This is a genomic window from Amycolatopsis sp. NPDC034160 (assembly GCF_055575355.1).
The window spans coordinates 1-57,671 of record NZ_JBVISU010000017.1 but is presented as its reverse complement, the minus strand read 5'-3'; the positions used below and the strand labels follow the sequence as shown (position 1 = coordinate 57,671).

Below are 57,671 nucleotides of genomic sequence, written 5' to 3'. Positions count from 1 at the left end.
GCTGTTGTAGGTGCCGCCGTGCACCAGGAGCTGGACCGCATCGGGCGCCGGACCCTCCGGCAGGCAGAACCGGCCGTGCACCGTCGCCGGTTCGCCGAGCGGGCCGGTGACCGGCAGATCCACCTCCGTACAACGAATTCCCACAGCCGGGATTTCGACGGCCGGGGCCGGGGAGGCGACCAGGAAACCCCCGAGGAGCACGCAGCAGGCGGCCACCGCGGTGGCCAGTTTGAGCGGCATTCTCACAGAATCCTCTCCGGAATCGGAATGCTCGGAAGGAGCATGAACTCTACACCTGGTAATCGAACGCTCACCGTCAGCCTGATCCTCTGGCCACCACTATCATCGGCAGCCGATTCGGCTGCATGGTCGCTTTGATCTTGGGGAAGACCTTCACCCCTGGCAGCGGCACCAAGCGCCACCGCGCGCCGATCGTCGCCGCGACCAAGGCGATCTCCGTGGGCGCGAACTGGTGGCCGGGACACAGCCGGGCGCCGGCGCCGAACGGGATGAACGCGCCCTTCGGCACCGCCGCGGCCCGTTCCGGTTCCCAGCGATCCGGGTCGAACCGGTCGGGTTCCGGGAACCAGCGCGGATCGCGGTGCAGGGTGTGCTGGCTGACGGCGACCTCGGTACCGGCGGGAAGCCGCACCCCACCGAGTTCGACGTCCTCGCGTGCGCGCCGCATCAGGATCACCGGCGGGGTCCGGCGGACGACCTCGTTGATGATCCGCTGGGTGTAGACCAATCGCGGTAGCTGCTCGAAACGCGCGGGCCCGCCCGCCAGGACCTCGTCGACCTCGGCGTGGAAACGGCTTTCGATGTCCGGCCGCGCCCCGATCTCGTGGAAGAACCAGGCCAGCGCGACGGCGGTGGTCTCGGCGCCGGTGGTGAGGATGGTGATGACCTCGTCCTCCACCTGACGGTCGGTCATCCGCTCGCCGGTCTCGTCGTCCTTGGCCAGCAACAACATCGACAGCAGGTCACCCTGATCGCCGCCCTTCACGCGCGCGTCGAGGACGGCCTCGCCGATGACCCGTCGCAGCCGCGCGGCCGCGGCGTCGAACTCGCGGTTCGCCGGAATCGGCAGCCGCTCCACGAACTTCGGGGAAAAGGCCCTGACCATGACGTACTTCAGCATGATCGGGATCGACCGCCGGATTTCGGCGAGTGCCTCGTCGCCGAGTTCGGCGGAGAACAGCGTGCGTCCGGAGATGGTCAGCGCGAGGTCCTGCATCCGCCGGTCGAATTCCACCACCTCGCCCGGTTTCCACGAATCGGCAAGCTCTACAGCCAGCTTCGTCATCGTCGTCTCGGCGTAGAGTTCGATACGGCTTCGCTGGAAGGCGGGCAGCATCATCCGCCGTTGCCGCTGGTTGAACGCGCCATTGGAAGTGGCGAGCCCGTCACCGAACAATGGTCGCATTTTGTCGAACACAAGGCCTTTGTCGAACTTCCCCGCGTCGACGGCCAGCAGCCGCCAGGCCAGTTCCGGTGTGGTGACCAGGTAAACGGGCATCGGGCCGAAGTCGAGCCGGACGACGTCGCCGTGCGATCCCAGTGACGACAGCAGTTTCAGCGGGTCACGGAGCATCGCGACGGTATGCCCCAGCAGCGGACGGCGGCCCGGTGCGACGGCGACGTCCGGAGGTGGTGCCATCGTGTTCGTCTCCCGGTGCCTGGACGCTGAACCCGGTCACCTTAGGACCGCCGGACGGCGGACGGGGTTCCACCGCCGCATGACCACACGATCGGACGATGGCGGCCCGCTCCCCCGGGCCCGCTAGAATCCTGTGCCCCAATGGATTCCCACGGAAACGGCGGCGACGACGGTGACTGCGAACCCGAACTGGGTGCCCCCCGAGGTCGACACGACCGTGCCGAATCCCGCCAGGGTCTACGATTACTGGCTCGACGGCGACCACAACTTCCAGGCCGACCGCGACCTCGGCGAACAGATTCTGCGGATCATGCCGGGGATCCGCGACGCGGCCCGGCTCAACCGCGCCTTCCTGCGCCGCGCCGCGCTGCACATGGTGGAAGCGGGCGTGCGGCAGTTCCTCGACATCGGCTCCGGCATCCCGACCGTCGGCAACCTGCACGAGATCGTCCAGCAGGTCGACCCGGACTGCCGGGTGGTCTACGTCGACCGTGAATCGGTCGCCGTGGCGCACGCCAGACTGCTGCTGCGCGACAACGACCGTTGTGCCGCCATCCAAGCCGACCTGCGTGACGTCAACGACATCCTCGACGCGCCCGAAGCGAAGGAACTGCTGGACCTCGACCAGCCGGTCGGCGTGTTCATGTTGCTGCTGCTGCATTTCGTACCGGACTCCTGGGACCCCCACGCGATCCTCGCCCGCTATCGCGAACGCATCGCCCCTGGCAGCTTCCTCGCCATCTCGCACGTCGCCGCCGACGCGGACTCGAGCGGTCTCGACGAAGCCATCGAGGCGTACCGGAGCACGCAGAACGACCCCATCCCCCGCACACACGACCAGGTGCTGTCGTTCTTCGAGGGTTTCGAAGTCGTCGAGCCCGGTGTCGTCGGGTGCGCGATGTGGAACCCGCAGGGCGCCGGTGACATGTCCGACGACCCGGGGATCAACTCGCTCCCGTATGCGGGGGTCGGCCGGAAGCCGTAGGGACCAGCCTCGTGAGTGGTAATGGCGGTTCTAACCGTCATCACCACTCACGAGCCGCTCAGGGCAGGACGTCGGTCACGGTGTCCTTGATGACCTGCCACTTACCGTGTTCGCGCACCAGCGTCAGGCTGATCGTGTAGTGCCGGTCGATGTTCTGTGACGGCGCCTTGTAGTAGGCGTCAAGGAGCGCGAAGCCCATCTTGCAGTCCTCGACGACGGTGTGCGTGACCGTCCACGGCATGCTCCACTCGTACGGCAGTTTGAACTGCACATCGACCACCGGCTCCACGTTGTCCTGATAGCCGATGATCAGCTGCCCCTTGCGCCCGACGGTCACCATGTTCTGGTGGATGATCGCCCGGTAGCGGGCCTCGTCACGCTTGTTGAAGCTGTCCATGTCCTCCCAGACGGCGCGGTCGAACGAACGCTGGCAGGCCTGCCGCTCGCTCTCGGCCCGCTGCTCGCCCGCGGTCGCCGCGGCGGGCACGCCGATCCCCGCCGCCACCACGACCAGCCCGGCCAACGCCGCGTAATACCGCTTGCGCATAGGGTTCTCCTCATCACGTCCGATACTTCGTCCACCAGCAGGTTCGCCGGACGGCGCATCACAGCTGCATCACTTCCGCATCGGTGCGAGCGCGTGGCCGGTTAACCTCGCGGGAGGGGGTGTGATGGAGTTTCGGGTACTGGGGCCGGTGCAGTGCCGGACGGGCGCGCGGCCGCTGAAGCTGGCGGGTCCACGGCAGGAGCGGATCCTGGCCGCGCTGCTGCTCGGCGCCGATCGCGTCGTCTCGGTTTCCCGGCTGGTGGACGTCGTCTGGGACGAGGACCCGCCCGCCACGGCCATCCGGCAGATCCGCAACCTCACCACCGCGCTGAAGCGCACACTCGTCGCCGCGGGCGCCGACGAAGTCCTGACCGCCGAAGGGCCCGGCTTCGTCCTGCGCCCGCCTTCTTTCGATCTGCGCTCGTTCGAGAAGCATGTGGCACGCGGCCAGTTCCGCGAGGCGCTCGCGTGCTGGCGCGGGCCTGCACTGTCCGGTGTGGACAGTGCAGTTTTGCGCGGTGAAGCCGATGAGCTTGACGAACGCCGTCTGTCCGTTGTGGAACGTTGTTTCGACGAAGAGATCTCCGCCGGTGAGGACCGTGTCGCGGAACTGACCGCGCTGGTCGCCGAGCACCCGTTCAGGGAGGCGTTCGCCGGACTGCTCATGCGCGCGCTCCACCAGCAGGGCAGACAGGCCGACGCGCTGAACGTCTACCGGCGGACCCAGACGCGGCTGGTGGACGAACTCGGGATCGACCCCGGACCGAAATTGCGCGAACGCTACGAGCGGATCCTCCGCGACGAACCGGAGTACGGCAAGGCCCGCTGCTTCCTTCCTTACGACGTCCCGGATTTCACCGGCCGCGCAGCCGAGATCCGCCGCCTTTCCGACGCCGTCCGACTCGGCCGCCCCGTGGTGCTCGACGGGATGGCGGGCGTCGGCAAGACCTCGCTCGCTGTCCACGTCGCGCACCGGCTCGCCGCCGATTTCCCCGACGGACAGCTGTTCGTGGACCTCCACGGCCATTCCCCCGGACGGGAACCACTTCCGCCCGAGGCCGCGCTCGAAGCCCTGCTCGGGCAACTGGACGTCCCCGCGAGCAGGCTCCCCGGCGGAGTGGACCGGCGAGCCGAACTATGGCGGACCAGGACGGTCGGCCGGTCGCTGCTCGTGGTGCTCGACAACGCCGCGAGCGCCGAACAGTTGCGGCCGCTCCTGCCCGGTTCGGCCACGGTCGCCCTCGTGGTCACCGGCAGGCGGCGGCTGGCCGCCATCGACGGCGCCGCGTCGATCAGTCTCGACGTCCTGTCCGACGAACAAGCGAGCGCCCTGTTCACCGCGGCGTCGGGACGGCCGGACTCGGGAGTGGCCGCGCTGTGCGGGAACCTGCCGCTGGCGATCCGGATCGCGGCGGCCCGGCTACAAAATCGTCCACAGTGGACCGTGGAAACCCTCGCCGAACGACTGGGGTCCGAACACGACAGGCTGGCCGAGCTGAAGATCGCCGGACGCGACGTCGCCGCCGCGTTCGCCCTGTCCTATCAGGAACTGGAGGCCGGACGGCAGCGTATGTTCCGGCTGCTGGGAAGGAACCCGGGTACCGACATCGGCGTACCCGCGGCCGCCGCGCTCGCCGGGGTCAGCGAGTCCGAAGCCGAGCGGCTGCTGGAAGACCTGCTCGACGCCCACCTGCTCAGGCAGCCTTCACTGGGCCGGTACTCGTTCCACGACCTCATCGCCGAGCACGCCCGCAACGCCGCGCACGACGAGGAATCGGTTCCGGCGTTGAGCAGACTGCTCGATCACTACCGCGACGGCGGCGGCGACGGCTGGTACGCGGCGGAACGGGCCAACCTGGTCGCGGTGACCCGCCACGCCTTCGAGGCCGGTCACGATGACCATGCCTGGCGGATCGCCGAGAACACCGCGGAACACCTCCGGGAGAGCGGGCATCTCGACGAACTGCTCGCCGTGGCGCGAACCGGCGTCGCCGCCGCCCGCCGGATCGGCGACCCGCACCCGATCCAGCGGAGCCTGGCGAGCCTCACCTTGGCCTTGTGGGAGAACGGGCGGCTCGCGGAGGGGATGCGCTGCGCGCTGGAGCGGCTGGACGTCGTCCGCACGTCCGGTGACCGCGCCGCCGAGGCGACCGCTCTCTCCAGAGCGGGCGCGTTGCACGGCATGCTCGGCCGCTACCCCGAGGCGATCCGGTTCTATCGCGACGGCCTCGCCGCGGCGGAAGGGACCGCCGACCGCGAAACCACCGCCACGCTCTGGAGCAACCTCAGCAACGTGCAGGAAACCCTCGGTCTGCTGGACGAGGCACTGGTCTCCGCCCGGCGGTCGGTAAAACTACGCGAGGATCCCCGGAACACGGTCCTCAGTTCGGCGCAGCTCGGTCTGGTCCTCGCCCGGCTCGGCCGGTTCGAGGAAGCGTTCGAGGTCACCGAACGCTCGATCGGCTCGGCACGGGGACTCGGTTACCTGTTCGGCGAGGCGTGGAGCCTAATCGACCACGCCGACGCCCTTCTGCTCGCCCATCGGCCGGGCGAAGCGCGCGAGCACGCCGAACGCGCGTGCGGCATCCTCGCCCGGCTCAACCATCCGCTGCTGCTGACCATGGCGGCCAACAGCCTGGGTACCGCCTGTCTCGCACGCGGCGAAGCGACGGCGAGCCTGGCGCGGCACCGCCTCGCGCTCGAAACGGCGAAGCGGATCGGCTACCGGCTGCAGGAGGCCCGCGCACTGGCCGGGATCGGACAGGCCCGCGCCGCGCTCGGCGAGGAGGCCGACGCCGAGCTCCGGGCGGCGCGCGGCCACTACGGCGCGATGGGCCTGCCCGAACCGCTGCTGGTCGTCACCGGAGGAATTCGGTGAGCAGGCCGCGCAGGGCGTCCGGCTGCTGGAGGACGCCGTGGTCCTGGCCTTCGACGGTGGCGTGCCGGGCACCGGGGACGGTCTCGGCGACGGCACGAGCGGCGGCGCGCATCCACGCGTCGCTTTCGCCGCCGTCCATGACCAGCGTGGGTGCGGTGATCTTGGCGAGCCTGCCGGCGGGAAGGACGTTGCCGGGACCGCACAGCGCGAGGTCGTAGGGCAAGGTGTGGGCGAGTCCGGCGAACCACGCCCAGAACGCGTCCTCCCGCATGCCTTTGACGACCTCGGCCGGGGTGGCCGTCGCTTCGACCAGGAACAGCTCCGCCGCGTCGTCGCGATCGCCGTCGGCGATCAGCGCCCGGACGCGGTCGAAGAGGTCGGACGCGGGCTTCGGACGGCTGTCGTCGACGATGTACGGCGGCTCGTACACCGCGAGGCTGGTCATAGAGACGCCGCGGGCGGCCGCTTCCAGCGCCAGCACCGCTCCCGACGAGTGCCCGAAGACCGCCGCCGAACCGCCCACGCGGTCGATCACCGCGGCGAGGTCCTCGACCTCGCGTTCCACCGAATAGACCGCGCCCGCGCCACTGTCGCCCCGGCCACGCCGGTCGTAGGCGATCGCGGTGAAGTCCGCGGCCAGCGTCGTGGCCAGTCCGGCGACGGTCGTCCGGTCGTTGAAAGCGCCGCCGACCAGGATCACCGGCGTGCCTTCCCCGGTCCGCTCGAAGGCGATCAGGGTGCCGTCGGCCGAGGTCACGGTCTCGAATGTGGTGGTCATCGGTTCCTCCTGCTGGGATCTCGCGCCGCTATCTTCGCCCATGGGTCGGAGCCGACGACCACCGCTCGACATCACCGCCGAAGTTCTCCGAAGAATGCGCGGATCTCGGTCACCACGTCTTCCGGGACGGCCATCGCGACCATGTGGCTGGGACTCTCGTGGTCGGCCCAGCGCACGATGTCGTTCTTGCGCGAGGCGATCTTGCGCAACGCGGCCGGGCCGCCGTGCGAGACGCCGGTCGGGACCACGGTCTGGTCCATCGGCATCGCGGCCGCGCCTTCGTAGTACGGCCACAGCGAAGTGCCACCGGTCGCGGTCAGCCAGTACAACGTCACGTTGGTGAGCAGCAGGTCACGGTCGATCGGCTCGGCGGGACCGGCGCCGTCGGGCCAGCCGTCGAACTCCTTGAACCGTTCGACCAGGTAGGCCAGCTGCGCGACCGGCGAATCCAGGAAGCCGAAGCTCAGGGTCTGTGGCCTGTTCGTCAGGTACGGTGCGTACCCGCTACCGCCCGCGAAGCGTTCCATCAGCCCCGTGAGATCGGCCTGATCCTGTTCCGTAAGCCCTTCGAAGTCGGCAGGGTCGCCCATCGGCACGCCGAGTCCGGAGGTGATGTGCGAGCCGATGACGTGCTCGGGCGCGTGCGCCGCCAGACACGGCGTCACCAGCGCGCCGGCGTCGTTCCCGTGTGCGCCATAGCGTTCGTAGCCGAGACGGCTCATCAGTTCCGCCCAGGTCCGCGCCACGCGCGCGATGTCCCACGGCCGCTCGTCGGCCGGTTCCGGGAAGGGCGAGAACCCGAAACCGGGCAAGCTCGGCGCGACCACGTGGAACGCCCGGGAAGGATCGAGACCGTGGGCTCGCGGGTCGGTGAGCGGGCCGAGGACGGACAGGAACTCGGCGATCGAGTTCGGCCAGCTGTGCGTCATGACCAGCGGGATCGCGTCCGGTTCCGGCGAGCGGACGTGGAGAAAATGCACACGCTGGCCGTCGATCTCGGTGGTGTACTGCGGGAAATCGTTGAGTCGCTTCTCCCATGCGCGCCAGTCGTAGCCGTCCCGCCAGTACTCGGCCAGATCCTTGAGGTAGGCGACCGGGACGCCTCGGCTCCATTCGGCACCGGGCAGCGCCGACGGCCAGCGGGTACGGGCGAGGCGGTCGGTGAGGTCGTCCAGATCGGACTGGGGGATGTCGATGCGGAACTGCTCGATGTCGGTCATGAGATGACCGTAGGAGCCATATAGGACAGCTCGTGTCCTAAAGCCTCGTGAGTGGTAATGACGGTTCTAACCGTCATTACCACTCACGAGGCGGGCGGCTCATCGGCCGAGTGAGATCACCTGCGTCGCACCGAAGGTGTCCTTCACCGGCACCTCGACGGTCTTGCGCCGCACCGTCACCCGGATGACGTCCTGCCGCTGCGTCGGATCGGAAACGGCCAGCTGCCAACCGTTCTTTCCGCGACCCAGTGCCACCGACGCCGGACCGGTCACCGACACCTCGTCGACCGAACCCGCGGCGAAGAAGTTCGCCAGCAGCGTCGCGTCCCACAGCCGGACGGCCTGCACGGTCGGGGTGTTGGACCGCACGCGCCACGCCCAGGCCGAGGCGATCGTCTCCAGCACCGACGCCGTCGGCAAAACGGCGTAGGCATAACTCGCGCCCGCGGGTCTCGTCCCGTGCTCGATCACCAGTTTCTGGTAACGCCGGGTGTAGGGCACCGTGGTGCCCTTGGTGTTGGCTCCCTTGTCGACGTCGCGCCAGGTCCCCGTCCGGTCCTCGCGCAGCGCGGTCACCTCCGCGTCGTCGAGCAGGATGTACCCGCCGACCTTCTCCAGATGCAGCCATCGCTTGCGCCGCAACGACTCCGAGCCGCCGACGAGGCGACCGTCCGCCAGCAGCACCCCCGAGCCGTTCTCCCCGAGGTTGCGGTTCTCGATCGTGGTGCGAACCCGCTCACCCGACGCGTCGGTGATGCCGGCACCGAGGCAGACCACCCCCGACGGCGTGAAGAACCATGACTTCTTCGCGGTCAGCGTGCCGTCCTGCGAGACGAAGTCGAGGGCGTGCGCGCCGTGCCGCGCGTCCCAGCGGACGCCGCCGCAGTGGGCCTTACTGGTCAGCGGCACCTGTTCCAGGGTCGGCGTCGGCCCGGTCTTGGTCGTGGTGCCCGGAAGCAGCAGCGGATCGACGGTCGGCCAGTAGGCGTCGGTGAAGTGTCCCTTGGCCTTGGGCACGAACAGATACAGCGAACCGTCGCCGGTGTACCAGCCGTGCAGGTTCATCGCGTTGACCGACTCGTAGCGCGAGATCCGCGTCGAAGCGACGCCGAGCGAGGCCGACCAGCCTTCGGTGATGTGCACCATCCGGTCCTGCTGGCCGAAGATCCGATGGGTCGCGACGGTCGGGGCCGGCCGGATGCCGGTCGCCAGCAGCTCCTGCGCGAACTCGATGCCGGGAACGCCGACGAGATCCGGTCCCGGTGCGAACCGCTCGGGAACGGGGATTTTCAGATAGGGCGCGAAAGTGTCCTCGGTGATCCACTTCGCGGCGAGCCCGCCGAGTTCTTCCTCGCGTTTCCCGCTCGCCGACCGCGCCAGCAGGACGACGGCACCGGTGAGCTGGTGTCCGATGTCGTGCGCGGATTCCCCCTGCCGGGAAAGGAACCGGCCGCGGACCGACTCCATCAGCGCGCCCGCGTAGACGAACGGGGCGAAGGTGTCGGACACCAACGCGTACGCCGCTTCCCTGACATCGGCGGGCAGCTCGAACTCCGTGCCCTTGGTGACGTGGATGGCGGCCGCGACCGCGGTGAGCAGGACGATCCCGTAGTGCCCGGGATACGGCACCGAATCGTGCTGGATGAACGAGCCGTCGGTGTGGAAACCGTCGCCCGCCGCACGGTGGAGTTTGGCGATGACGCTCGCCGCTCCCCCGCCTTCGACGTCGGTGAACGCCCCGACACCGCGCCGGATCCGCCCGGCGTCACCCAGCATCGCCCCGGACACGATGGCGATCGTCGACTTGTCCGCGCGGTTGGCGCCGGTCTCGACGACGTTCGGGTTGTTCGTGCGAAGGTTCGGGTTGCCGGAGAACTTCAGCACCGGCTTCAGGTACCTGGCGACCTCGTCCTGGGTCAGCTCGTCCGCCACCGTCGCGAGGATGTGCAGCAGGTAGAGCGGGATGCCGATCTCGTAGGTGTACCAGTTGCCGATCTCGGCGGTCTTCTCGCTGTACTGATCGCTGGTGTACAACAGTTCCAGCGCCGCCTTGAGCCGGCCGAGCACGGCGGGATCACCGGCCAGCACGCCGCCGGGGGTACCCCAGTTGACCGCGATCGCGCGCAGCCGCGCGTACATCGACGTGGTGAACTCGCTGCCCGGTCCGAGCGGGAGGTCCTTCCACAGTGGACCGCCGCCGACCGTCATGCCGTCGTGGTAGGCCTTCGCGACCCTATTCAGGTTCGCCAGCGCGGCGGTCCGCTCCTCCGACGGCCGGTTGATCCCGGTCTGCAGCTCGCGATAGCCGGTCACGATGGATGCCGTGCCCGACGCGGGGAGTGCCGACGAAGGGGTCGCGAGAGTGGTCGTGAGCGCGACCGTGGCGGCCGCCGCCGCACCTGAACGCAAGGCGGTTCTCCGGTCGATGCAACCGAATCCGGGCATGACGAGGCCTCCCAAGAGGTCGAAGACAACAACAAGGGGCGGCGGCGTGTAGTGGGCCTCGTGAGTGGTAATGACGGTTCTAACCGTCATTACCACTCACGAGTCTTCTAGCGTTTCCCGTCGGTCCTGCGGGGCAGGCCCCACGGGTTGTCCTCCTGCAACGGTTCCGGCAGCAGCGCGTCGGGGAAGCCCTGCCAGGCGATCGGGCGCAGGAACCGCTCGATCGCGGCGGTGCCGACCGAAGTGCTGGTCGGCGCGGTGGTCGCCGGGTAGGGGCCACCGTGTTCCTGTGCCCAGGTGACCGTGACTCCGGTCGGCCAGTCGTTCCACAGCAGACGGCCGGCGACGCGGGTCAGCGACGGGAGGACGGGACGGATCCAGTCCACATCGGACTCTTCGCCCTGGATGGTCGCGGTGAGCCCGGGTTCCATTACGCCGAGCAGGCTGATCAACTCGGCCTGGTCGGCGTAGGTGACGATCAGCGAGGCCGGGCCGAAGCACTCCTCGCGAACGGTGTCGGCATCGGCGAGGAAAGCCTTGGCGGTGGTGGCCAGCAGGGTCGCGCCGTGCGAGATCCCTTCCGTGCCACCGGACTCGGACAGCACCTCGACGCCGGTCACGGTACGCAGTTTCGCCAGTCCGTCGGCGAATCCGGCCGCGATGCGCTCGTTGAGCATCGGCTGAGCAGGGATCGCCGAGACGGCCTCACGCAGCGTGTCCTCCAGCCCGTGTCCTTCGGGAAGGAACAGCAGACCGGGCTTGGTGCAGAACTGACCGGCACCGAGGGTGAACGAACCCGCGTAGCCCTTGGCGATCGCTTCGCCACGAGCGTCGATCGCCGCCTGCGTCACGACGACGGGGTTGACACTGCCCAGTTCGCCGTAGAACGGGATCGGCGACGGCCGCGAGGTCGCGATGTCGAACAGCGCGCGCCCGCCCGGGACCGAGCCGGTGAACGACGCCGCCTGGATCCGCGGGTCCTTCAGTGCCGTCACACCGTTCTGCTGGCCGTGGATGACGGCGAAGATCCCCTCCGGGGCCCCCGCCTCGACCAGCGCCTCACGGAGGACTTCACCGGTACGGGCGGACAGCTCGGGGTGGCCGGAGTGCGCTTTGAGCACCACGGGACAGCCGGCGGCGAGTGCCGACGCGGTGTCGCCGCCCGCGACACTGAAGGCGAACGGGAAGTTGCTGGCGGCGAACACCAGCACCGGACCGATCGGCGTGAGCGACCGCCGGATGTCCGGCCGCGGGCCCATCGGCCACGCGGCGTCCGCGTGGTCGACGGTGGCGCCGAGGAACGCGCCGTCGGTCAGCACCTCGCCGAACAGGCGCAGTTGGAACGTCGTGCGCTTCAGTTCTCCCTGCAGGCGCGGGGAGGCCGGGAGGTGCGTCTCCTCGGCGGCCAGCGCGATCAGCTCGTCGGCGGCCGCGTCGAGGGCGTCGGCCGCGGCGTTCAGCCAGTCGGCGCGCTGAGCCGGCGTCGCGGCCGCCGCCGTGCCTGCCGCAGCGGAGGCGGCCGTGAGAATCTGGTCGAGCGTGGCGGGATCTGTTGCCTGGCTCATGGGTTCTGCGTCTCCTAGAGTTCTTGCGCGGCGCTGACGGCGGCGATGAGATCCGCCCAGCGCCCCGGGCCGGCGAGGCCGAGGTGGTACAGGTGCAATTCGGTGGCGCCTGCCTTGCGGAGTTCGGTGGTGTAGGCCTCGATGTCGGGCACCGGGCTCGCCGCCACCGCGGTGATGTAGCTGCCGACGGCGACCTTCCCCGGCAGTTTCGCCCGCGCGGTCGCGACGGCGCCCACGCTGGGACGGCCGGGCGCCCAGTTCTGCAGCACCACCGCGTCGACGTCCTCCGGGGCCGACGGCGTCAGTCCGGGCAGCGCGCCGGTGACCCACGGGTCCATCGCGCCGTGGAGCACGATCCTGGGCCCGGATGGGATCTTCGCGATCACTTCGCGCCGGAGCGCGTCCGTGGCCTTCTGCCGGGTGTCGAGCAGGACCTGCCGCAGGGTGGGCAGGATCTTGTCCTCGGTGGTGCGGAGATCACCGCCGTCGATCAGCCGACGGACCTCGGCACGCAGCTTGCCCAGCGCCTTCGCCGGGTCTTGGCCCGCCTTGGCCCATTCCTCCAGGCAGGCGTCGCAGCAGCAGATCGACAGCATCCGCGCCGTCGCGGGCGACCAGACGCCGTCGGTCTTCTCGTGCTGGTGCTGGTGCACGGCGCCGAGCGGCCCGCACGCCTCGAGGATCACCGAGGCGAAGTCGAGTCCGGCGAGGCTCTCCGCCGTCACGTTCGCGGCGTACTCGCGGACCGCCTGCTGCCCGGGGCACAGCGCCCACGGGTACCGCTCGCCGAAGCAGTTGCGCACGGTGAAATCGGGGAACTCTGTGCCCAGCTGGGAGTTGTGGGTCAGCACGAGCCATGCCGCCGCCGGGATGCCCGCCTCGTTCAGCGCCCGGACGGCGTCGCCCGCACTGTCCCGGCTCTCCATCCAGTCCGGTTCGGCGGGCCGCAGCTCTCCCCACGCCTCCTCGCGCACCGGCCGGTACAGCGCCGCGTGGCGCGCGACGACCGAGGTGCGGTCGGGCGACCAGGGTGTCGCCGCGCGGGCGCTGTGGTACGACACGGCGACGGCGACCTCGTCGACGCCGAGTTCCCGTACGCGCTCGACGAACCCGGGATCGTCGACGACGTCCCAGGGGTAGGCGTATCCGGTGGCCTTCACCCTGTCACCACCGCGCCGTATTCGGTTCGAAGTCTCCGACGAACTTCCGCATATAGGTCACGTCATCCCGTTTGGTCTGTCCACATCGGACGTAGTCTTCATGGGCCCGTGCCAGCGCGTCGGGGTCCAGTTCGACCCCCAGCCCCGGTTTGTCGGGCACCGCGACCGCACCGTCGACGAACTCCAGCGCACCCGGGGCGATGACGTCGGCCGTCTTCCACGGCCAGTGGGTGTCGCAGGCGTAGGTCAGGTGCGGCGTCGCCGCGGCCACGTGCACCATAGCGGCCAGACTGATCCCGAGATGACTGTTCGAATGCATGGAAAGCCCCACGTCGAAGCATTCCGCCGTGGTGGAGAGGGCTTGCGTGTCCCGCAGGCCACCCCAGTAATGATGGTCCGAAAGTATTACGCCGACCGCTCGCTGCCGGAAGGCCGGCTCGATGTCCGCGAAGCGCACGACGCACATGTTGGTGGCCAGCGGCATGTTCGCCTTCTCGGCGACGCGCGCCATCCCCTCGATGCCCGGGGTCGGGTCTTCGAGGTACTCCAGGACGCCGTCGAGTTCCTCGGCGACCCGGATGCCGGTGTCCACGGTCCACGCCGCGTTGGGGTCGATCCGCAGCGGGTGCTCCGGAAACGCCTCCGCGAGCGCGCGGATGCCGTCCATCTCCTGGTCGGGGTCGAAGGCACCGCCCTTGAGCTTGATGGAGCCGAAGCCGTACTCCTCGACCATGCGCCGCGCCTCGCCGACGAGCGCCTCCGGCGTGGTCACCTCGCCCCACGAGTCCTCTTCGGCGCCCAAGTGGGCACCGAACTTGTAGAACAGGTAGGCGGAGAAGTCGACGGCGTCGCGCGCCTTGCCGCCGAGCAGATCCACCACCGGCCTGCCGAGGTAGTGGCCCTGCGCGTCGAGCGCGGCCACCTCGAACAGCGAGTACACGCTGGCGACGGTCTTGCTGACGGAGAATCCGCCGGTGAGTCCGTGCGCGTCGGCGAAGACGACCTCGCCGAGAGTGGTGGCGACCTTCCGGCGGAGGCCGGGCAGGTCGAACACGTCCTGTCCCTTGAGTTCCGGCAGCACCTTCCTGACCTGCTCGAGGAAGGCGAGATCCCCATAGGACTCACCCAGGCCGACCACACCGTCCTCGCAGATCAGCTGGACGACGCCGCGCAGCGCGAAGGGCTCGTGCACGCCCATCGCGTTGAGCAGCGGCGGGTCGGCGAAGGCGACCGGGGTCAGGACGACGTCGAGAACCTTCATCTTCAGGCACCGGCCTCGACGGACTTGAGGACGGCGAAGCCGTCGTCGACGATCTTCTCCAGCCGGGCGATCTGGTCGGCGGTCGGTTCGACCAGCGGCGGCCGGACCGAGCCGACCTTGTCGCCGCGCAGCCGCGCGGCGGCCTTGACCAGCGACACGGCGAAGCCCCGTCCCTCGTCCCGCAACGCCACCAGCGGCAGGTAGAAGCCGGCGAGCAGGGCCTCCATCACCGCGTCGTCGTTTTCGGCGAGCGCGCGGTGGAAACGGGCCGCGATCTCGGGCGCGAAGCAGTGCACGGCCGAGGAGTACCGCACCACGCCGATGGCGGAGTAGGCGCGAGCGGAGACCTCCGCGGTCGGAAGACCGTTGAAGAACAGGAAGTCCCGCGCGCGGTCGGTGCCTGCGGAGCGGATCGTGGTGATGATCCGGCTCATCAGTTCGACGTCGCCGAAGCCGTCCTTGAGGCCCACCACCGAGGGGATGTCGAGGAGAGCGGCCGCGGACTCCGGGGTGAAGACCCCGGTGGAACGGTGATAGACGATCACCGGGATCGAGGAATCCCCGACGGCGTAACGAACGTGGTCGACCAGCCCCGACGGCGGGCCGGTGACCAGGTAGGGCGGCAGGAGGAGGACGCCGTCCGCGCCGTCCGCCTCCGCCGCCGCGATCCCGGCACGGGCCGACGACGCACCGCCGCCCGCCCCGACCCAGACAGGTACGCGCCCGGCGACGACCTCACGAGCCTTGCGCAGGATCGCCGCGTGCTCGTCCGGGGACAGCGAGCTGAATTCGCCCGTACCGCAGGCGACGAACAGCGCGCCGGCTCCGGCGGCCACGTGGCTCTCGACGTTTTCCGCGAACGCGTCGAGGTTGAGTTCCAGCCCCTCGGTGAAGGGGGTCAGCGGGAACGCCAGCAGGCCGTCGAGCTCAACTCGTGCTGATGAGTTCTCGGCGGGAATACGTGCCTCGAACTTGGGCTGTGCCATGGATTTCTCTTTCGTTCTTTGTGGTCGGTCCCGGGTTCGGGCCCGGTCAGGCAGGCACGGTGGTGCCGTCCTTGGTCTTGCTGGGTGTGACCTCGTCGTCACGGTCGATCATGTCGATGATCTCGTCGGTGCTGGCCCTGCGCTCGGGCATGAGGTAACCGAGCCCGATGAACAGCGCCAACGAGACCAGGATCGGGGTGGAGACGGTGACCGCGAGGGTGGCGTTGAAGCCGTAGTAAGCGATCGCGTAGGCGGTGAGACCGCCCGCCCAGGAGATCAGCGCCGCGCGGGAACCGGACCGGCGGAACCACGGGAGCATGCCGAGCAGCAGCGGCACCGAGATCGGGCCCATCAGCGCCGCGACCCAGAGCACCACGATACCCAGCACCCCACCGAGTTTGGGGGCCTGCGTGGCGACCGCCATGGTCAGCACGATGAAGATCGCGGTCGTGACGCGGGCGGCCAGCAGACCCTGCGCTTCGGTCCACCGCCGGGTCTTCTTGACCAGCACCGGCAGCATGTCGCGGGTGATGACCGCGGAGATCGCGTTCGCGTCGGACGACACCATCGCCATCGTGTGGGAGAAGATGCCTGCCAGCACCAGTCCGATCAGACCTGGGGGCAGGAACGTCGTCGTCATGATCGCGTAGGCGTTGTCCGGGTTCTCGATGTTCGGGATCAGCAGCGGTGCCGCGAACATCGGGAACATCATGAACAGCGGCCACACCAGGTACAGGATCGAAGAGAGCCGCGCGCCCCGGCGCGCCGCGTGCGTGTCCGGCGCGGCCATGTAGCGCTGCGCCAGGTTCCACATACCGCCGTTGTACTCCAGCGTTTTCACCAGCACGTAGACGAGCAGCACGACGGTGGTGAACTTCGACGTGGTCGGGTTGAGGTGGCTCGGCGGGAGGTCGCCCCACATCGTCCACAGCCCGGAGACGCCACCGAGCTTGCCCAGCACCACCCAGAGCATGGCGATGGCCGCGATGGCCTGGATGACGAACTGGCCGAAGTCGGTGAGCGCGTCGGCCCACAGCCCGCCGACGGTGCAGTAGACCAGTGTGACCGAGCCGGTGATGATGATGCCCCAGGTGTAGTCCACCCCGGCGAAGACGTTGAGGATCGTGGCGATCGCGAACCACTTCGCCGCGATGTCGAAGATCTTCAGCAGGCTTCCGCTCCACGCGAGCGCCTGCTGCGTCGGGACGTTGAACCGCCGCGCGAGGTATTCGAGCGGGGATGCCACGCCCACCTTCGACCGGAGCCTGTTCCACCGGGCGGCGAACAGCCAGCTACCGATGCCGACGCCGATGCCGATGCTGGCCATGCCCCAGAAATAGACGGTGATCCCGCTCGTATAGGCCACGCCCGCGTAGGCGACGAACAGCACCGCGCTGTAACCGGACATGTGATGCGAGATCCCGGTCAGCCACCAGGGCATCCGGCCCCCGGCGGTGAAGAAGTCCTTCACGTCGTGGATCCGTTTGTGCGACCACCAGCCGATCACGACCATCAACGCGAAATACGCGCAGACCATCGCCCAGTCGAGTACGTGCACCGCTGACTCCCTTCCGCGTCCACGATGATGCGGCCTACTGTTCACATCCATGAACGGAGTCTGTTATAGTGATTATGTTCATCCACAAGAACGCTGTTCGGGACGCTAATATGGCCGGAGTCACAAGTCAACGGCCGGATGGAGGAGCGCGGATGCCGCAGCAGGAAGCCCCCGCTGTCATGGTGGCGAACGGCGCGTCCGCGTCCGAGCCCGCCGGGGTGAAGTCGGCGCGGCGGGCGATCGACCTGATCGAGACCTTCGCCGCCAACGACGTCTGGCTTTCCCTTTCGGATCTCCACGCGCGCACGGGTTTCCCCAGGTCGAGCCTGCACGGGCTGCTGCGCACCCTGCTCGAAGTCGGCTGGCTGGAAGTGGACACCAACACCGCCCGCTACCGCCTCGGCGTGCGCGCGCTGATCTGTGGCACGGCCTACCTCGATCGCGACCCGGTCGTCCCGTTCGCGACAGAGGCGCTGGAGCGGATCCGGGAGAAGACCGGCTTCACCGCGCACTTCGCGCGCCGCGAGGGCACCGACGTCGTCTACTTGGAGACGCGGGAGTCGCGGCACTCGACACACCTCGTCTCCCGCGTCGGCCGCACGCTGCCCACCCACGCGACCGCGCTGGGGAAGGCCTTGCTGGCCGAACTGACGCACGACGAGATCGACGACCTCCTGACGGGAGAGCTGTCGGCGCTCACCCCGAACACCATCACCACGGTCGAAGCGCTGCACGCCGAATGCGCGAAGACCCGCGAACGCGGCTATGCGGCGGAAATCGAGGAAGGCAGCCTCGGTGTCCGGTGCGTGGCGGCCGTGATCCCCTACCGCATTCCCGGCACGGACGCGATCAGCTGCTCCATGCCGGTCACCGAAGTCACCGACGCCGACGCTCAGCGCGTCGGCGAACTCCTCGCCGAAATCACCGCCGAGCTCGGCCAGCAGCTGCGCCGCGCCGGTATCCGCTGATCATTCCCGTTCTTCTCGCACAGACAGACAAGGGGCTCCCATGGCAGACCAGCGCGTCCTGATCACCGGCTCGGCGGGCATCGTCGGCACCCTGATGCGGCCGCGGCTGCGTCGTTCCGGACGGGTGTTGCGCCTGCTCGACCTGGCTCCGCAGCCCGAAGCGGAAACCGGCGAGAGCGTCGAGTTGATCACGGGGTCGGTGACCGACCCGGAGGCGATGGCGAAGGCGTGCGAGGGCGTCGACGCGCTCATCCACCTTGGCGGCCACAGCCGTGAGAACTCGTGGGAAGCGACTCTCGACGTCAACATCAACGGCACCCACACCGTCCTCGAAGCCGCGCGGGCGGCCGGTGTTCCGCGAGTGATCCTGGCTTCCAGCAACCACGCCGTCGGTTTCCGCCGCAACGACGAAGCGGGCGAGAACGGTCTCCCCGCCGACTCGACGCCGCGGCCCGACACCTACTACGGCGTCAGCAAGGCGGCCATCGAATCGCTGGGCAGCCTGTACCACTCGCGGTTCGGCATGGACGTGATCGTCATCCGCATCGGCTCGTGCTTCGAAAGCCCGCTCGTGCTCGGTCCCCGCGGCCTGACCACCTGGCTCTCCCCCGACGACGGCGCCCGCCTGTTCGAGGCGTGCCTGAGCTATCCCTCGCCCGGCTACCGGCTGATCTGGGGCGTCTCCGACAACACGCGCCGGATCTACTCGCTCGCCGAAGCCGAAGAGCTGGGCTACAAATCGCTCGACAACGCGGAGACCTACGCCGACCAGCTGGCGGACAAGCCGGCGCCGACCGGTGCGGCGGCGGAGTACGTCGGCGGCCCGTTCTGCACGGCGCCGTTGGGAGCGCACAACCCGCTCTGAGGCACTCGCGTCCGGCCTGACGACGGTGGTTGACAGCCGCGGCGGTGGGCGGGAATGATCCACGCGCACAACTGAAGACGAAGTCAGCGCCATGGTGGTAGGTGGGTGCGCTGGTGTGTCCGCGCGCGTCGCGGACACGACCAACACACCCAGGAGGTCAAGTGTCCCACCATCATGCCGACATCGACATCGACATCGACATCGACGTGGTCGTGATCGGCGCCGGTATGGCCGGTCTCGTCTGCGCCGACCGGCTCCGTGCTCGCGGAGTCGGAGTCCTTCTTCTCGAAGCCCGCTCCCAAGTCGGTGGCCGTACGGCCGGCACCGAGGTCGACGGCGAGATCGTCGACCTCGGCGGCCAATTCATCGGGCCGGGTCAGGACCGGGTGTACGCGCTGGCCGCGGAGCTCGGCGTGGCCACCATCCCGACGTACACGGACGGCGAAAACCTACTCCGGACGGAGAGCGGACGGTTACGCCGTTTTCGGGGCATGGTGCCGAAACTCGGCCCGCTGGCGCTGCTCGATGTCGCGCGGATCCAGTATCGCCTCGACCGGCTCGCCCGCACCATCGACACCGAAGCGCCGTGGCGTAGCCCGAACGCGGCCGCACTTGACGGGCAGACTCTCCAGTCCTGGATCGCCCGCAGGGCGAGAACCCGGGGCGGCCGCCGATTCCTCACCCTTGCCTGCCAGGCCATCTGGGCCTGTGAACCGAGTGAACTGTCGCTGCTGCATGCCCTGTTCTCCGTGAAGTCCGGCGGCGACCTGTCGGCGTTGACCGACGTCGAAGGCGGTGCTCAGCAAGACCGCTTGGACGGCGGGGCCTACGGTCTGGCCATCAAACTCGCCGACCGGCTGGGCACCTCGCTGCGGCTCAACGCACCGGTCCGGAGGATCGAGCAGGTCGATTCCGGTGTCGTGGTCACCGTCGACGACGGCACCACCTGGCGGGCCGGCCACGTAGTGGTCGCGGTTCCGCCTCCGCTCGCGGCGCGGATCGTCTACCACCCACCGCTTCCGGCCGCACGCGACAACCTGCTGCAGCGACTGCCCATGGGCAGCGTGATCAAATGCGTCGCCACCTACCCGGAACCGTTCTGGCGGTCGGCCGGCCTCACCGGCGCCGCCCTCAGCTTGCGCGGCCCGCTCGCGCTGACCGTCGACAGCAGCCCGCCGTCCGGCCGTCGCGGCGTACTGCTGGGCTTCGTCAACGGCGCGTCCGCCCGAGACCTCGCCACCCGCTCTTCCGCCGACCGCCGGGCGGTCCTCCTCGGCGAACTGGTCCACCTGTTCGGTCCACAGGCCGCGGCACCGGTGCGCTTCGTCGAACGAAACTGGAACGAGGAACCGTTCGCCCGGGGTGGCTACTCAGCGGTGTTCCCGCCGGGTGCCTGGACGCGGCACGGCTCCGCGCTGCGCGCTCCTGTCGGCAGAATCCATTGGGCGGGAACGGAAACCTCGACGCACTGGTACGGCTACATCGACGGCGCGGTGCGATCGGGCGAAGCCGCGGCGGACGCGGTGACCACTCACCGAGTATCCGGCGAGGCGTAAAAGGCGCGGCGGCCGGGGGATCTCCTGCGTCCTGGTGAGCACGCCGGACGTTCCCCCGGCGACCGCGGTCAGCCCACCGCGATCGACTGGAACGTCACCGCGGTGTTCGGCGGTCCCGTCCCGTCACCAGGTCCCTTCGCCTCGTCCACCCCGCCGCGCGCGACCTTGTCCAGTACCTGCAGGCCCGCGTCGGAGATGCTTCCGAACACCGTGTACTCCGGCGGGAGTTCCGCTTCACCGAAGACCATGAAGAACTGGCTGCCGCCCGAGTCCGGCGCCTGCTTCTTCGCCATCGCGAGGACGCCCCGGCCGTATTTGAGTTCGGGGAAGACCTCGTCCGGGACGGTGTATCCCGGACCGCCCGTCCCGGTGCCCGCCGGGTCGCCGCACTGGAGCATCTGGAGTCCCGACGTCCCGAGCCGGTGGCACGAGTGCCCGTCGTAGTAACCCTGCTGCGCCAACGAGAGAAAGTTCGCCACGGTGCACGGCGCGAGGGCCCGGTCCAGTGTGAGCCCGATGTCTCCCGCGGTCGTCTTGACGGTGACATTCGTCGTGCCGCTCGCCGGAGTGGGTCCCGCCGCGGGCGGATTCACCTTCTTCGGCACCAAGCCACTGGTGTCCGACTGGTAGACGCAGCTCGCCGGATCCGGCAGCGGCGTCGCCCGTTTCGGCAGCGCGACCCGGTCCGCCGGGATCCGCACCGGACTCTGTGTCGTCGTCGTTTCCTGGCCACTCGAAGTCGGGGCCGGAGAGGACGAGGACGCGACGGCGCTCTTGCCCTTGGCGTCCGGCAGGAAGAACCCCGGCGCCACGAATCCGGTGATCGCCACGACGGCGACCACCACCACGAGCCCCAGCACGCCCAGCCCGATCCACAACGCCGTCTTGCTCGAAGACGACGGCGGCGGCGGTTGTTGCGGAGCGGCGTACCAGCCCTGTTGCGGATAGGGCTGTTGATAGGGCTGATACGGCTGCCCCTGCGGAGCCCCGGGGTCGGGCGTCTGGCCTTCGGGCTCGCCCGGCTGCGGCGGCTGGGACATCGGTGCTCCTGTCGTCCGGAGGAAGTTCAGGAACACTCTCGCGTATCGCCACGCGCGAAGTCACGGTGGGCTCAGGGCACCCACCGAATCGTGTTGATACGGCTCGGCGACCTGGCTCGTCAGGTGCGCGCGGTACCCACAGGTCGCCCTCACCGGCGCCTTCTCGCGCGCGGCCACCGGGGCGTCAGGCGACGCGATTCCTGCGAGCTTTGGCCGCACGGAACGCGGACACCAGTTCGGCGGCGACCTGATTCGGCTCCGTCCGCAATCGGCTGGGCAGTGTCTGGAGCACCGCGATACCTGCGGCCGCGTACCTACCGTTTCTCGCCAAAGTCGCGGCGTACTGCCGCTTACCGAAGTGGAAGTCATAGGAGTCGATCTCCCAGGCGAACTCCGCATCCACGAAATACGCATCGGGTGTCGCGACGTATTCACCGCGTTCGTCTCGTAGCTGATGATTCCAAAGCGGCTCGGGTAGACCGGTCGATCTCCACACCCGCATGGCGTCGACTTCCGCGACCGACCTGGCGCCGTCGGCGATCCGGTACAGAACTTCACGCGGCATCGCCGTACCGCGGCTGCTTCCGGCGTCGAGCTCCGCGAACAGGTCCGAAACGCGCACGCCGTGCTGGACCGTCTCGGCGAGCAAACTCGAAACCGCCTGTCGGGAACCGAGCCGACGACATTCATCGAGTACTGCCCGGACCAGAGGTGCCAGCGGTACTCCGCCGGTGATGACCGGTTGCGGCATCCGAGTCGTCCGCTCGACGACCACGTGTCCCGAACTCCCGATCTTGTGTTCAAGGGGGACGAGAAGGTGTACCAGGAACGGATCGTCCGGCAGCGCCCGCAATCCTTGCCGTCGGCAAGCGGCGGCTCCTGTCACCACCGCATCAGGTCCGGCGTACAGAAGAGCGGCATCCACCAGCTGCTTTCGCGTCGGCACGCCCGAATTGAGCAGGAGAACGCCGGGCAGCAGCCGCCGCCAAGGCCCACCCGGCCGACATCGCCGATAGCACGTCCTCGATGGGACGCCGAGTTCTCCGAGCCGGGCGACGGTGATCACGCCCTCACGGCTCCATTGGTAGAGGCCCTCAGGATCACGGGCCCACTCTCCGGCTTTCACCTCGTGATCGTCGGCCGATCGGGCTTCAGACCGCCAGCACCTTCTGCCGATCTGTGGACAACTCGCCACATCAGCCCCACTGTGGACAACTCCGCGGATGTCGCGAAAGCCACTTTCGAGACGTCAGATGTCCCGAAAGTGGCTTTCGCGACATCAGCGCAAGCGCCTCAAGGCAGCGGCGGTAGCGGAGGCAGCGCCGGAGCCTCCAGCCAAGCGGCGAAGAAGCCGGCGAGAGAGCGACCAGCGAACCGTTCAGCCAGCGCCACAAAAGCGGCGGTAGTCACCAAACCGTGCCGGTTCTCCGTCGCCCATGCCTTCACCAGCGGGAAGAAAACCGCGTCGCCGACGGTGCACCGCAAGGCGTGCAACAGAAGGCCGCCGCGTTTGTACACCCGCTCGTCGAACATCCGCGCCACCCCGGGGTCGGCGAGACGCAGATCCGCGGGCTTCGCCTTCATCCGCACGTGCCACGTCTTCGCCCACGAGTGCGCGCTCTGCCCGCCGGATTCCTCGGACCAGAGCCATTCCGCGTAGGTCGCGAAGCCCTCGTTCAGCCAGATGTGCCGCCAGTCCGCGACGGTGAGGCTGTTGCCGAACCACTGGTGCGCCAGTTCGTGGACGACGAGGCGTTCGTGGGTGCGCCGTCCGTCGACGTGGTTGGCGCCGAAGATCGACATGCCTTGCGCTTCGATCGGATCGTCGAGATCGTCGTCGGTGACCACGATGACGTACTCACCGAACGGGTAAGGCCCGAACAGCCGCTGCAGGGCGTCCATGATCTGGCCCTGCCGCCCGAAATCGCGGGAGAACGGCCGGCGCAGCCGCGGCGGCACGGCGGCCCGCTGCGGAACGGAAGCCAGCACCTGGTCGCCGACGAGGCTGATCCGGTACGCGGCGGCTTCCGGATGGGAGAACCAGCCGGGGATGGCGCCCGAGACCAGTTCGATGTCGTCGTACCGTCCGATTTGGACGCTCATCAGGTATGTCGGCGTCGGCTCGCGCCGTTCGAAGACCCACCGGGTGGTGCTCGCGCGACCGTGCCGCGACACCAGGTTCCCGGTGACCGCCACGACATACGGCGACGACGTCGTCAGCGCGACGCGGTAGGTCGCCTTGTCCGCCGGATGGTCGTTGCACGGGAACCACGACGGCGCACCGACCGGCTGGCTCGCGACGAGTGAGCCGTCGGTCAGTTCGTCCCAGCCGATGTCGCCCCACAGCCCGGGGATCGGGCGTGGGTTGCCGACATAGTGGATCTCCGCGACGAACTCGCTCCCATCGGGCAACGACTTCGCCGGCTTCACGTTCAGCTTGTGCCCGCGCCGCGTGTACTTGGCGGGTTTCCCGTTGACCAGCACCCGGTTGATCCGGAAATCGCCGAAGTCCAGGGTGAACCGCGACAGCGCCTGCGTCGCCTCGGCGGTGATCACCGCGGCGGCCGAAAGCCGGTTGGGGCCGATCTTGTAGTCCAGCTCGAGATCGTAGTGCCGGACACGGTAACCGCCGTTGCCGTGCAGGGGCAGATAGGAATCGCCGGAGGTGTCCGCGCCGGGCGAGGGTTGCGCGGAGGCCTTCGAAATCACCCGCGAAGACCCCGCTTCCCTACTTCGTCCAGGCCGAGATGGGATTCCCGAGCCACCGAGAGTCGGCGGGAACCGCGTCGCCCCGGGTCACCAGAGACCCCGGTCCGACGGTCGTCCGCGCGCCGATGCTCGCGCCGGGCAACACGATACCGTGCGGCCCGAGCGTCGCTCCCTCGTCCAGGGTCACCGGCGACATCGTCATGATCCGGTCGTGGAAAAGGTGCGTCTGCACGACACAGCCGCGGTTGATCGTCGCGCCGTCGCCGAGGCTGACGAGGTCCGATTCGGGCAGCCAGTACGTCTCCAGCCACACGCCGCGACCGATCTTGACGCCCAGGGTGCGCAGCCACGCGGGCAGCAGCGGTGTGCCGCCCAGTGAACCGACCAGCCACGGCACGGCGAGCGCCTCGACGAAGGTGTCGGCGAGTTCGTTGCGCCAGACGAACGAACTCCACAAGGGATGGTCGACCGCGCGGAACTTGCCCACCAGCAGCCACTTCATCGCGGTGGCGGTCAGCGCGGCGACGGCACCGGCGGCGAACATGAGCGGCCCGCCGAGCAACACGGCGACCAGGAAGCCGTACGCCGACGCCAGCGCGAAGATACCGGCGGCAACCAGCACGGTGAGCGCGACGCCGCACATCACCGGCACGATCCGGCACAGTTCGACCAGCGCGCGGGCCGCCTTCAGCCGCAGCGGCGGTGTGTAGGTGCGGCTCGTGTCGGATTCGCCGACCGACCGGCGGACCGGCAGCGGCGGCATCCCGAGGTACGAGGACCCCTTCTTCGCCTTCAGCGGCGTCGAAGACAGCACACCGACCAGCCCTCGCTTGGGGACGGAACGGCCGGGCGCGGTCATCCCCGAGTTGCCGAGGAACGCCTGCTTGCCGATCCGGGCGGGCGCGACGTGCAGCCAGCCGTGGCCGAGTTCGTAGGTGGCGACCATGGTGTCGTCCGCCAGGAACGCGCCACTGTCCACCTGGGTCATCTTCGGCACCGCGAGGACGGTGGACGCCTCCACGTTGCGGCCGACCTTCGCCCCGAGCAGCCGGAGCCACACCGGGGTGAACAGGCTGGCGTACAAGGGGAACAGCCCCTCACGCGCCATGCCCATCAAGCGTTCGGTCGCCCAGACCTGCCATGCGACGCGGCCGTGCACCGGGTGGTAACCCTCGACCATGCCGATGCTCAGCAAACGGACGCCCACCAGCACGAGCAGGGCGTAGGTCACGAAGTACGCGATGGTCGCGAGCGGGGTGAACAGCAGAGCCCGTCCGAGCGCGGCGCCCAGCGAAGGAGTACCGGCGATCGCGTAACCGAGGACCGCGACGGCAGGGAGCGCGGCGACGGCGGGCAGGAGACCGAGCGCGACCGAGGTCGCGCCGTAGACCGACGACCAGAACCGCGAACGCGGTGGGCGGCTCGACGGCCACTTCAGCGAGTCCTTGGTGGTCCGCGCCGCAGGGGCGCCTGCCCAGCGCTGCCCGGCGGGGACGACGCCGCGGACGGTCGACCCGGCCGCGATCTCCGCGCCCTTGCCGATCCGCGCGCCGGGGAACAGCGTGCTGCGCGAGCCGATCCGGGCGTCCGCGCCGATGCGGATCTTGCCGATGTGCACAAGATCGCCGTCCACCCAATGCCCGGTCAGGTCGACCTCGGGTTCGACGGCGGCACCACGGCCCAGTTTCAGCATGCCGGTGACCGGCGGCGGCGAGTGCAGGTCGACGTCCTTGGCGATACGCGCGCCGAGTGCCTTGGCATACGTCGTCATCCAGGACGCGCCCGCGACGCTGTCCGCGCCACTGAACTCGGCGAGCTTCTCGGCCGTCCACAGTCGCAAGTGGACACTGCCGCCACGCGGGTAGCTGCCGGGGCGGACCCCGCGCAGCAACAGCCGCGAGCCGGTCGCCGAGATCGCGATCCGGCCAGCCGGGCTGAACAGCACGACCCACGCGACGGCGATCCACGCCCAGTGCAGCGTCGGCGCCCAGCCGAAACCGGCGAGGGAGAGCACGTTCGACAGCGCCGCGGCGATCGTCGTCCAGCGCAGGCCGACCAATCCCATCAGCGGGATCATCAGCAGGGACTGAATGATCCCGGCTTTGCGCGGGGTCGGCACGATGTCGCGGCGTTCGGTCTTCTGGCCACTCAGCGCGTCCAGCAGCGAAGCCAGCGCGCCGAGCTTCGGGTTGGCGTAGATGTCGTTCACCGACACCTGCGGATGTCGCGTGCGGATCCGCGCGATCAGCTGCGCGGCCGTCAGGCTCCCGCCGCCGTTGGTGAAGAAGTCGGCCTTCGGGTTGCCGACCGAAACACCCAAGATCTCGGACCAGCCTTCGGCCAACCAGCTCTCCGTCGGCGAGAGCCCGGATTTCGCGGCGTCCACAGTGGACAGCGGCCAGGGCAGGGCGTTGCGGTCGACCTTGCCGGACGTCCGCGTCGGCAGGTCACCGACCAGCGCCAGCAGCGGGACGAGCGCGGCGGGCAGCTGCTCGCGCAGCCGGGTCGCGGCTTCGTCGTGGTCGAATTCGGTACCTTCGGCGGGCACGACATAGCCGACGAGAACCTGGTTCCCCGCCTTGGTGCGACGGATCGCGGCGGCCGCGCCCTGCACCCCGGGCAGCGCCTGGAGCGCGGCGTCGACCTCGCCGAGTTCGATCCGGCGGCCGCCGAGCTTGACCTGCTCGTCGAGGCGCCCGAGGAACAGCAGCCCCTCGGCCTCGGCGCGGACCATGTCACCGCTGCGGTACGCGCGGCGCCAGCCCAGCGAGGGCAGCGGCGCGAACTTCTCGGCGTCCTTCTCCGGGTCGAGGTAGCGGGCCAGGCCGACGCCGCCGATGACCAGCTCGCCGGTCTCCCCCATCGCGACCGGCTCGCCGGCCTCGTTGACGACGGCGAGCTGCCAGCCCAGGAGCGGCAGGCCGATCCGGACGGGGCCCTCACCGGTCATCTGCGCGGCGCAGGCGACGACGGTGGCCTCGGTCGGACCGTAGGTGTTCCAGACTTCGCGGCCTTCGACAGCGACGCGTTCGGCCAGTTCCGGCGGGCAGGCTTCGCCACCGAAGATCAGCAGACGGACGTCTTCGAGCGCGTCCGACGGCCACAGCGCGGCCAGCGTGGGGACGGTCGAGACGACGGTGATGCCCTGCGCGACCAGCCACGGGCCGAGGTCGACCCCGGTCCGCACCAGCGAACGCGGCGCCGGGACCAGGCAGGCGCCGTGGCGCCAGGCGAGCCACATCTCTTCACACGACGCGTCGAAGGCGACGGACAGACCGGCGAGCACGCGGTCGCCGGGGCCGATCGGCTCCTCGGTCAAGAACAGCTGGGCTTCGGCGTCGACGAACGCGGCGGCGGACGCGTGCGAGACCGCGACACCCTTCGGCTTACCGGTCGAACCCGAGGTGAAGATGATCCACGCGTCGTCGGCAGGGGAAGGAGTGCCTTCGACACCGCCGGGCGTGCCGGTGACGGTGATCGCGCCGCCATCGGTGACGACGGCGGCGACGTCGGCCTCGCCGAAGACCAGTTCGGCGCGCTCGTCGGGGTCGTCCGCGTCGACCGGCACGTAGGCGGCGCCGACGGACAGGATCGCGAGGATGGCGACGTACAGCTCGGCGGTGCCGGAGGAGATCCGGACGCCGACCCGGTCGCCGACGCCGACGCCGTTGGCGGTCAGCTTGCGGCCGTAGTCGTCGATCTCTTCGACGAGCTTGCGGTAGGACAGTGTGGTCTCGCCGTCGTCGATCGCGCCGGCGTTGGGGTGGCGGAGCGCGGTCTCGGCGAGGATGTCGATCAGGGTGCGCTCACCGGCGCCAGGCCCGGACCGGAACAGGGCGCGGTCGGCGACCGGGCTTTCCGCGTCATCGGCGGCACCGGCGGGCGGACGGGAGTCGGCGGTCAAGGTCATCGGGCTGTCACCACGGGCAGGAAAGAACCATGGGCGCTCAAGCCCATCACACACCTTTCGCGAAGTGCGTCATTCGGGCTCGCTCTCCGAATGAGGCGCCCGCTAACAGACCTATGACTTTACCTCAGGTGGGCGACATATCTCAGGAGGGTCTCGACAGAGTGTCGAAACTCACCCGGTGGACACGCCGTAACCCGAGGTCAACGGCGTGTCCACGCAGTGAACTATTCACCTACATCGTGAGAAATTCAGCGGTTCTTCGGTTTTCCAGCCGCTTTTCCGCTGACCGCTTTTCCGCCGACCTTGGGCCTTTGCTTCTTTTCCCGCACCCGGACATTCACCCGGACGGGGCTGCCTTCGAAGCCGAATCGCTCGCGGAATTTGCGTTCGATGAACCGGCGGTAGCCCGCCTCGAGGAAGCCGGTGGTGAACAGGACCAGCGTCGGCGGGCGGATGCCCGCCTGGGTCGCGAACAGCACCTTCGGCTGCTTGCCACCGCGCACCGGCGGCGGGGTCGCGGCGATGAGGTCGGCGAGCCAGCCGTTCAGCTGACCGGTGGGAACCCGCTGGTCCCAGGACTTCAGCGCGGTCCGCAGCGCCGGCGCGAGCTTGCGCACGGAACGGCCGGTGAGCGCGGAGATGTTGACCTTCTCCGCCCACGGCACCCGGACCAGGCCGCGGTCGAGTTCGCGGACCATCGCGTGGCGGCGGTCCTCGTCGACGAGGTCCCACTTGTTGAACGCGAGCACGCAGGCACGTCCCGCCTCGACGACCATGGTCAGCACCCGCAGGTCCTGCTCCGAAAGCGGCTCGGCGGCGTCCAGCAGCACGATCGCGACCTCGGCCGCGTCGATCGCGGTCTTGGTCCGCAGCGACGCGTAGTACTCCGCGCCGTTCGCGGAGTTGACGCGCTTGCGCAGACCGGCCGTGTCGACGAACCGCCAGGTGTCGCCATCCAGCTCGACCAGCGAGTCGACCGGGTCGACCGTGGTACCGGCGACCGAGTCCACCACGGACCGCTCCTCGCCGGAGATCTTGTTCAGCAGGCTGGACTTGCCCACGTTCGGCTTGCCGACGAGCGCGACGCGGCGCGGGCCGGCGGTGGCGCGGTCGCCGTCACGGGGCATCGTCGGCAACGCCTTGACGATGGCGTCGAGCAGATCACCCGAACTACGGCCGTGCAACGCGCTGACCGGATGCGGTTCGCCGAGGCCGAGTGACCACAGCGAGGCGGTGTCGGCGAGCAGGCGGTCGTCGTCGACCTTGTTGGCGACGAGCAGCACCGGCTTCTTCGAACGGCGTAGCACCTTCGAGGCGGCCTCGTCGGTCGCGGTCGCGCCGACACTGGCGTCGATGACCAGCAGCACCGCGTCGGCGGTGGCCATCGCGATCTCGGCCTGCGCGGCGACGGAGGCCTGCAGCCCGGTCGCGTCCGGCTCCCAGCCGCCCGTGTCGACCAGGGTGAACCGGCGGCCCGCCCAGAAGGCGTCGTAGGCGACGCGGTCCCGGGTCACGCCGGGAACGTCCTGCACGACCGCCTCACGGCGGCCGAGAATGCGGTTGACCAGGGTCGACTTGCCCACGTTCGGCCGACCGACCACGGCGAGGACCGGCTGCGCGAGTTGCGCCTCCTCCTCGGCCTCGCCGACGGCGATCTGCGCGTCCAGCGCGGTGAATTCGGACTCGTCGGACCAGGAGCCGTCGATTTCGCCGACTCCGTCAAGCTCTGTCATCTACTCAATCCTGTCGCGTGTCTTGGAGCCCGTGCTCCAAGCGCCATTCGTCCAGTGCCTTCACGAGGTCCGCGAGCGCGATGCGAAGCCGCTCGGTTCCCTCCTCCAGCCCTGTCCTTCCCTTCCCGATGGCGGGAGTGAAAGGTTCGCCGACCATGATGTCGACGCGTGGCCGCCAACGCCTCCTGGCGCCGGCGGGTTTGTACGTCCCCCGAGTGGCGACCGGTACCACGGTCGCGTTCCCGGCGCGGACCAGGAAGGCCGCGCCGCGCTCGAAGTTTTCGGCGTCACCGAGGCCGCGGGTGCCTTCGGGGAAGATCCCGACCGCGCCGCCGTCCTCGAGCACCTTGACCGCCGTCATCAGCGGTCTGCGGTCGACCGCGCCCCGTTTCACCGGGATCTGGCCCAGTTTCGGGAAGAACCAGCCGACGAACCCACGGAAGAGTTCCTCCTTGACGAGGAACGCCGTGCGCCGCGACAACATTCCGAACAGCAGCTGCGGTTCCACCATCGAGCTGTGGTTGGCGATGAACACCACCGGACCCGACGCCGGTACCCGGTCGCCGCCGTGCAGCCGGACCCGGAACGCGGGCCGGACGATGAACTTCGAGATACCCCTGCCGAAGGTGTGCAGCGGGCCGCTCGCGCCTTCGGGCAGTCCCCTCGCGCTCACCTGGCCGCCTCCGCCGGGCAGCCTTCGAGCAGGCCGCGGTGCAGCGCCAGTTCCGCCAGCGCGACGATCACCTGGTCGATGTTCAGCCGGGAGGTGTCGACCTCGACGGCGTCGTCGGCCGCGCGCAGGGGCGACGTCGCCCGCGTGGAGTCGAGCCGGTCACGCCGTTCCACCGCCGCCTTCGCGACGTCCACAGTGGACTCGCGACCGGCGGCGGAGTCCTGCGCGCTGCGGCGTGCGGCGCGGACCTCGGCCGAAGCGGTGAGGAAGACCTTCAGCTCGGCGTCCGGGGCGACGACGGTGCCGATGTCGCGGCCTTCGACGACGATGCCGCCGACCCGGCCGAGTACCTCGGCGATGAGTTCACGCTGCCGCGCGACCAGCAGCTCGCGGACCGCGGGGACGGCCGAAACCGGCGATACCGCCGTAGTGACGTCCGCGCCGCGGATCTCGGCGGTGACATCCTCACCCGCCAGGGTGACGGTCGCTTCGTCCGGGCTGGTTCCGATGCCGAGTTCGGCCTGCTCCGCGACGGCGATCACGGACGGCGCGTCGGCCGGGTCGGCCCCGGCGCGCAGCACGGCGAGGGTGACCATGCGGTACATCGCTCCGGTGTCGAGGTAGCCGGCGCCGAGCTTCGTCGCGAGCTTCCGCGAGACCGTGGATTTCCCGGTTCCGGACGGGCCGTCCATCGCGACCACACCACGCAGGGCTCCCGCCACCGAAACTCTCCTCTGACTCTTCGTCGCTCACCTGATCGAGGTCCATTCTGCCTGGTGGCGCACGACACGCCTCAGCCGCCCACGGCGAGGTGGTGATATGCGAGTCCTAGCAACGCTAGGCAGTTCCGCAGACCCAGACGGGTGGCTTCGGGCTGCCGGTGATGCCGCCCGAGGGAGATCCGATCCTCGCGGTCAAAGGTGTCCGCGACATCGGCACGGCACTCGTGGTGCTCGCGCTGCTCGTGTTTCCGCAACGCCCGCGCGCTGGGCTGTGCGCTGCTCGCGCTGGCGTTCATCCCGTTCGGCGACATGCTGATCGTGTTGACCCACAACGGGTCCATGGGCGCCGCGCTCGGCATCCACGGCGCGACGTGCGCCCTGATGATCCTGAGCTCGGCGCTGTTCCTCATCTGCCCGAAGCAAAACGGACAGTGAGTTACTGTTGATGACGTGAACGTCGAAGTGACTCCGCTCCCCGGAATAGGTGTCCGCAAGGACTTCGCCACTCGCAACGGCCGCCGCGTCGGCGTGGTGACCCACCGCGATGGGCATGTCGAGCTGATCGTGTCCAAAACGGACGATCCCGACGCCTGCCTGGCCTCACTTCCGCTCACCAACGACGAAGCGGGGGCGCTGGCGAACCTGCTCGGCGCGCCCCAGCTGGTCGCCCAGCTCACCGAGGAGCACCGGGATCTGCCGGGGATCAACACCAAGCAGCTGCCGATCAAGGCCTCGTCGCCGTTCGACGGGCGCACTCTCGGCGACACGGCCATGCGGACGAGGACGGGTGTCTCGGTGGTCGCGGTGATGCGCGCCGGGCAGGTCCACCCCTCCCCCACGCCGGACTTCAACCTCACCGCCGGCGACGTGCTCGTCGCGGTCGGCACGTCCGACGGCCTCGAGTCCGCCATCAAGATCCTCAAGTACGGCTGAGCGCGGATGGATCACACCGCACTGTCCTTGATCGAACTCGGGGCGGTCTTCTTCGGCCTGGGTGTGCTGGGCCGCCTCGCCGGGAAGATCGGGATGTCCCCCATCCCGCTGTACCTGATCGGAGGCCTGTGTTTCGGGCAGGGCGGGCTGATCCCGCTCGGCGACATCGGCGACTTCACCCACCTCGCCAGCGAGATCGGCGTCGTCCTCCTACTTCTGCTGCTGGGCCTGGAGTACTCGGCGGCCGAACTGTTCACCGGGCTCAAACGCTCGTGGCTGGCGGGGATCGTCGACATCGTGCTCAACGCCGCGCCGGGCGCGATCGTCGCGCTCATCCTCGGCTGGGGACCGATCGGCGCGATCGTGCTCGCGGGCGTCACCTACATCTCGTCGTCCGGGATCATCGCGAAGGTGCTCGGCGACCTCGGCAGGCTCGGTAACCGGGAAACGCCGGTGGTGCTGTCGATCCTGGTGTTCGAAGACCTGGTGATGGCGCTGTACCTGCCGATCCTCACCGCGGTGCTCGGTGGCGTGAGCTTCCTCGGCGGGATGAAGGCGGTCGGGATCTCACTACTGGTGATCACCGTCGTCCTGGTGATCGCGCTGAAGTTCGGCCGCTACGTCTCCGCGGCGGTGGACAGCCCGGATCGCGAGGTGTTCCTGCTCAAGGTCCTCGGCGCGGCGCTGCTCGTCGCGGGGCTCGCTTCGGCGATGCAGGTGTCGGCCGCGGTCGGCGCGTTCCTGCTCGGCATCGCGATCTCCGGCTCCACGGCGGAGAACGCGACACACATGCTGGAACCGCTGCGAGACCTCTTCGCGGCCATCTTCTTCGTCGTGTTCGGTCTCAACACGAACCCCGCGTCGATCCCGCCCGTGCTCGGCTGGGCGGTCGTGCTGGCGGTGGCGACCACGCTCACGAAGGTCGGCACCGGCTGGTGGGCCGCGCGGAGACAGGGCATCGGGAAGATGGGCCGGGCCCGTGCCGGAGCCGCACTGGTCGCCCGCGGTGAGTTCTCGATCGTCATCGCCGGGCTGGCGGTGGCCGCGGGAGCCGTGACCGGCGAACTGGCGGCCCTCGCGACGGCTTACGTGCTCCTGATGGCGGTCCTCGGCCCGACGGCCGCGCGGATCGTCGAACCGGTGGCCCGCGCGCTGCAGCGGAAGCCGTTCGGGTCGAAGAGTCCCGCTTCGCAGACCGGCTGACGCGCCCGGTCCCGAAGTGTCATGAGGGGTCCCCATAGGACGAAATTTGTCCCATGGGGACCCCTCATGACATCTCGCCTCCGTCAGCCGCCGTCGAGCACCTGGGCGGCCAGAAGCCCCTCGACCCAGCGTTCCCACGCCGCCGGGTCCCACCCGCGGTCACGCGTGAGGATGAGGAACAGCTCCGGGCTCAGCAGGGCGTAAAGAATGTCCGCCGCCTCGTCGACGGCGAGATCGGCCCTGGCACCGGGCTTCCCCGATAAGGCCTTCGCCGCCGCCACGTGCACGGTGTGGCGGGGGTCCTCGCGCTCCGGCCACAGTTCACGGAGTTCGGGGTGGGCCGCGGTCGCGGCGCGCACCATTTCGCTGACGGCGGCGACCCGTTCGAGCACGGCGCGGCTACCCGCGACGAGAGCGGTGAGCGCCGTCCCCGCGTCCGGAGCGTCCACCACACGCGCGAACCATGGCCGCTCCATGGTCGCCACCGGACGGTCGTCGCCGGCGATCGCGACGTCGACCAGCTCCTTCAGCAACGTCGGCTTGTTGCGGAAGGCGAAGTAGATGGTCTGGACGGCCACCCCCGCCCGGTCGGCGACCTGCTGCAGCGTGGTCGCCCCATAGCCGTCGGCGAGAAAGAGATCCTTGGCGGCTTCGATGATCCGCCGCCGCGTTTCGGCCGCCTTGGCGGCCTTGACACCACTCATGATTGGAGTCTATCTCTAGAGTCAAACACTAGAGTCCAACTCTAGTAACGATGCGGGGAGACCTCATGGTGACGATCGCCAATCAGCAGCAAGCCGAAGCGTGGAACGGCTGGGAGGGGAAACTCTGGGCCGAGCATCCCGAGCGCTACAACGGAATGATGGAGTCCTTCGACGCGCCGCTTTTCGCCGCCGCGAACATCGAAGACGGCGCCGCGGTCCTGGACGTCGGCTGTGGCGCCGGGCTCACCACCCGGCTGGCCGCGAGAAAGGCCGGGAGCGGGCACGCGCTGGGCATCGACATTTCGGCGCCGCTGGTGGAAAGGGCCCGCTTGGACGCGGCGGCCGAGAACATCACGAATATCGAGTTCGTCCAGGGAGACGCGCAGGTCCACCCGTTCGAAGGGCCCGGCTTCGACGTCATCCTGAGCAGGGGCGGCGTGATGTTCTTCGCCGACCTGGTGGCGGCCTTCGGACATCTCCGCGACGCCCTGGCACCAGGCGGCAGGCTGGCCTTCCTGGGGCCGCGATCGGGCAACGCCGACAGTGCCTACGCCCGGGCGACCGCGGCGCTCACGCCCTACCTCCGTGAGCCGTCGCCCGCCGCACGCGGGATGGGTTCCCTGCTGGCCCCCGAACGGATCGCCGAGGTGCTCACGGCCGCGGGTTTCGGTGGCATCGAGATCACTCCGGTGGACGCGGACATGAACTTCGGCGCGGACGCTCCTGACGCGACCGAGTTCGTCTTCTCGATGGCCCCGATCCGGCACAACCTGCGGACCGTGGACACGGACTCGATCGCCGGGCTCCGCGACCGGGTACGGGACGCGCTCGGCGAATTCGAGACACCGCAGGGGGTACGGATTCCCGGCGGGGTTTGGATCGTCACCGCCGGGCGCTGAAGCCCGACTGCCCGGTCCCACGCGCTATGAAAGGTCCTTTCCTGGCAAATTTTGCGAGGAAAGGACCTTTCATAGCATCGCTTACCCGCGCTCCAGCCCCGAAGCACCCGCCGGAGCGATCTGCGCCGGAGCCGCCGGCAACGGAGCCGGAACAGCCGCCGGACCCGCACCCGCGACCGGCAGAGCCAGCGAAGTCTTACCCAGATCCACCGTGATCTTCGGGTACTGCGCCGGACCGGAGATGAACGAACCGTCCGTCCCGCCGATGATCAACGCGAGCTGATGTCCCTGCGGGACAACGTGATCCGTACTCGCCAGCCGGAACGTCATGGTGTACGGCTGTCCCGGCGTCAGCGGCGATTCCTGGCCCAGTGACCGATAGTTGGCCAGATCCGCCCAGCCGCGGCTGATGATGTTCAGCCCGACCGAGACCGAGTCGGTGCTCGTGTTCAGGTAGCAGGCGTCATTGCCGGAAGCGCTCGATCCCCAGCACGACTGTGTCACCTCGTTCTTGATGCCTTCCTTCGGTCCGGTGTAGTTCCGGATCGTCGCCGGGCCGTAGTCCACCAAGATCGCCGAGAGCCGCGCGGTGGACGTCGACGGCGTCGCGGTCACCGTCACCTTCGCGGTCCCGGAGACGTGCAGGTCCTTCGCGAGCGCGCCGGTGCTGAACAGCACGCGGCCACTGGAGGTCTCCGTCGGCCGCGCCGCCCAGCCGTTCGAGGTCTGGCCGGACGAGTCGGTGAACGACGCCGTACCCGTTCCGGCGGTGGTGCCGAGCGTTCCGACACCCGGGGTGCCGCCGGCCGCGGGCCGCAGGGTCACCGCGCTCCCCGCGGGCCACGCCGCCTGATCCACCCAGACGTCGGGAGCGCGTTCAACACTCGCGCCCGGGGTCTTCTCGATCCCGTTGTCGACGCCGAGCAGGTAGTGGTCGAACCATTTGTGCAGGGTGTCGACCCACGCCGATCGCCGGTAGTCGAACGGATCGACGTGACCGGCCTGCGTCAGCCACACCTTGCGCTCCACCCGCAGCGCTTCCCACCACTGTCCGAAGTTGATCATCTTGACGTTGAGGTCGCCCAGGCCGTGCGAAGCGAGCACACTCGCTTTCACCTTCGAGGCGCTCTGAACGTGGTCCCGGTCGAGCCAAAACGAGTTGTAGTCACCGTTCGCGGTCGCGCCCTCGGTGAGCTTCCGGTTGGCCCCGGCACAGTTCTGGCCGCCGTTGCGCTGGGAGACGGTCTGCGCCAACCCGGCGGGGCTGCCCTGACGCAGGTTCGCGCCGTCGGAACGGTAGTAGTCGTACCAGGAACTGATCGCGCCGATCGGCACGATGGTCTTGAGCCCGTCGACCCCGGTCGCCGCGACGCCATTGGCGATCGTGCCGTCGTAGGACTTCCCGATCATGCCGACAGCGCCTGTCGACCACGACGCGTTCGTTCTCGCGGAGCCGGTCGCGGAGGTGTACCCGTTCGCCCGGCCGTTCAGCCAGTCGACGACCTTGCGGGCCGAATTGACGTCCGAGGGCCCGCCGATATCGGTGCAGCCGCGAGATTTGTTGGTACCGGCCAGATCCACCAGTACCACGGCGTACCCGCGGGGGACGAAGAAGTTGTCGTAGTAGAGCGGGAACCCGACCGGCCTGCCCGCCGGGTCGTAGGTCTTGAGTTCGCTCTCGTTGCCGCGGCCGCAGCACGAGTAGTACGGGCTCGCGTCCATGATGACCGGCACCTTCGTGCCCCGCGCCGCGGGTTCCCTCGGCCGGATGATGTCGGCGGCGACCCGGTCGGAGCGGCCGTCGCCGTCGCCGTCGAGCCCGATGTCCACCCAGGCCGTCTCGCGGACGGCCTGGGCGAAATCGTAGACCGGTTCGCTGCCCCGCGGTTTCGCCGCGGCCTGCGGCGCCGCGACCACGGCCGCGGCGACCGCCAAAATCCCTGCCAGCACAACTGTTTTCACGGTTGAGCCCTTCCCCGTCGGCTGAAAGCCCGTCAGGGAGAGCTAAACGCGATGATCAGTCACGCAGTAGAGCGGAAAGTCTTACAGATCGACCGCACGGTAGAGCGAACCGACCTCGCCGCGGTTGAGCCGACGGATCGAGCCCGAGCGCTGGGCGCCGAGCTGAACGTCGCCGAGCGCGGTCCGGACCAGTTTGCGCACCGGGTGCCCGGTGGCCGCCATCAGCCGCCGCACGATGTGCTTGCGGCCTTCGTGGATGACCAGTTCGATCTGGGTCCGGCCGGCGAGCATGTCCTTGACCCGGAACTGGTCGACCTTGACGATGCCGTCCGGCAGTTCGAAGCCTGCCCGCAGTTCCTTGCCGAGCCCACGCGGGACGATGCCCTCGACCTCGGCGAAGTAGGTCTTCAGTACCTGGAACGACGGGTGCATCAGCCGGTGGCCGAGGTCGCCGTCGTTGGTGAGCAGCAGCAGGCCTTCGGTGTTCTCGTCGAGCCTGCCGACGTGCACGATGCCGGGGGTCTCTTCGTACCGGCCGCGCAGGTAGTCGCCGACGCACGGGCGGCCGCGGTCGTCGCTCATCGTGCTGTGCACGCCCTTGGGCTTGTTCAGCACGAGGTAGACGAGGTCCTCGCGGATCTGGACGCGGGTGCCGTCCACGTGGATCACGCAGTTGTCCGGATCGACCCGGCGGCCGAGTTCGGTGACCACCTTGCCGTCCACGCTCACGCGACCGCGCACGATCAGGTCCTCGGCCGCGCGCCGGGAGGCGACGCCCGCCTGCGAAAGGACCTTCTGCAGCCGAATGCCGTCGGGATGCGGGTCAGATGTCATCGATGGTGTCCACTTCGGGTAGCAATGGAGCGATGGGCGGAAGGTCGGCCAAGGACGAGAGGCCCAGTCGCTCCAGGAACAGCTCGGTCGTCACATACAGCGTGCCTGTGGTTTCGGGGTCGGTCCCCATCTCCTCGATCAGGCCGCGTGCCAGCAGCGTCCTGATCACCCCGTCCACGTTCACCCCTCGGACGGCGGCGACCCTGGCTCTGGTCACCGGCTGCCGATAGGCGATCACGGCGAGGCTCTCCAGAGCGGCTCGCGTCAGCTTGGAACGCTGGCCGTCGAGCAGAAGCTTCTCCACGAACGGGGCATAGACGTCTCTAGTGTAGAACCGCCACCCTTCGCCGACGCGGCGCAGGTCGATTCCGCTGGATCGCTCGGTGAACTTCTGCGCCATCGTGCGCAGCGCGACGGTCACCCGTGACTCGGGCTGGCCGACGGTCTCGGCGAGCGATTCCTCGTTGATCGGCGAGTCCACGACCAGCAACAACGCTTCGAGGGCGGCTTCGAGCGCCTCGTCGGAGGTGAGGTCGGGATAGTCCCCGGCACCCGCCGCCACGAGCCCCTCGTCGGCGGGAGCGTCGTCGGACACCGGCTCGTCGGCGAACGGCTCCCCAATCTCTTCCGGTCCTGCAGTCTCGTCTGGCTTCGCAGTCTCTTCCGGCTCCACTCGGGTGTCTTCGGTCTCTTCGGTGCTCTCGGGGCTCACCCGTACTCCTCGTCCTCAACGACGGCCAGATCGTGTTCGGCCGCCACCGACGCCTCCGCCACGGACCCGCCGGTCCAGCGCACGTGCAATTCGGCGAGCGCCTCTAGTTGCTCGAACTGGACCGTCGCCTCGCGGTACAGCTCCAGCAGCGCGAGGAACCGCGCCACGATCTCGACGGTGTGTTCGCAGTCTTCGACAAGCTCACTGAAGGTCGCTTCGCCCAGCTCCGCGAGCTTGAGCCGCAGCAGCGCGGCGTGCTCGCGCACCGAGACCCGGCCCATGTGGATGTGCGCGATCGACACCGTCGGCGGCGGCTTCGGCCGGAAGACCGCGATCGCGATCTCGGCGAACTTCGCCGGGTCGACGCCGAGCATCACCTCGGGCAGCAGCCCCATGAACCGGTCTTCGAGCGCGACCGACCGCGGATAGCGCCGCAGAGCGCCGGCCTCCAGCTCGCCGAACAGCGCCGCGACCTGTTTGTACGCCCGGTACTGCAGCACGCGCGCGAACAGCAGGTCCCGCGCCTCGAGCAACGCGAGGTCGTCTTCGCTCTCCACCTCCGCCGAGGGCAGGAGCCGCGCCGCCTTGAGATCGAGCAGGGTGGCCGCGATGACCAGGAACTCGGTCGTCTCGTCGAGGTTCCATTCCGTGCCGAGCGCACGGGTGTAGGCGATGAAATCGTCAGTGACCTGGTGCAACGCGACTTCGGTGACGTCGAGCTGGTGCTGCGAAATCAGCTGGAGCAGCAGATCGAACGGGCCCTGGAAGTTCGCCAGGTTCACCTTGAACTTGGACGTGCTCAGCTCTTCGCTGGCCAGTCCTTCGGGGACCATCCCGCCGTGCACGGTCTCGTGCACGGCGGGGGTCTCCTCTGCCTCTGTCCGCTCGACCGGCTCTGAGCCGCTGGGAGCAGCCGCGGCCGGGTCGTCCATCAGCTCTCGGTCTCTTTCCCGCCCTCGGCGCCCGCCCGCAAGCGCTGGACGAGGACCGACTCCTCGCCGGCCGCGTCGAAATCGGCCAGCAGGACGGCCACCGCCTCGCGGACGAGCCTGCCGCGGTCGAGCACGAGCCCGTGCTTCGCGCGGAGGTTCAGCCTGGCCTGCTCCATCGCCAGCAGCTCGTCGCCGGAGACGTAGACGGTGATCTTCGCGTCGTGTTTGGTCCGCCCCGAACCGCTGCGCGCGGCCCTGGTCAGCTGGTCCTTGTGCGCCTGCCCGTCCCCGTCCGCCGAACCGTTCCCGGTGCCGTTCCCCGTCGAGGGGGCGGGCTGCGCGGGCGCGGGCGGGAGATCGAGGGCGGGGCTGGAGGTGATCCTGAAAAGTTCGGACGCTCCGGGCAGGGAAGCTCGCCTGCTCACCGGGCGATCACCTCGCGGGCCAGCGCGCGATAGGCTGCCGCGCCGGCTGATTTGGGGGCCCAGGTCGTGATCGGCTCGCCCGCGACTGTCGTCTCGGGGAACCGCACGGTGCGGTTGATCACCGTGTCGAACACGATGTCGCCGAATGCCTCCACCACTCTCGCCATGACCTCCTTCGAGTGCAGGGTTCTCGGGTCGTACATGGTGGCGAGAATCCCCGTGATGTCCAGTTTGGGGTTGAGGCGTTCCTGCACCTTCTCGATGGTGTCGATCAGGAGCGCTACGCCTCGCAGACTGAAGAACTCGCACTCCAGCGGGATGATCACACCGTCCGCGGCGGTCAGTGCGTTCACCGTCAGCAGGCCTAGCGAGGGCTGGCAGTCGACAAGAACATAGTCGTAGTCGTTCATGACCGGACGAAGGACCCGTAACAAAGTGTGTTCGCGCCCTACCTCTGCGACCAACTGGACCTCGGCCGCGGACAGGTCGATGTTGCTCGGCAGCAGGTCGACGCCGTCCACCCGGGTCTTCCGGATGACGTCGGTGATGCTGACCGAGCGCTCCATGATGACGTTGTAAACCGTCTGGTCCAGCTCGTGCGGCTGAATGCCGAGGCCGACCGAGAGCGCGCCCTGCGGGTCGAAGTCGACCAGCAGGACCCGGCGGCCGCATTCGGCGAGCGCCGCACCGAGGTTGATGGTCGAGGTGGTCTTGCCGACGCCGCCCTTCTGGTTGCACATGGCCATCACCAGTGCGGGGCCGTGCCGGTCCAGAACCGGCGGCTCGGGGATCTCGCGGAGGGGACGGCCGGTGGGGCCGATGCCTTCCCTCTCGAGTTCTTGTTGCTTGGTTTCTTTGGCGCGCTTGGCCTTGCGGCCACGGGAAGAGATCGTGTCCTCCGACGGTTCGTCGCCGTCGTGTTCGGCGGGGGTTGCGATGGTCACCTGGCTGAGGCTCGCCGCGGCCGAACCGGCGGACGCGGACGGCTTCGCCGGCTCGTTCGGTGTCGACATGGCGCGAAAGCTCCTCTTCGGCTAGGTCTCCGGCAGCCTATGCGCGGATCGCGAATCGAGCCAAAGCGGCTCGCCGGGGCCGATCGGGTCGATTAACCGAGCGCGCGGGGATGTGCTGTCGCGTAAACCTCGCGGAGCGTGTTGACCGTGACCAGCGTGTACACCTGAGTGGTGGTCACCGAGGCGTGACCGAGCAGTTCCTGTACGACACGGACGTCGGCGCCGCCTTCGAGCAGGTGCGTGGCGAAGGAATGGCGCAACGTATGCGGGGAGACGCCCGCCGTGATGCCCGCGGCTTCCGCCGTGTCCTTGAGAACCTGCCACGCGCTTTGCCGGGAAAGCCGGGAACCGCGGGCGTTGAGGAACATCGCCGGGGTCCCCCTGCCGTGGGTGGCGAGCACCGGCCGCGCGCGGACGAGATAGGCGTGCACCGCTTCGAGCGCGGGGCGGCCGATCGGGACGATGCGCTGTTTGCCGCCCTTCCCGTCGAGCAGCACGGTCCGTTCGGTGTCGTCGATGTCGTCGACGTCGAGTCCGACGGCCTCGGAGATCCGCGCGCCGGTGGAGTAGAGCAGTTCCAGCAGCGCGCGGTCCCGCAGCGCGCGTTCGCCTTCCGGTGGCGGGGTTTCCAGGAGTTTCAGCACTTCGTGCACCGGCAGTGCCTTGGGCAGCCGCTTCGCCGCAGCGGGCGGGCGGACCTCGCGGGCCGGATCGCTTTCGGTGATGCCGTCGGCGTGCGCGAACTTGTGCAGCCCCCGCACCGCGACGAGGGCGCGAGCCGCCGACGACGCGGCAAGCGGCTGGTGCTCTTCGTCGCCTTCGCGCAGCGCCGCGCCGAACGAGGTGATGTGCGCCGGGGTGACGTCGGCGAAGCGTTCGACGCCGGCTTCGCTGAGGTAGGCGATGTACCGGCGCAGATCGCGTGAGTAGCTGTCGAGCGTATTCCTCGCGGTTCCGCGCTCGACCACCAGATGGTCGAGGTATGCGGCGACCACCTGGGCGACTCCGGCACCGCCAGCCCGTGACACACGGACACTCTAGGCCCCACCAAGAACTTCTTGGTGGCGCCGCGCTCGCCGCGCCGCGGGTGTGAAGCGGGCTACCTTGGGACCATGTCCCAGCAACCGGACCCGGACGAGATGCGCGTCGGCACCGCCGAGCGCGAGGAGGCGGCAAGGCTGCTCGCCGACCACTACAGCCAGGGGAGGATCACGCCCGACGAGTACGAGGGTCGTGTCCTCGCCGCGTACGAGGCCGTGACGCTCGGCGAACTCCGGCCGCTGTTCCAGGACCTGCCCGCCCCGCATCCAACGTACCTCGCGCCGCGGTTCGACCCGCCGCCGTTCTTGCCCGTGTACCAGCAGCCCGCCGCCGTCCTGCCGTACTCACCGAAGTCGAAGATCGCGGCCGGGGTGCTGCAGATCGTGCTGCCGTTCGGGATCGGGCGGTTCTACACCGGGCATGTCGGACTCGCTTTGGGGCAACTGGCGGTCGTGGTGTTCACCTGCGGCATCGGGGTGGTCTGGCCGATGGTCGACGGGATCGTGCTGCTGACGAACGGCGGCACCGACGCGCAGGGCCGCCGTCTGCGCGACTGAGCCCCGGCACGTCACCGGCCCTCTGACTCCCCTCCCGGATGCTATGAAAGGTCCTTTCCTTGCAAATTTTGCAAGGAAAGGACCTTTCATAGCGCGCGAAAGGGGGTCAGAGACCGCGCGAAGCGAACTTCGTCGGCCGGTCCTCCCAAGGCGCGTCCGCCGGACGGGACGAAGCCGCGCCCGAAAGCACCGCGTGCGCGGCCAGCACGCCGCCGACGGTCGCCCCGTTCACCAGCTCACCGGCCAGCGCCATCCGGACCGCCTCGGCGAGCGGGAACTTCCGCGTGACGAGGTCCGCCTCCTCCTCGCCGAGGATCTCCCTGTCCACTTCGGACAACCCTCGGGCGAGGTAGACCCGGACGACCTCGTCGGTGAACCCCGGCGACGCCGCGACGTCGACGAGGGTTTCCCAGCGCTCGGCGCTGAGCCCGACCTCCTCGACCAGCTCGCGTTTCGCCGCGCCGACGGGGTCCTCCCCCGCCTTGTCGATCAGTCCGGCGGGCAGTTCCCACAGCCGCCGCCCGATCGGGTGGCGATACTGGTGGATCAACGTCACCGCGCCGTCTTCGTCGAGCGCGACGACGGCGACCGCGCCGAGGTGCTCGACGACCTCGCGGCGGGCCGTACCGCCGCCGGGCATCACGACCTCGTCGACCCGCAGCCCCACCACCCGTCCGATGTGGACGTCCCTTGTGGACGCGACGGTGAACTCGTGCTTGCCGGGCTCGGTCACCTCGCCACCGCGGGGGCTTCGGCCAGCTCGACCGGCAGCCGCTCGGCGACCTTGCGGTCCACGACCGCCTTCACGAACGCGCTGAACAGCGGGTGCGGCCGGGTCGGGCGGCTCTTGAGCTCCGGGTGCGCCTGGGTGCCGACGAAGAACGGGTGCTTGTCGGCAGGCAGCTCCACGAACTCCACCAGGTGGTCGTCGGGCGAGGTGCCCGAGAACACCAGACCGGCCTCGGAAAGGCGCTTGCGGTAGGCGTTGTTGACCTCGTAGCGGTGACGGTGCCGCTCGGAGACCTCATTGCTGCCGTACGCCTTCGCGACCTGCGACCCCGGCTTGAGCTTGGCGACGTAGGCGCCGAGCCGCATCGTGCCGCCCATGTCGCGCTCGCCCGCGACGACGTCACGCTGGTCGGCCATCGTGGAGATGACCGGGTTCGCGCCGGTGTCGTCGAACTCGGCCGAGTTCGCGTCCTTGATCCCGGCCAGGTTCCTGGCCGCGTCGATCACCATGCACTGCAGGCCGAGGCACAGGCCCAGCAGCGGCAGCCCGTGGGTGCGGGCGTGGGCGATCGCGCCGACCTTGCCCTCGATACCGCGGATGCCGAATCCACCGGGGATCAGCACACCGTCCACATCGGACAACGCGGAGGCGGCACCGGCCGGGGTCTCGCAGGTGTCGGAGGCGACCCAGACGATCTGGACCTTGGCACGGTGGGCGAACCCGCCCGCGCGCAGCGCCTCGGTCACCGAGAGGTACGCGTCCGGCAGGTCGATGTACTTGCCGACGACCGCGACCCGCACCGTCTCCGACGGGTTGTGCACCCGGTCGAGCAGGTCGCCCCACACGGTCCAGTCGACGTCGCGGAACGGCAGCCCGAGGCGGCGCACCACGTAGGCGTCGAGCGCCTCACGGTGCAGCACCTTCGGGATGTCGTAGATCGACGGCGCGTCCGGGCAGGCGATGACGGCCTCGGTGTCGACGTCGCACATCAGGCCGATCTTGCGCTTGAGCTCCTCCGGCAGCTCACGATCGGCGCGGCAGACGAGCGCGTCGGGCTGGATACCGATGTTGCGCAGCGCGGCGACCGAGTGCTGGGTCGGCTTGGTCTTCAACTCACCCGAGGGGGCGAGGTAAGGCACCAGCGAGACATGGAGGAAGAAGCACTGGTCGCGGCCGACGTCGTGACGGACCTGACGGCAGGCCTCCAGGAACGGCAGCGACTCGATGTCGCCGACGGTGCCGCCGACCTCGGTGATCACCACGTCCGGGCTGTTCCCGTCCTCGTCGGCGCCGGCGGCGGCGGTGATCCTGGCCTTGATCTCGTCGGTGATGTGCGGGATGACCTGCACGGTGTCGCCGAGATACTCACCACGGCGTTCCTTGGCGATGACCTCGGAGTAGACCTGGCCGGTGGTGACGTTGGCCTTGCCGTCGAGGGACCGGTCGAGAAAACGCTCGTAATGCCCGATGTCCAGATCGGTTTCGGCGCCGTCGTCGGTGACGAACACCTCACCGTGCTGGAACGGGTTCATCGTGCCTGGATCGACGTTGAGGTATGGATCCAGCTTCTGCATCGTGACCCGGAGCCCACGTGCGGTAAGGAGCTGACCCAGGCTGGAAGCCGTGAGTCCCTTACCCAGAGAGGAGGCAACGCCTCCGGTGACAAAGACATACTTGGTAGCCCGCGACTGAAGTCCCACGGGCTTCCACCTTATCGCACGCCCGCCGGGGCGCTCAGTGGCCACGCCGCAAGCGTCCGATGGAGTGGAAAACCGCTACTCTCGCGACGTGACTGACGCGCACGACACCTGGACCGCACCGGTCGCGGAAGGCCCGCTCGACGCGGACATCCGCGTCCCCGGCTCGAAGTCGATCACCAACCGGGCCTACGTTCTCGCCGCGCTCGCCAGCGCGCCGACGCGGGTGCGGACCCCGCTCGACTCCCGGGACGCGCGACTCATGCTCGGCGCCATCTCCACCCTCGGCGCCCATTCTCAGGGCAGCATCGGCGGCTACCTCGTGCACCCGCTCGGCCACGGCCGGGTGCATCCCGACGAGACCGTCCGGGTGGAACTGGGCAACGCGGGCACGGTCGCCCGGTTCACCCCCGCCCTCGCCGCGCTGGGCACCGGCCCGGCGCTGTTCGACGGCGACGAGGCCATCCGCCGCCGTCCGATCGGGCCGCTGCTGAAGGCCCTGCGCGGCCTCGGCGCCCGGATCGAGGACGACCGCCGCGAGGCGCCGCCGTTCACCGTCCACGGCGAAGGGGGTCTGCGGGGCGGCAAAGTCGACCTGGATTCTTCGGCGTCGAGCCAGTTCCTGTCCGCGCTGCTGCTCGCCGGGCCGTCGTTCCAGCAAGGGGTCACCGTGCGCCTGGTGGGCGGCACGGTCCCGAGCGAACCGCATATCTCGATGACCGTGGAGATGCTGCGCCGGTTCGGGGCCACCGTGGACCGCGAGGGAACCGAGTTCCACGTCGCGCCGACCCGGCTTTCCTGCCCCGAGTACATCGTCGAGCCGGATCTTTCGACGGCCGCCCCGTTCGTCGCCGCGGCGGTCGTGACCGGCGGCACGGTGCGGATCGCGGGCTGGCCGCTTCAGACGACCCAGCCCGGCGACTGGCTCCGCAGCCTGCTGCCCGTGCTCGGCGCGACCGCCGAACTCGACGCGGCGGGACTGACGGTCACCGGCAGCGGCACGATCCCCGGCGTCGAACTGGATCTGCACGACGTCGGCGAGCTGACCCCGGTCATCGCGGCGCTGCTGTGCTTCGCCGAGGGCCCGTCGATCATCTCCGGCGTGGCGCATCTGCGTGGCCACGAGACCGACAGGCTGACCGCGCTGGCCACCGAGCTGTCGTCACTCGGCGCCGACGTCCGCGAGACCGAAGACGGGCTCCGGATCACCCCCGCCCCGCTGCACGGCGGGAAGTTCCACACCTACGACGACCACCGGCTGGTGATGGCGGCCGCCGTACTGGGACTGCGTGTCGAAGGGATCGAGGTCGAGAACCCGGAGACGGTCGGGAAGACCTACCCCGGGTTCGCCGAAGCCTGGACCGCGATGCTCGGCTAGCCCAGCCCGCCCGCGAACGGCGCCGCCCGCCACTGGTCGATCATCGGCGCGATACCTTCCGCGAGCACCGGCAGGTCCGGCGTCATCGGCAGGCAGGCCACCATCTGCAACAGGCTCACGGCTTCGAGCGCCCGGAGCACGCCGTCGTCCACCTCGCGCGAGCCTGCCGCCTTGGCGGCGGCGTTGTACGCCTCGACGCCCTCGGGATCGTTGAACATGAGGTCGCGCTCGATCGGGCCGCGGTTGACGAGTTCGAAGTCGGACCACAGGACGCCGCCGGGAGTGGGGATCAGGTTGTACGCCGGCGCGTCGCCGTGGATGGTCTGGACGTCGACCCCGGGAAAGGCCGCGGTGAAGGCGTCTTCCGACTCGAACAGCGGCCGGAACACGCCCCATTCCCGGCGCGCGCGGTCGAGGTCGGCGGGATCGAGGAGATCGGGCCGGTCTTCGAGCCACGTCAGGGCACCGGGGATGAAAGGGTCCAGGCCGCCCATGAAGGCCAGGTGGCCGGGATAGCCGCGGAGCGCGGCGTGCAGCTCCGCGACGATCTCGCCTGAGCGCGCCGGGCCGATCTCGATGTCCTTGCGGTGCTCGACGAACTGCCAGAACGTCATCGAGAACCCATCACGCTGAACGGGTTCCGCGGGTACGAGCGGACTGGGCGGGACGACCGGAAGTCCTTGTCCGGCGAGCCACCCGGTGACGGCCAGCTCACCCCGCTGACCGGTCAGCTGGGATTCGAGAGTGGCGGACGGCGGCAGGACGGCGGGCACCCGCACGATCACCGGCAACGGTGACAAGCGCACGATGACCGAGAAGACGTCGTACAGGATTTCCGGCTCGTCGAAGGTCAGTCCGAGATCGCGGCCCGCGGAGACGGCGGCGGCCACCGCCCGCGTCGTACGGGCGGCCCGTTGTTCGTCGGTGATCATCCACCGAGTCTGACATGTCCGGTTCAGCCCGCGGAGCGTTCGCCACCGTCCTCGGGGAACAGCGCCCGCAGCGTGACTTCACGGTTCACCCGCACATGCTCGACGGCGTGGGCCCGCGCGCGGTCCGCGTCGCCCGAAGCGATCGCGTCGTAGAGACGGCGGTGCTCGTCGAGCAGTTCGCCCCAGTGCTCGTTCTGGCTGGTGAGCCAGCGCAGTCTGCCTTCGAGCGGCCGCAGGATCTCGTGCAGGAGGCCGTTGCCCGCCAGCGCGACGATCTCGTCGTGGAACCGGGTGTTGAGCAGGGTGATCCGGGCCGGGTCCCCGCTTTCGGTGGCGCGCGCGGCGTCGGTGAGCAGACGTTCGAGCGCCCGGAGTCCGGCTTTGCCCGCCCGCTCGGTGGCCAGGCCTGCGGCGAGGCCTTCGAGCGCCTCCCGGACGTCGAACAGCTCCTCGACGTCCGCCCTGTCCAGCTGACGCACGACGATGCGCCGGGGTGATTGGACGACGAGGAAGCCTTCGGCCTCCAGGCTGCGGATGGCCTCACGCACCGGGACTCGCGAGACGCCGAGGTCTTCGGCGAGTTCCCGCTCGACGAGCCTGTCCCCCGGCTTCAACCGTCCGGTGAGGATCCGTTCGCGCAGCTCGTCCCGGACCCGTTGCCGGGTCGCGGCCAGCGGCTGCCGCGGTCCTTCCTCGGCCACTCCGTCCCCCTCGCTCAACGCAGCCGTAACAGCTCGTAAGCCGAGTTTATCGGCAGAAACCTGGCTGGCTGGACAGCTTCTCGAGCGCGGCGGCTGCTCGACGTCCCGGTCGTCGACATCACCGAAGCGGCCGCGCATCTGGCCTGTCTGCTGGGAAGACGGTACGGCGTGGTGACCACAGTGGACCGGACGTGCGGGCTCATCGAAGACAGCCCGCACGCCTCGGGAGTCGCGCAGAACTGCGTCGGCGTCCCGGGCGCCGGACTCGGCGTACTCGAATTGACCGACGAACGCCGGGCGCGCGCCCCCTGCCCAAAACCCGCCGCTGGCCCGGCGTTTAGTCCTCTGAATGCGGTCCTTGCGCGTGCAACTACCGCATCCAGAGGACTGAACGCGCGGGGTCGGAAGCCCAGTGGCTAGTTGCCCGCGGCGGCGATGCCCGGAGCCGGGGCCTGGGCGTTGCCGGCGATGCCGTAGCGCCCGGCGCCGCCTTCGAGCTGCTCGCGCAGCGCCATGATCGTGGTGACGCGGCCCGCCGAGGTCTCCGCGTTGTCCACTGTGGACAGGATGGAGGTCGCCGAGGTGTCGGCGCGGACGACCCCGATCGCGCCGGTGCCGTCGGCGGATCCGGCGTCGCCCGCGAGTACCGTGCCCGCGCCGGACCGGTCGAGCTGCGCGGCGAAACGCGCGACGGTCGAGGCGCGGTCGCCCGCGCCGTCACCGGTGTACTTGGAGCCGGTGAGCACGATCGCGAGCTGCGCGGGCTTCACGTCCTGGCCCGCCTTGAGAAAACCGCCGTCGGTGAGCCCGCCGAGCGCGGCCGCCAGTTCCACCGGCGTGGACTGCGGCTGCGCGTTGTCCTTGTTCAGCAACGCCACCGACCCGAGCAGCGCGCCCGCGAGAGTGCCGGGGTCGCCCGCGGTCGGGAATTGGACTCCGGCGGGCTGCAAGCGCGTCACGACGTCACGCAGCTGATCGGAGCGCATCGGGTCGGAGAAGGCTTCGGTCAGCTGGATCTCGCCGGTGACCGAGGCACCGGCTTGTCCGACGAGCTGCTTGAGCGCGTCGCGGTCCGCGGGCTTCGCGTCCTCGGTGGTCACCAGCACCACCGAACGCTTGTCCAGTTGTCCGGCGACGACCTTCGGCCCCATCGCCCCGGCGAACGCGTCCGCGTCGCTGAGCCGGGCGTTGAGGGAATTGCGCTGCGCCTCCAGATCCGCGACCTGGGAACCCAGGTCCTCCTTCTGCCCGGCCAGCCCGGACAGCAGCGAACCGTTCAGCGCCGTGGACCCGAGCACCACCCCGATGGCGAGCGCCAGGAAGCAGGCGGCGATGGAAACGATGTGGTACCGCAGAGAAATCACGTGAAAAGTCCCTTGCCCCAGGCGATGAACGAGTTCCAGGTGTCGCGGATCCAGTCGAGGTAGACCGAACCCACGTCGGAGACCAGCAGCGCGGCCGCGACGGCCACCAAGGCCGCCAGCACCAGGAGGACGATGGCGCCGATCGACACGCGGCTGCGGTGCAGGGTCGCGACCGCCTTGCCGTCGACCAGTTTCGTGCCGAGTTTCAGCCGGGTGAGGAACGTCGACGGGTTCGACCCGGACCGGCCGTGGTCGAGGAATTCCCGCAGTGTCGCCTGGAAACCGACGGTGACGACCAGACTCGCCTCATGCGCGTCGGCCAGCAGCAGGGCCAGGTCCTCGGCGTTGCCCGTGGCGGGGAAGGTGACCGCGCCGATCCCGAGGTCCTGGATGCGCTCGACCCCCGGCGCGTGCCCGTCCGGCTGTGCCGGGACCACGACCTCGCCACCGCTGCGCAGCGTTTCCGCGCCGATCCCGTGCGGGTCACCGACGATGACGTCCGGCTGGTACCCCTGCGCCCGCAGGGTGTCGGCACCGGCGTCGACCCCGATCAGCACCGGCCGGTGCTCGGAAATGTACTTCTTCAGTTTCTTCAGGTCCTCGGCGTGCCCGTTGCCGCCCGCGACCACCAGGGCATGCCGGTCCCGCAAAGGAACCCGGATCTCCGGCACCCCGACGCCGTCAAGAATGAGGCTGCGTTCCCGGCGGAGGAATTCGATCGTGTTCGCGGAGAACGCCTCCAGCTGGGTGGACATCCCGGCCTTGGCCTCGATCATCTGGTCCGCGACGCTTTCGCGTGTCTGCTGGACCCCGGACCCGATCTGCCGCTCGCCGACGTAGACGACGCCCTCGTGCAGGCGGAGTTTCGTGCCGTCCTTCACCTTGCGCAGCAACTCGCCGCCGACCGAATCGACCAGCAGGATGCCCGCCTCGAGCAAAACCTCCGGACCCAGGTTGGGGAACCGGCCGGAGATCGACGGCGAGGCGTTCACCACCGCCGCGACTTCGGCCTCCACCAAGGCGTCGGCCGTCGAACGGTCGAGATCGAGCTGGTCGAGGACGACGATGTCACCAGGGCTCAGCCGGCGGAGGAGCTCGCGCGTACGCCTGTCGACCCTGGCGACGCCGGTGATCCCGGGGAGGGTCTCTTGGTTACGCGTGAGCAAGCCGGTGAGCTTCATGCGACCGATAGTGACAAATCGGTGCGGCCTTATGCGTCCGCCACGCCGAAGCGAACACGCCGATTAACCCACACCGGGGTGGCGTCACTCCGCGAGCGTCTCGTGAGTGGTAATGACGGTTCTAACCGTCATTACCACTCACGAGGCCCGTTACTTCGCCTTCTTGCGCTTTCCGCCGCGGCGGGCTTTGGGCTTGTCCGGCGCGCTTTTGTCGGCCTCGGCGACGGCGAGCAATTCCTCGGCGTGCGCCCGGCCGGTCTCGGTGCTTTCCATTCCGGCGAGCATCCGCGCGAGTTCGACGACCCGCTCGGATTGTTCGAGTACGCGCACGCCACTGCGGGTCACCCCGCCGCTGGTGCCCTTGTCCACCACCAGATGCTGATCGGCGAACGCGGCGACCTGCGGCAGGTGCGTGACCACCAGAACCTGATGGCTGCGCGCCAGCCGCGCCAGCCGCCTGCCGATCTCGACCGCCGCGCGGCCGCCGACCCCGGCGTCGACCTCGTCGAACACCAGGGTCTGCACGGTGTCCGCGTGCGCGAGGACGACCTCGATCGCCAGCATCACGCGGGAAAGCTCACCGCCGGAAGCGGCCTTGTGCACCGGGAGCGGCGGTGCGCCGTTGTGCGCGCGCAGCAACAGCTCGACGTCGTCGACGCCGTCGGGGCCGGCGTGCACGAGCCTGCCTTCGACCTTCACCGCGTACGGGTCGCTGTCCTCCACGGTGCGCCGCTCGACGGTGATCTCGATTTCCGCCTGCCCCATGGCGAGCCCGGACATCTCGGCGGTGATCGCCTCGGCCAGTTCGGCGGCGGCCTCGACCCGCGCCTCCGACAGCCGGAGAGCGTGTTCCGCCAGCGTGACGGCGAGTTCGTCGCGGCGCTTGGCCAGTTCGGCCAGCGCCTCCTCGGAAGTGTCCATCGTGGACATCCGGCGGCGGGCGTCGTCGGCCCAGGCGAGCACACCGTCCACATCGGCGGCGTACTTGCGCGTGAGCCGCTTCAGATCGGCCTGGCGCGCGAGCACCTTCTCCAGCAGCGCGGGGTCGGCGTCGAGCGTTTCGAGGTAGCTCCCCAGCTCGGTGCCCACTTCGGACAGCAGCACCGAAGCCTCGTCGAGGCGGGGGCCCAGATCGCGGAGCACGGCGTCCTCGGAGCCCGTCAGCTGGCGGGTCGCCTCGCCGATCAGCCCCAGCGCGCCGGGCGCGTCCGGATCCCCGTCGGACGAACCGGCGACGGCGGCGTGCGCCGCACTGGCCGCGGCCCGCAGTTCGTCGACCGCGGCGAGGCGCTTGATCTGCTCGGTGAGTTCGGTGTCCTCGCCGGGTTCCGGCGCGACGGCGTCGATCTCGGCGAGACCATGCCGCAGCAGGTCCGCCTGCTGGGCCATCTCGCGGGAACGGGTGGATCGCTCGGTCAGTTCGGCGACGACGGCGAGCCACTCGTCCCGTACCGCGCGATACTGCTCCAGCGGTTCAGTGACGGCTTCACCGGCGAACCGGTCGATGACGGCGCGCTGTTCGGCGGGCCGCAGCAGCCGCAGCTGATCGTTCTGCCCGTGCACCGCGATCAGCTGCTCGGACAGATCGGCCAGCACCCCGACCGGCACCGAACGGCCACCGAGGTGGGCACGGGAGCGGCCGTCGACCGAGACCGCGCGCAGCGCGATGACGCTGCCGTCCTCGTCGACCTCCGCCCCGGCGTCGGTGACTATCCGGGTGGCGCCCTCGGCGCCACCCAGTTCGAATCGGCCTTCCACGAAGGCCTTCAGCATTCCCGTTCGCACCTTGGACACTTCGGCTCGGCCGCCGGAGAGCAGGTGCAACCCGCTGACGACCATGGTCTTGCCCGCACCCGTCTCACCGGTGACGACGGTGAAGCCCGCGTGCAGTTCCAGCAGGGCGTCCTCGATGACTCCGAGGCCCTGGATGCGCATCTCGGCCAGCACGACGCCCACCGTAGCGGCCTACCCCGACCATTCCCGCACCCGGCACGAGATGAACGGGACTTTCCTGGCGAATTTCGCGATGAAAGTCCCGTTCATGACATCTCCTCAGCGGGCGTGCCGCTCCCGCCAGCCCTTGATCGGCAACGAGAACTTGTGCACCAGCCGGTCGGTGAAGGGGCCTTCCCACAACCGGATCAGCCGCACCGGCACCCGGCCGCAGGTGACTCGCACCGCGGAGCCGGCGGGAAGGTCGAAGGTCCGCGATCCGTCGCAGGTCAGTACGGCGGGCGAGCCGTCCGGATCGATGGCGACGGTGATCTCCGAGTCGCGGGACACGACCAGCGGACGCGAGAACATCGCGTGCGCGTTGCTCGGCACCACCAGCAGCGCCTGGACGTCCGGCCAGATGATCGGCCCGCCCGCGGAGAACGCGTACGCCGTCGAGCCGGTCGGAGTGGCGCACAGGACACCGTCGCAGCCGAAGGAGGACACGGGCCTGCCGTCGACCTCGATGAGGGCGTCCAGCACGCGCTCCCGTGAGCTCTTCTCGACGCTGGCCTCGTTGAGCGCCCACGTGTGGACGGTCTCCTCGCCGTCGATGCTGACCGTGACGTCGACGGTCATCCGCTCTTCGACCTGGTAATCGCCGTCGACCGCGCGCTGCACGGTGTCGGCCAGCTTGTCCGAATCGGCCTCGGCGAGGAACCCGACCCGGCCGAGGTTCACCCCGAGCACCGGAACCCCGTTCGGCCTGGCCAGTTCCGCGGCCCGCAGCAACGTGCCGTCGCCGCCGAGCACGAACACCAGCTCGGTCCCGGCCGCCGGGTCCTGCTCCGGCGCCATGACCGTGCAGGGCGCGCCGATCCCGCCGTCCGCCTCGAGCATCTCCCGGACGTCTTCGTCGAGGACCCGCAGCCGCACACCGGCCTTGGCGAAACGGGCCGATACCTCGCGTGCCGCGTCCCGGGTCGCGTCCCGGTCCGGGTGCACGACGAGCAGCACCTCGCGATCGCTCATTGGGGTCCCTCCAGGACTGCGGTACGGACGAGCCGTTCGGCGTCGGTGCCGGCGGTCTCCCCCGCCCCGCGGGTAAGCCAGACGAAGTATTCGACGTTCCCGGACGGGCCCGGAAGCGGGCTCGCCACGACGCCGCGCAGGCGCAGGTCCAGCTTCTCGGCCTCGGCGAGCACGCCGAGCACCGATTCGGCCCGCAACTCCGGGTCACGCACGACGCCCCCGCTGCCGAGCCGGTCCTTGCCGACCTCGAACTGCGGTTTCACCATCGGCACCAGATCGGCGCCGTCCCGCGCGCAGGCGGCCAGCGCGGGCAGCACGAGTTTGAGCGAGATGAACGAGAGATCACCGACCACGAGGTCGACCTGCCCGCCGAGGTCTTCCGGGGTCAGGTTGCGGACGTTCGTCTTGTCGAGGACGACCACCCGGTCGTCGGTGCGCAGGCGCCAGTCCAGCAGGCCGCGGCCGACGTCGGCCGCGAGCACCGTGGCGGCGCCGTTGCGCAGCAGGACGTCGGTGAACCCCCCGGTCGAGGCACCGGCGTCGAGGCAGCGCTTTCCGTCGACGGAAAGGCCGTGTGGGGTGAAGGCGGCGAGCGCGCCCAGCAGTTTGTGCGCACCGCGCGAGGCCCAGCCCGGGTCGTCGCTGTCGCGCACCACGATCGGCGCGCCGGACTCGACCCCGGTCGCGGGTTTGGTGGCCACCATCCCGCGCACGCTGACCTTGCCCTCGGCGATCAGCGCGGACGCCTGCTCGCGGGAGCGGGCCAGACCCCGCCGGACGAGCTCGGCGTCCAGGCGGGCGCGTTTCGGCACGCGGTCAGACCTTGTCGATGGTGGACAGCGCCACCGTCAGCTCGGTGTGCACGGCTTCGAAGCGGTCGACGTGCTCCGAGAGCGGAAGCGAGGCGAGGTCGTCGAGGCCGGCCACGGCTTCGACGACCCCGGCACGGGGATCCGTGTCCTGCTGCGCGTACAGCGCCGATGGTCCCTCGGCGGGAAAGCGTGCCTCGGGACGGTCGGTCTGGTCGCTCGGGACCGGCGGCGGTCCGGGCACCGGGGGCCGCGGAACGGGGTGGAAGTGGTCTTGCACCCCACCAAGTTAGCAGCGCTGGTCAGGCGAGGCGCAGCTCGCCGAGCGCGGCGCGGGCGGTGTCGCCGACGCCACGGACCTCGGTGATCCCCGACTCCCAGGCCACCGCGCACAACGCGCGCAACAGGTCCAAGGAGTCGCCTTCACCCTCGGCTTCGAGCACGTCACCCGGTGCGGTGACCCGCCAGCCGTCCTTCGGGCCGACCTCGAGCAGATCCGCGCGGGCGCCGAGTCCGGACAGATCCCACGCGAGGTACCGCGGTCGTTCCTCGGGCCTCGCCTTGAGCAGGGACGCCGCGTCGGCGACCCCGGTCAGCACGCAGAGCGCGTCGATCCCGGCCGCGACCGCGCCCTCGATGTCGGTGTCCAAACGGTCGCCGACGACGAGGGCTCGCTCCGCGCCGGCGTCACGTGCCGCCGTGGTGAACAGCGACGGCGCCGGTTTACCCGCCACGAGCGGCTCGACCTCGGTGGCGGTGCGCAACGCGGCCACCATCGACCCGTTGCCCGGCAGCAGACCGCGTTCGGACGGCAGGGTCGCGTCGACGTTGGTCGCCACCCACAGCGCGCCCGCGCGGATGGCGAGACACGCCTCCGCGAGGGCGGCCCAGGTGTTCTGCGGGGAATGCCCCTGCACCACGGCGGCCACGTCCGGCCCGGCTTCCCGGACCGTACGCAGCCCCACCGACTCGATCTGGGCGGCGAGCGAGTCCGTCCCCACGACGAGCACGACGGCACCCTCGGGCAGCCGCTCACCCAGCAGGGCGGCGGCGGCTTGAGAGCTCGTGTGGACCTCGTCGGGGGCGGCGGGCAGTCCGAGTGCCTCCAGGTGCGCGGAGACCTCCTCGGGTGCCTTGGAGGCGTTGTTCGTCACCCAGCGGACGGCCGTGCCGGCGTCCCGAAGCGCCTGGAGTGCTTCCGGGGCGCCCGGGACGACCGTGCTGCCGTGATAGACCGTGCCGTCGAGGTCGAACAGGACCGCGTCGTACCCGGCCGACAGGGCGTCAGCCATTCGTGAGCTCCGCGGCGCGCTCGGCGGCGTCGGTCTCGTCCTCCTCGTCGGCTTCTGCCGCGTTGAGGAACCAGCGGATCGCTTCTTCCTTGCGGTCGGCGGCCGCGAGGTTGTCGGCGTAGGCGTAGAACAGCCGGGCGCTCCACGGGTCGCGCTTCTCCGCCTTGAGGTCGTCGCCCTGCAGGGAGACGACGGCGGCTTCCAGCTGACCGAGGTCACGGCGCGCACCGGCGGCGACGATCGCGAGTTCGATCTGGGTCGCCTTGGACAGGCGCTCCTTGTCGACCTCCTTCGCGAGGTCCAGCGCCCGCTCCGGGCGGCCGATGGCACGCTCGGCGTCGGCGATGATCGCGATGTGGTCGTCGGCGCGGGTCATCCGGCGCACGGCTCGAAGCTCCGAAAGCGCTTCGGACCAGTTGCCGGCGTGGTAAGCCACCAGACCGAGCGCCTCACGGACGATCGGGACACGCGACGCCTTGGCCTTCGCGTACTTGGCGTGCTCCATCGCGGCCTCAGGGTCTTCGTCGACGAGTCCGCCTGCCGCGACGAGGTGCTTGCCGACGGTTTCCGCGAGTGCCTTGGGCAGGGTGCGGAGTTCGCGACGGACCTCTTCGTCGAGGTCGGAGAACTCGATGCCCTCGGGCAGTTCCGGAGCCGACAGCAGTTCGCGCGCCAAGGTTTCGTCGTCGACCGGCTTGTCCTCGGTGCGCGGCATGGACCGGAAGTCCTTGCGGCCCTCGGAACGCTCGCGCTGGGGACGGTCGTCGCGCTTGCGCTCGAACCGGCCTTCGCCGCCGCGGGAATCGCCACGCTTGTCGTCGTACCGCTTCTCCGGCCGGTCGGACGGCTTGCGGTCCGGACGGTCGGAACGGACTGGGCGGTCGGAACGCTCGGGACGATCGCCGGAGGGGCGGTAGCCGCCACGGCGGTCGTCATCGCGGCCGCGGTCACGGTCGCCGAAGCTCTTGCGCTCGTAGCCACCGCCAGTGGGGCGGCGGTCGCCCGAGGAGGGACCACGCCGGTCGTCACGGCGATCGTCACCACGGTCGCCGCCGTAGCCGCCGGAACGCGCACCACCGCGGTCGTCGCGGTACGAGGGGCGCCGGTCGTCGCTGCCGCCACGCTTGTCGCGGTCGCCGTAGGACTTGCCCTGCGGACGGCCTTCGTAGCGGTTGCCGGACGGGCGGTCGTCGGAACGGCCGCGGTTGTCCGAGCTGTAGCCGGAGCGAGCCGGACGGCTGTCGGGGCGCTTCTCGTACCGGCCCTCGGACCGGTTGTCGGAGCGGTTGTCGTAGCGACGCTCGGGACGGCCCTCGGAGGAGCGATAACCCCCACGGTCGCCACCGCGGTTCTCACGGTTGTCCGACCGGTAGCCACCGCGATCGCCACCACGGGAGTCCCCGCCACGACTGTCCGACCGGTAGCCGCCGCGGTCACCGCCGCGACTGTCACCACCACGATTGTCGGAGCGGTACCCGCCGCGGTCGCCGCCACGGGTGTCGCGGCTGTCACGCCGGTCGTCGGACCGGTAGCCACCACGACGGTCGTTGTCGCGGCCACCGGACCGGTCGTCGCGGCGATCGCCTGCTCCGGTACCGCCACGGCGGTCGTCGTTGTTGTTGTAGCGCGGACGGTTCTCGTCGCGGCCCTGACCGGCGAACCGGCTGCCACCGGGGCGCTGGTCACGGGGACCATCACCACTGCGCGCGGGCTTGCCGGGATAGCTGCTGCCGGAACCGCGGGCACCGCGATCATCACGGCGCGGGCGGCCCTGGTAGCCACCGTCACGACCGCCTCGGTCCTGCCCGCCGCCGGCGGAACCGCGCCGATCACCTCGTTGCGCGTCAGACCGGCCTCCGCGGGGACTCTCGTCCCGGCGACCCGACCGGCCGGACGCGCCATCATCTGAGTCACGTCGACCGAACTCGGACACCTGGCCTCCTGCCACTATTGAAAAAGTTTTCGATACCGGCGACACCCACCGGGCGCGCCAACGGACCACTGTAGTCCGTCCATGGACATGAAAAGAGACAGGGCCCTGACCGGGGAGAACCTGTCAGAGGTTCTCGACCCTGGTCAGGACCCTGTCCTGAAGTTAGTCCGGCGGTGTCCTACTCTCCCACAACCCTTCGGTTGCAGTACCATCGGCGCTGTCAGGCTTAGCTTCCGGGTTCGGAATGGGACCGGGC

Annotated in this window: 49 protein-coding genes, 1 rRNA gene and 2 pseudogenes (1 of these 52 running past the window's edge); 13 read left to right on the top strand and 39 right to left on the bottom strand. The window is 69.4% G+C overall.

The features are described from left to right. A protein-coding gene (locus ACZ54P_RS28955; RefSeq protein WP_465464734.1) for an alpha/beta hydrolase crosses the window boundary here: on the bottom strand, positions 1 to 240 show its 5' portion. 825 nt of this gene lie to the left of the window's left edge; 240 of the gene's 1,065 nt are visible here — the first part of the coding sequence; the start codon lies at positions 238 to 240; the stop codon falls past the left edge of the window. A gap of 76 nt (positions 241 to 316) precedes the next feature. Then, complete coding sequence (locus tag ACZ54P_RS28950) at positions 317 to 1,660, bottom strand: cytochrome P450 (protein ID WP_465464733.1); 1,344 nt, start codon at positions 1,658 to 1,660, stop codon at positions 317 to 319. 172 nt (positions 1,661 to 1,832) lie between these two features. Between ACZ54P_RS28950 and ACZ54P_RS28945 the strand changes: the two genes are divergently transcribed. Further along, positions 1,833 to 2,645 carry an SAM-dependent methyltransferase gene (locus tag ACZ54P_RS28945; RefSeq protein ID WP_465464732.1) on the top strand — a complete coding sequence of 271 codons (813 nt, stop codon included), beginning with the start codon at positions 1,833 to 1,835 and terminating at the stop codon, positions 2,643 to 2,645. 58 nt (positions 2,646 to 2,703) lie between these two features. On the opposite strand, the gene ACZ54P_RS28940 is transcribed toward ACZ54P_RS28945, so the two are convergent. Then, positions 2,704 to 3,192: a hypothetical protein gene (locus tag ACZ54P_RS28940; RefSeq protein WP_465464731.1), complete on the bottom strand. Its 489-nt coding sequence runs from the start codon at positions 3,190 to 3,192 to the stop codon at positions 2,704 to 2,706. A 124-nt stretch (positions 3,193 to 3,316) separates the two neighbouring features. On the opposite strand from ACZ54P_RS28940, the gene ACZ54P_RS28935 reads away from it, so the two are divergent. Beyond that, the gene (locus tag ACZ54P_RS28935) at positions 3,317 to 6,070 is read left to right on the top strand and encodes an AfsR/SARP family transcriptional regulator (RefSeq protein ID WP_465464730.1); all 2,754 of its coding nucleotides are present in this window, start codon (positions 3,317 to 3,319) and stop codon (positions 6,068 to 6,070) included. On the opposite strand, the gene ACZ54P_RS28930 is transcribed toward ACZ54P_RS28935, so the two are convergent. From ACZ54P_RS28930 to ACZ54P_RS28895, 8 genes are all read right to left on the bottom strand, one after another. Next, positions 6,051 to 6,848, bottom strand: coding sequence for an alpha/beta fold hydrolase (locus tag ACZ54P_RS28930; RefSeq protein WP_465464729.1), 798 nt, complete (start codon positions 6,846 to 6,848; stop codon positions 6,051 to 6,053). The two genes, ACZ54P_RS28935 and ACZ54P_RS28930, sit on opposite strands and share 20 nt — an antisense overlap. 71 nt (positions 6,849 to 6,919) lie before the next feature. Then, positions 6,920 to 8,068 (bottom strand): epoxide hydrolase family protein, encoded by a 1,149-nt coding sequence (locus tag ACZ54P_RS28925; protein ID WP_465464728.1) that lies wholly within the window; start codon positions 8,066 to 8,068, stop codon positions 6,920 to 6,922. 99 nt (positions 8,069 to 8,167) lie between these two features. Next, positions 8,168 to 10,513, bottom strand: coding sequence for a polysaccharide lyase 8 family protein (locus ACZ54P_RS28920; protein WP_465464727.1), 2,346 nt, complete (start codon positions 10,511 to 10,513; stop codon positions 8,168 to 8,170). Between the two features lie 107 nt (positions 10,514 to 10,620). Next, positions 10,621 to 12,078, bottom strand: coding sequence for an aldehyde dehydrogenase (NADP(+)) (locus ACZ54P_RS28915; protein ID WP_465464726.1), 1,458 nt, complete (start codon positions 12,076 to 12,078; stop codon positions 10,621 to 10,623). A gap of 14 nt (positions 12,079 to 12,092) precedes the next feature. Then, the gene (locus ACZ54P_RS28910) at positions 12,093 to 13,238 is read right to left on the bottom strand and encodes a hypothetical protein (protein ID WP_465464725.1); all 1,146 of its coding nucleotides are present in this window, start codon (positions 13,236 to 13,238) and stop codon (positions 12,093 to 12,095) included. A 4-nt stretch (positions 13,239 to 13,242) separates the two neighbouring features. Beyond that, entirely contained in the window at positions 13,243 to 14,499 is a 1,257-nt protein-coding gene (locus tag ACZ54P_RS28905; protein ID WP_465464724.1) for a glucarate dehydratase family protein, read from the bottom strand. A gap of 2 nt (positions 14,500 to 14,501) precedes the next feature. Next, positions 14,502 to 15,485, bottom strand: coding sequence for a 5-dehydro-4-deoxyglucarate dehydratase (locus ACZ54P_RS28900; RefSeq protein ID WP_465464723.1), 984 nt, complete (start codon positions 15,483 to 15,485; stop codon positions 14,502 to 14,504). Positions 15,486 to 15,531: 46 nt separating this feature from the next. Continuing rightward, entirely contained in the window at positions 15,532 to 17,043 is a 1,512-nt protein-coding gene (locus tag ACZ54P_RS28895) for a sodium:solute symporter family protein (RefSeq protein WP_465464722.1), read from the bottom strand. A gap of 152 nt (positions 17,044 to 17,195) precedes the next feature. Between ACZ54P_RS28895 and ACZ54P_RS28890 the strand changes: the two genes are divergently transcribed. From ACZ54P_RS28890 to ACZ54P_RS28880, 3 genes are all read left to right on the top strand, one after another. Beyond that, on the top strand, positions 17,196 to 18,011 hold the full coding sequence (locus ACZ54P_RS28890; protein ID WP_465464721.1) for an IclR family transcriptional regulator: 816 nt from the start codon (positions 17,196 to 17,198) through the stop codon (positions 18,009 to 18,011). Positions 18,012 to 18,051: 40 nt separating this feature from the next. Beyond that, positions 18,052 to 18,876 (top strand): NAD-dependent epimerase/dehydratase family protein, encoded by an 825-nt coding sequence (locus ACZ54P_RS28885; protein ID WP_465464720.1) that lies wholly within the window; start codon positions 18,052 to 18,054, stop codon positions 18,874 to 18,876. Positions 18,877 to 19,037: 161 nt separating this feature from the next. Then, entirely contained in the window at positions 19,038 to 20,432 is a 1,395-nt protein-coding gene (locus tag ACZ54P_RS28880; protein WP_465464719.1) for a flavin monoamine oxidase family protein, read from the top strand. Positions 20,433 to 20,500: 68 nt separating this feature from the next. Here the strand turns inward: ACZ54P_RS28880 and ACZ54P_RS28875 are convergent, their stop codons facing one another. The 7 genes from ACZ54P_RS28875 to cmk form a co-directional block, all read right to left on the bottom strand. Next, the gene (locus ACZ54P_RS28875) at positions 20,501 to 21,472 is read right to left on the bottom strand and encodes a peptidylprolyl isomerase (RefSeq protein WP_465464718.1); all 972 of its coding nucleotides are present in this window, start codon (positions 21,470 to 21,472) and stop codon (positions 20,501 to 20,503) included. 184 nt (positions 21,473 to 21,656) lie between these two features. After that, positions 21,657 to 22,598 (bottom strand): hypothetical protein, encoded by a 942-nt coding sequence (locus tag ACZ54P_RS28870; protein WP_465464717.1) that lies wholly within the window; start codon positions 22,596 to 22,598, stop codon positions 21,657 to 21,659. A gap of 167 nt (positions 22,599 to 22,765) precedes the next feature. Further along, positions 22,766 to 24,181: a M1 family metallopeptidase gene (locus tag ACZ54P_RS28865; protein WP_465464716.1), complete on the bottom strand. Its 1,416-nt coding sequence runs from the start codon at positions 24,179 to 24,181 to the stop codon at positions 22,766 to 22,768. 19 nt (positions 24,182 to 24,200) lie between these two features. Continuing rightward, positions 24,201 to 28,091 carry a Pls/PosA family non-ribosomal peptide synthetase gene (locus ACZ54P_RS28860; RefSeq protein ID WP_465464715.1) on the bottom strand — a complete coding sequence of 1,297 codons (3,891 nt, stop codon included), beginning with the start codon at positions 28,089 to 28,091 and terminating at the stop codon, positions 24,201 to 24,203. Between the two features lie 248 nt (positions 28,092 to 28,339). Next, positions 28,340 to 29,824, bottom strand: coding sequence for a ribosome biogenesis GTPase Der (gene der, locus ACZ54P_RS28855; protein ID WP_465464714.1), 1,485 nt, complete (start codon positions 29,822 to 29,824; stop codon positions 28,340 to 28,342). A gap of 4 nt (positions 29,825 to 29,828) precedes the next feature. Then, positions 29,829 to 30,497: a lysophospholipid acyltransferase family protein gene (locus tag ACZ54P_RS28850; RefSeq protein ID WP_465464713.1), complete on the bottom strand. Its 669-nt coding sequence runs from the start codon at positions 30,495 to 30,497 to the stop codon at positions 29,829 to 29,831. Next, positions 30,494 to 31,198, bottom strand: a complete 705-nt coding sequence (cmk, locus tag ACZ54P_RS28845; RefSeq protein WP_465464842.1) for a (d)CMP kinase — start codon at positions 31,196 to 31,198, stop codon at positions 30,494 to 30,496. Before cmk ends, ACZ54P_RS28850 begins: the two co-directional genes overlap by 4 nt. Positions 31,199 to 31,380: 182 nt before the next feature. On the opposite strand from cmk, the pseudogene ACZ54P_RS28840 reads away from it, so the two are divergent. From ACZ54P_RS28840 to ACZ54P_RS28825, 4 genes and pseudogenes are all read left to right on the top strand, one after another. Further along, positions 31,381 to 31,455 (top strand): annotated as a pseudogene (locus ACZ54P_RS28840) (DUF4267 domain-containing protein); the annotation flags it as partial. A gap of 73 nt (positions 31,456 to 31,528) precedes the next feature. Then, positions 31,529 to 31,654 (top strand): hypothetical protein, encoded by a 126-nt coding sequence (locus tag ACZ54P_RS28835; RefSeq protein WP_465464841.1) that lies wholly within the window; start codon positions 31,529 to 31,531, stop codon positions 31,652 to 31,654. Positions 31,655 to 31,669: 15 nt separating this feature from the next. Beyond that, positions 31,670 to 32,152, top strand: a complete 483-nt coding sequence (locus ACZ54P_RS28830) for a cation:proton antiporter regulatory subunit (protein ID WP_465464712.1) — start codon at positions 31,670 to 31,672, stop codon at positions 32,150 to 32,152. A 6-nt stretch (positions 32,153 to 32,158) separates the two neighbouring features. Continuing rightward, positions 32,159 to 33,355, top strand: a complete 1,197-nt coding sequence (locus ACZ54P_RS28825; protein ID WP_465464711.1) for a cation:proton antiporter — start codon at positions 32,159 to 32,161, stop codon at positions 33,353 to 33,355. A gap of 83 nt (positions 33,356 to 33,438) precedes the next feature. Here ACZ54P_RS28825 and ACZ54P_RS28820 read toward each other — a convergent pair whose 3' ends face one another. Continuing rightward, positions 33,439 to 34,059, bottom strand: a complete 621-nt coding sequence (locus ACZ54P_RS28820) for a TetR/AcrR family transcriptional regulator (protein WP_465464710.1) — start codon at positions 34,057 to 34,059, stop codon at positions 33,439 to 33,441. A 65-nt stretch (positions 34,060 to 34,124) separates the two neighbouring features. On the opposite strand from ACZ54P_RS28820, the gene ACZ54P_RS28815 reads away from it, so the two are divergent. Next, a complete protein-coding gene (locus ACZ54P_RS28815; RefSeq protein ID WP_465464709.1) occupies positions 34,125 to 34,958 on the top strand; it encodes a class I SAM-dependent methyltransferase in 834 nt (277 codons plus the stop codon). A gap of 81 nt (positions 34,959 to 35,039) precedes the next feature. Here ACZ54P_RS28815 and ACZ54P_RS28810 read toward each other — a convergent pair whose 3' ends face one another. The 7 genes from ACZ54P_RS28810 to xerD all read right to left on the bottom strand — a co-directional run bounded on the left by ACZ54P_RS28810 (position 35,040) and on the right by xerD (position 41,831). Beyond that, a complete protein-coding gene (locus tag ACZ54P_RS28810) occupies positions 35,040 to 36,908 on the bottom strand; it encodes a Xaa-Pro dipeptidyl-peptidase (protein ID WP_465464840.1) in 1,869 nt (622 codons plus the stop codon). A gap of 93 nt (positions 36,909 to 37,001) precedes the next feature. Continuing rightward, positions 37,002 to 37,754: a pseudouridine synthase gene (locus tag ACZ54P_RS28805; RefSeq protein WP_465464708.1), complete on the bottom strand. Its 753-nt coding sequence runs from the start codon at positions 37,752 to 37,754 to the stop codon at positions 37,002 to 37,004. Continuing rightward, complete coding sequence (gene scpB / locus ACZ54P_RS28800; protein ID WP_465464707.1) at positions 37,744 to 38,466, bottom strand: SMC-Scp complex subunit ScpB; 723 nt, start codon at positions 38,464 to 38,466, stop codon at positions 37,744 to 37,746. Before scpB ends, ACZ54P_RS28805 begins: the two co-directional genes overlap by 11 nt. Then, on the bottom strand, positions 38,463 to 39,398 hold the full coding sequence (locus tag ACZ54P_RS28795; RefSeq protein ID WP_465464706.1) for a segregation and condensation protein A: 936 nt from the start codon (positions 39,396 to 39,398) through the stop codon (positions 38,463 to 38,465). Before ACZ54P_RS28795 ends, scpB begins: the two co-directional genes overlap by 4 nt. Beyond that, positions 39,398 to 39,823 carry a cobyrinic acid a,c-diamide synthase gene (locus ACZ54P_RS28790; protein WP_465464705.1) on the bottom strand — a complete coding sequence of 142 codons (426 nt, stop codon included), beginning with the start codon at positions 39,821 to 39,823 and terminating at the stop codon, positions 39,398 to 39,400. The genes ACZ54P_RS28795 and ACZ54P_RS28790 overlap by 1 nt, the downstream gene beginning before the upstream one ends. Continuing rightward, positions 39,820 to 40,767 carry a ParA family protein gene (locus ACZ54P_RS28785; protein WP_465464704.1) on the bottom strand — a complete coding sequence of 316 codons (948 nt, stop codon included), beginning with the start codon at positions 40,765 to 40,767 and terminating at the stop codon, positions 39,820 to 39,822. The genes ACZ54P_RS28790 and ACZ54P_RS28785 overlap by 4 nt, the downstream gene beginning before the upstream one ends. A gap of 161 nt (positions 40,768 to 40,928) precedes the next feature. Beyond that, a complete protein-coding gene (gene xerD, locus ACZ54P_RS28780; RefSeq protein WP_465464839.1) occupies positions 40,929 to 41,831 on the bottom strand; it encodes a site-specific tyrosine recombinase XerD in 903 nt (300 codons plus the stop codon). A gap of 117 nt (positions 41,832 to 41,948) precedes the next feature. Between xerD and ACZ54P_RS28775 the strand changes: the two genes are divergently transcribed. Further along, positions 41,949 to 42,434, top strand: a complete 486-nt coding sequence (locus ACZ54P_RS28775; RefSeq protein ID WP_465464703.1) for a DUF1707 domain-containing protein — start codon at positions 41,949 to 41,951, stop codon at positions 42,432 to 42,434. A gap of 106 nt (positions 42,435 to 42,540) precedes the next feature. Here ACZ54P_RS28775 and ACZ54P_RS28770 read toward each other — a convergent pair whose 3' ends face one another. Both ACZ54P_RS28770 and ACZ54P_RS28765 read right to left on the bottom strand, forming a co-directional pair. Beyond that, positions 42,541 to 43,167: an NUDIX domain-containing protein gene (locus ACZ54P_RS28770; RefSeq protein WP_465464702.1), complete on the bottom strand. Its 627-nt coding sequence runs from the start codon at positions 43,165 to 43,167 to the stop codon at positions 42,541 to 42,543. After that, positions 43,164 to 44,864 carry a CTP synthase gene (locus tag ACZ54P_RS28765; RefSeq protein ID WP_465464701.1) on the bottom strand — a complete coding sequence of 567 codons (1,701 nt, stop codon included), beginning with the start codon at positions 44,862 to 44,864 and terminating at the stop codon, positions 43,164 to 43,166. Before ACZ54P_RS28765 ends, ACZ54P_RS28770 begins: the two co-directional genes overlap by 4 nt. A gap of 88 nt (positions 44,865 to 44,952) precedes the next feature. Between ACZ54P_RS28765 and aroA the strand changes: the two genes are divergently transcribed. Beyond that, complete coding sequence (aroA, locus tag ACZ54P_RS28760) at positions 44,953 to 46,239, top strand: 3-phosphoshikimate 1-carboxyvinyltransferase (protein ID WP_465464700.1); 1,287 nt, start codon at positions 44,953 to 44,955, stop codon at positions 46,237 to 46,239. Here aroA and ACZ54P_RS28755 read toward each other — a convergent pair. After that, a complete protein-coding gene (locus ACZ54P_RS28755) occupies positions 46,236 to 47,171 on the bottom strand; it encodes an aminoglycoside phosphotransferase family protein (protein ID WP_465464699.1) in 936 nt (311 codons plus the stop codon). The genes aroA and ACZ54P_RS28755 overlap by 4 nt on opposite strands. Before the next feature lie 23 nt (positions 47,172 to 47,194). Beyond that, a complete protein-coding gene (locus ACZ54P_RS28750) occupies positions 47,195 to 47,872 on the bottom strand; it encodes a GntR family transcriptional regulator (RefSeq protein ID WP_465464698.1) in 678 nt (225 codons plus the stop codon). Positions 47,873 to 47,956: 84 nt separating this feature from the next. On the opposite strand from ACZ54P_RS28750, the pseudogene ACZ54P_RS28745 reads away from it, so the two are divergent. After that, positions 47,957 to 48,178 (top strand): annotated as a pseudogene (locus ACZ54P_RS28745) (aspartate/glutamate racemase family protein); the annotation flags it as partial. Positions 48,179 to 48,288: 110 nt separating this feature from the next. Here the strand turns inward: ACZ54P_RS28745 and ACZ54P_RS28740 are convergent. The 9 genes from ACZ54P_RS28740 to rrf all read right to left on the bottom strand — a co-directional run. Then, the gene (locus ACZ54P_RS28740) at positions 48,289 to 49,236 is read right to left on the bottom strand and encodes a copper transporter (protein WP_465464697.1); all 948 of its coding nucleotides are present in this window, start codon (positions 49,234 to 49,236) and stop codon (positions 48,289 to 48,291) included. Then, complete coding sequence (steA, locus tag ACZ54P_RS28735; RefSeq protein ID WP_465464696.1) at positions 49,233 to 50,417, bottom strand: putative cytokinetic ring protein SteA; 1,185 nt, start codon at positions 50,415 to 50,417, stop codon at positions 49,233 to 49,235. Before steA ends, ACZ54P_RS28740 begins: the two co-directional genes overlap by 4 nt. Positions 50,418 to 50,567: 150 nt before the next feature. Beyond that, positions 50,568 to 52,364 carry a DNA repair protein RecN gene (gene recN, locus ACZ54P_RS28730; protein WP_465464695.1) on the bottom strand — a complete coding sequence of 599 codons (1,797 nt, stop codon included), beginning with the start codon at positions 52,362 to 52,364 and terminating at the stop codon, positions 50,568 to 50,570. A 105-nt stretch (positions 52,365 to 52,469) separates the two neighbouring features. Further along, the gene (locus ACZ54P_RS28725; protein ID WP_061985482.1) at positions 52,470 to 53,381 is read right to left on the bottom strand and encodes an NAD kinase; all 912 of its coding nucleotides are present in this window, start codon (positions 53,379 to 53,381) and stop codon (positions 52,470 to 52,472) included. Then, a complete protein-coding gene (locus ACZ54P_RS28720) occupies positions 53,378 to 54,193 on the bottom strand; it encodes a TlyA family RNA methyltransferase (protein WP_465464694.1) in 816 nt (271 codons plus the stop codon). The genes ACZ54P_RS28725 and ACZ54P_RS28720 overlap by 4 nt, the downstream gene beginning before the upstream one ends. A gap of 4 nt (positions 54,194 to 54,197) precedes the next feature. After that, entirely contained in the window at positions 54,198 to 54,434 is a 237-nt protein-coding gene (locus ACZ54P_RS28715; RefSeq protein WP_465464838.1) for a hypothetical protein, read from the bottom strand. Between the two features lie 58 nt (positions 54,435 to 54,492). After that, complete coding sequence (locus ACZ54P_RS28710) at positions 54,493 to 55,482, bottom strand: HAD-IIA family hydrolase (RefSeq protein WP_465464693.1); 990 nt, start codon at positions 55,480 to 55,482, stop codon at positions 54,493 to 54,495. Then, the gene (locus ACZ54P_RS28705) at positions 55,475 to 57,415 is read right to left on the bottom strand and encodes a tetratricopeptide repeat protein (protein ID WP_465464692.1); all 1,941 of its coding nucleotides are present in this window, start codon (positions 57,413 to 57,415) and stop codon (positions 55,475 to 55,477) included. Before ACZ54P_RS28705 ends, ACZ54P_RS28710 begins: the two co-directional genes overlap by 8 nt. Positions 57,416 to 57,580: 165 nt before the next feature. Beyond that, positions 57,581 to 57,671, bottom strand: a 5S ribosomal RNA gene (rrf, locus tag ACZ54P_RS28700); the annotation flags it as partial.

Bases quoted from the DNA above. Each gene is read 5' to 3' on its own strand.
- ACZ54P_RS28950 (WP_465464733.1), bottom strand. From the start codon at position 1,660: ATGGCACCACCTCCGGACGTCGCCGTCGCACCGGGCCGCCGTCCGCTG.
- ACZ54P_RS28940 (WP_465464731.1), bottom strand. From the start codon at position 3,192: ATGCGCAAGCGGTATTACGCGGCGTTGGCCGGGCTGGTCGTGGTGGCG.
- ACZ54P_RS28935 (WP_465464730.1), top strand. From the start codon at position 3,317: ATGGAGTTTCGGGTACTGGGGCCGGTGCAGTGCCGGACGGGCGCGCGG.
- ACZ54P_RS28930 (WP_465464729.1), bottom strand. From the start codon at position 6,848: ATGACCACCACATTCGAGACCGTGACCTCGGCCGACGGCACCCTGATC.
- ACZ54P_RS28925 (WP_465464728.1), bottom strand. From the start codon at position 8,068: ATGACCGACATCGAGCAGTTCCGCATCGACATCCCCCAGTCCGATCTG.
- ACZ54P_RS28920 (WP_465464727.1), bottom strand. From the start codon at position 10,513: ATGCCCGGATTCGGTTGCATCGACCGGAGAACCGCCTTGCGTTCAGGT.
- ACZ54P_RS28915 (WP_465464726.1), bottom strand. From the start codon at position 12,078: ATGAGCCAGGCAACAGATCCCGCCACGCTCGACCAGATTCTCACGGCC.
- ACZ54P_RS28905 (WP_465464724.1), bottom strand. From the start codon at position 14,499: ATGAAGGTTCTCGACGTCGTCCTGACCCCGGTCGCCTTCGCCGACCCG.
- ACZ54P_RS28900 (WP_465464723.1), bottom strand. From the start codon at position 15,485: ATGGCACAGCCCAAGTTCGAGGCACGTATTCCCGCCGAGAACTCATCA.
- ACZ54P_RS28890 (WP_465464721.1), top strand. From the start codon at position 17,196: ATGCCGCAGCAGGAAGCCCCCGCTGTCATGGTGGCGAACGGCGCGTCC.
- ACZ54P_RS28885 (WP_465464720.1), top strand. From the start codon at position 18,052: ATGGCAGACCAGCGCGTCCTGATCACCGGCTCGGCGGGCATCGTCGGC.
- ACZ54P_RS28875 (WP_465464718.1), bottom strand. From the start codon at position 21,472: ATGTCCCAGCCGCCGCAGCCGGGCGAGCCCGAAGGCCAGACGCCCGAC.
- ACZ54P_RS28860 (WP_465464715.1), bottom strand. From the start codon at position 28,091: ATGACCTTGACCGCCGACTCCCGTCCGCCCGCCGGTGCCGCCGATGAC.
- der (WP_465464714.1), bottom strand. From the start codon at position 29,824: ATGACAGAGCTTGACGGAGTCGGCGAAATCGACGGCTCCTGGTCCGAC.
- ACZ54P_RS28835 (WP_465464841.1), top strand. From the start codon at position 31,529: ATGCTGATCGTGTTGACCCACAACGGGTCCATGGGCGCCGCGCTCGGC.
- ACZ54P_RS28825 (WP_465464711.1), top strand. From the start codon at position 32,159: ATGGATCACACCGCACTGTCCTTGATCGAACTCGGGGCGGTCTTCTTC.
- ACZ54P_RS28820 (WP_465464710.1), bottom strand. From the start codon at position 34,059: ATGAGTGGTGTCAAGGCCGCCAAGGCGGCCGAAACGCGGCGGCGGATC.
- ACZ54P_RS28815 (WP_465464709.1), top strand. From the start codon at position 34,125: ATGGTGACGATCGCCAATCAGCAGCAAGCCGAAGCGTGGAACGGCTGG.
- ACZ54P_RS28805 (WP_465464708.1), bottom strand. From the start codon at position 37,754: ATGACATCTGACCCGCATCCCGACGGCATTCGGCTGCAGAAGGTCCTT.
- ACZ54P_RS28795 (WP_465464706.1), bottom strand. From the start codon at position 39,398: ATGGACGACCCGGCCGCGGCTGCTCCCAGCGGCTCAGAGCCGGTCGAG.
- ACZ54P_RS28775 (WP_465464703.1), top strand. From the start codon at position 41,949: ATGTCCCAGCAACCGGACCCGGACGAGATGCGCGTCGGCACCGCCGAG.
- ACZ54P_RS28755 (WP_465464699.1), bottom strand. From the start codon at position 47,171: ATGATCACCGACGAACAACGGGCCGCCCGTACGACGCGGGCGGTGGCC.
- steA (WP_465464696.1), bottom strand. From the start codon at position 50,417: ATGAAGCTCACCGGCTTGCTCACGCGTAACCAAGAGACCCTCCCCGGG.
- ACZ54P_RS28725 (WP_061985482.1), bottom strand. From the start codon at position 53,381: ATGAGCGATCGCGAGGTGCTGCTCGTCGTGCACCCGGACCGGGACGCG.
- ACZ54P_RS28710 (WP_465464693.1), bottom strand. From the start codon at position 55,482: ATGGCTGACGCCCTGTCGGCCGGGTACGACGCGGTCCTGTTCGACCTC.